Genomic DNA, 55,227 nt, shown 5'->3' on the forward strand with positions numbered 1-55,227 from the left:
CGGCGGTCTCTCCGGGCGTCGTCGTGTCGGGTGCGCACATCTACGCCTCGGTGCTCTCTCCCCTCGTCAAGGTGCACTCCTACGCGAGCATCCAGGGGTCGGTCCTGCTCGACGGCGTCGAGGTGCACCGGCACGCCCAGATCCGCCGGGCCATCATCGACAAGAACGTCGTCATCCCGGAGGGCTGCCAGATCGGCATCGACCACGAGCACGACCGGGCGCGCGGCCTCCACGTCACCGAGACCGGCATCGTCGTCGTGGGCAAGGGCCAGATCGTCACCCGATGAGCACCCCGATGAGCCCCGCCCGATGACATCTGCGAGGGTCTTCCCATGACGTCCACCGCCACGAATCCCCCGGTCAGCGCGACGGACTCACGGTCGGCGCGGGTCGGGATCCAGATCCCGCCGCAGCACGCGACGTGGGCCCAGATCCGACGCACGGCGTCGACGCTCGAGGAGATGGGTGTCGACGTCCTGCTCAACTGGGACCACTTCTTCCCGCTCAGCGGCGACCGCGGCGGCCAGCACTTCGAGTGCTGGACGATGCTCGGCGCGTGGGCCGAGTCGACCGAGTCCGTCGAGATCGGCGCCCTCGTGACGTGCAACAGCTACCGCAACCCGAGCCTGCTCGCCGACATGGCGCGCACCGTCGACCACGTGAGCGAGGGACGCCTCATCCTCGGGATCGGCTCGGGGTGGGCGCAGCTCGACTACGACGAGTACGGCTACGAGTTCGGCACCGCGGGCGGGCGTCTCGACGACCTGGCGCGCGACCTGCCGGTCATCCGCGACCGGTGGAGCCGGCTCAATCCCGCCCCGACGCGCGACATCCCCATCCTGATCGGCGGCGGCGGCGAGAAGAAGACGCTCCGGATCGTCGCCGAGCACGCGGACATCTGGCACGGCTTCGGCGCCCCCGAGGAGATCGCGCACAAGCACCGCGTCCTCGACGAGTGGTGCGCCCGCCGAGGCCGGGACCCCCTCGAGATCGAGCGGTCGGCCGGTGTCGCCTTCGTGCCGGGCCGCAACCCCGACCAGTCGGGCGACTACGCGAGCAACGCCCAGCAGCTCCACGACGTCGGGACCCGGCTGTTCACGGCGAGCGTCGCCGCGGCCGACCCCGACATCGCCCGCGTGCGCGACCTGCTCCAGTGGCGCGACGAGGTCAACGGGGTCAGCGCGTCGTGACGTGCTGACCGCGACCTTCTGGGGACTCGTCGGTGGCGCCGCCCTGCTCGTCGGCGCGCTCCTCGGGCTCTACGCCAGAGCCTCGTACCGCGTCATCGGCCTCGTCATGGCCTTCGGCGCCGGCGTGCTCATCAGCGCGGTCGCCTTCGAGCTGACCGAGGAGGCGTTCCACTCCGCCGGCGCGGCGCCCGTCGTCATCGGGCTCGTCAGCGGCTCGGTCGTGTTTTTCGTCGGCGACTGGTTCATCGACCGTCGAGGTGGCCACCGGCGCAAGAGCCCGACCGGAGGCCCGCAGCAGGGTGCGGGCGCGATGGCGCTCGTCCTCGGGGCCCTGCTCGACGGCATACCCGAGTCGGCGGCGATCGGCGTCAGCGTCCTCGGCGGCGGTGAGGTCGGGATCGCGATGGTCGCGGCGGTGTTCCTCTCCAACGTGCCCGAGTCCATGTCGGCGAGTGCCGGCCTCAAACGGGCGGGACGCTCCGCGCGCCAGATCCTGCTGCTGTGGCTCGTCGTCATGCTCGTCTCGGGCCTGGCCGCCGGTCTCGGCTACGTCCTGCTCGAAGGCGCCTCCCCCGCCGTGGTGGCCGGGATCCAGACCTTCGCAGCCGGCGCCATCATCACGATGCTCGCCGACACGATGATGCCGGAGGCCACCGAGCACGCCGGACGCCTGGTGGGCCTCGTGACGATGCTCGGCTTCGCACTCGCGTTCCTGCTCAGCGCCCTCGGCTGACTCCCGCACGACGCCGGCGGACGGCATACGCCCTCCGGCATGACGGACGTCACCGGCCGAATGCCGGAAGGTGACGCGGGAGCGCACGCGCGCTCACTACCCTGACGCGGGTGACCGAAGTGAACAGCACGGACGGAACGGACATCCAGACCCTGAGCGTCACCGTGACGGGCGACGACCGACCAGGTGTGACGGGGACGCTCCTCGGGGCGCTGTCAGGAGTGGACGCAGAGGTCCTCGACATCCAGCAGGTCGTCGTGCACGGTCACCTCACCCTGACCGTCCTGCTGAGACCCGGCGCCCATGTCGACCAGCTGCGCGACGCCGCCGCCGTCGCCGCCCACCGCCTCGGCCTCGCCCTCACGGTCGTCGAGGGCACCGGCGTCAACGCGCGCTCGCGGCAGGGACGGGCGGCCGTCGTCGTCCTCGGCGCCCCGCTCAGCGCCGACGCCGTCTCGCTCGTCACGACCCGGATCGCCGACCACGGCGCCAACATCGACCGCATCCGCCGGCTCTCGCGCTACCCCATCACGACGGTCGAGTTCGACATCTCCGGCGCCGACCTGCCGTCCCTGCGCACCGAGCTCGCCCTCGTGGCGACGTCGGAAGGCATCGACATCGCCGTCGCACCCGGCGGGCTCGCCCGGCGCGGTCGGCGACTCGTCGTCCTCGACGTCGACTCGACGCTCATCCAGCAGGAGGTCATCGAGCTGCTCGCCGCCCGGAGCGGCCGAGAGGAGGAGGTGGCCGAGGTGACGGCGCGCGCGATGGCGGGCGAGCTCGACTTCGAGGAGTCCCTGCGCGCCCGGGTGGCGACCCTCGCGGGTCTGCCCGAGTCGGTCCTCGACGAGGTGCGCGAGTCGGTCCAGCTGACCCCCGGCGCCCGGACGCTCGTGCGCACGCTCAAGCGGCTCGGCTTCACCGTGGGTCTCGTCAGCGGCGGGTTCATCGAGATCGTCGGCGAGCTCGCGGACGACCTCGGCATCGACCACGCCCGTGCCAACCGGCTCGAGATCGAGGACGGCCGCCTCACCGGACGTGTCGTCGGCGAGGTCGTCGACCGGGCGGGCAAGGCGCGGGCCCTGCGCGAGTTCGCCGAGCAGGAAGGCCTTCCGCTGAGCCGTACCGTGGCCATCGGCGACGGTGCCAACGACCTCGACATGCTCGACGTCGCCGGCCTCGGCGTCGCCTTCAACGCCAAGCCGATCGTCCAGGAGCAGGCCCAGACCGCGGTCAACGTGCCCTACCTCGACTCGGTGCTCTACCTGCTCGGCATCTCCCGCGAGGAGATCGAGGAGGCCGATCTCGACGACGGCACGCCGACCCAGGCTCCGCCGGTCCCGCACGCCGGTCACTAGGCTGGCGCGATGCAGTCCGTGGCCCCTTCGTCCGTAACCCCGAACGCGAACGGCGTCCGCCGGACGCTGCTCATCATCGGCGGTGCCGAGGACCGGATCGGGCGGTCGGTCGTGCTCAAGCGCTTCGTGAAGCTCGCGGGCGGCCGGCGGTCGCACATCGTCCTCATCCCCACGGCGTCGTCGTACGCCGACGAGGTCTCCGAGGCCTACCGCGACGTCTTCACCCGCCTGCGGGGCGGCGACTACTCCGTCGTCCACCCCGCGACCCGCCGCGACGCCAACGACCCGGCGATGGTCGAGGCGCTCGACACCGCGACCGGCGTGTTCATCACCGGTGGCAGCCAGGTCAAGCTGGCGCAGAACATCGTCGGCACGCCTGTGGGCGACGCCGTCGTGCGCGCCTACGATCGCGGCGCCGTCGTCGCCGGCACGTCGGCCGGCGCCTCGATCATGAGCCGCTACATGATCTCGCTCGGCGAGGAGGGGCTGACGCCCAAGCAGCGGGCGAGCCAGATCTCGGCCGGCCTCGGGCTCGTCGAGGACGTCATCATCGACCAGCACTTCGACCAGCGCGGCCGCTACGGCCGGCTCATGTCGATGGTCGCCGCCTCGCCGAACCTGCTCGGCATGGGGATCGACGAGAACACCGCGGCCGAGATCCGTGGCGGCACGGTCATGTCGGTCATCGGGGCCGGCTCGATCTTCGTCGTCAACGCCCGCAACGCCATCACCGACGCCCCCGACGCGCGTCGCGGTGCGCCCCTGCTCGTTTCGGGTGCGGTCGTGCACTCGCTGCCCACGGGCAGTACGTTCGACCTGGACCACGTCGAGCTGACCGCGTTCGTCGAGCGTCACCCCGACATCGAGGGTGCGGTCGTCCCGGCCAAGGTCCGCGCGGCGCGCTCGTCGACGAGCAGCGCCGCTCACTGAGTCCCGTTCGTCCAGCCGCACCGCACGCACCGCACCAACGGTCGACGGGTATGCCGCACGGCACGTCCCGCACGACCCCGTAGGAGGAGATCCATGGCCGTCGAGGTACCCACCCCCACAGGCCCGGCCCGACCGGACCTGAAGATCCTCGAGACCCGGATCTACCGCGGCCCCAACGTCTGGTCCTACCAGCAGGCCGTCCACCTCGTCGTCGACCTCGGCAGCCTCGAGGAGTACCCCACGGTCTCGCTGCCCGGCTTCACCGACCAGCTCGTCGAGCTCGTCCCCGGGCTCGAGCGCCACACCTGCTCGCTCGGCCGACGCGGCGGGTTCATCGAGCGGCTGCGCGAGGGCACGTGGCTCGGCCACGTCGCCGAGCACGTCGCGCTTCAGCTGCAGACCCTCGCCGGCCACGACTCCCGCCGGGGCAAGACCCGTGCGGTCAAGGGCAAGCCGGGCCAGTACAACGTCGTCTACAGCTACACCGACGAGACCGTCGGGGTCGCCGCAGGCAAGCTCGCGGTGCGCCTCATCAACCACCTCGTCCAGCCCGAGGACGGCTTCGACTTCGAGACGGAGTTCAACGCCTTCCTGCGCCAGGCCGAGCGGGTCGCCTTCGGTCCCTCGACGGCCGCCATCCTCGAGGAGGCGGCCTCGCGCGACATCCCGTACATCCGCCTCAACTCCGCCTCGCTCGTCCAGCTCGGCCAGGGCGTGCACGCCCAGCGCATCCGGGCCACGATGACCTCCAAGACGGGCGCGCTCGCCGTCGACATCGCGAGCGACAAGGACCTCACGACCAAGCTCCTCGGGTCCGCCGGCCTGCCCGTGCCCAAGCAGGAGGCCGTTCGCACCCTGCGGGGAGCCGTCGAGGCAGCGCGCCGCATCGGCTTCCCGGTCGTCGTCAAGCCGCTCGACGGCAACCACGGCCGCGGCGTGTGCCTCAACCTGATGAGCGACGAGGACGTCGAGAAGGCGTACGACATCGCCAAGGCCGAGTCGCGTCGCGGCACGATCATCGTGGAGTCCTTCGTCACCGGTCGCGACTACCGCTGCCTCATCGTCGGCGGACGGATGCAGGCGATCGCCGAGCGCGTCCCCGCGCACGTCATCGGCGACGGCACCCACACGGTCGCCGAGCTCGTCGAGATCACCAACGCCGACCCGCGTCGTGGCGTCGGGCACGAGAAGGTGCTGACGAAGATCAAGGTCGACGCCAACGCGCTCGAGATCCTCGCGGGCCAGGGCCACACGACCGAGTCGGTGCCGGACGAGGGCGAGATGGTCAAGCTGGCCCTGACCGGCAACATGTCGACCGGTGGCATCTCGATCGACCGCACCTTCGACGCCCACCCGGACAACGTCGAGATCGCCGAGGAGGCGGCCCGCATGGTCGGGCTCGACGTCGCCGGCATCGACTTCATCTGCCCGGACATCACCTATCCCGTGCGTGAGACGGGTGGCGCGATCTGCGAGGTCAACGCGGCTCCCGGCTTCCGCATGCACACGCACCCCACCGTCGGCGAGCCGCAGTTCATCGCCAAGCCGGTCGTCGACCTGCTCTTCCCACCGGGCGCGCAGTCACGCGTGCCGATCGTCGCCGTCACCGGCACGAACGGCAAGACGACGACGTCGCGCATGATCGCCCACATCTTCAAGGGTCTCGGACGCAAGGTCGGGATGACCTCGACCGACGGCGTCGTCATCGACGAGCGGCTCGTCATCAAGGCCGATGCCTCGGGTCCGCGCTCGGCCCGGATGGTGCTCCAGAATCCCCGCGTCGACTTCGCCGTCATGGAGGTCGCCCGGGGCGGCATCCTCCGCGAGGGCCTCGGCTACGACCGCAACGACATCGCGGTCGTCACCAACGTCGCCCCGGACCACTTGGGACTCAAGGGGATCGACACCCTGCGCCAGCTCGCCGACGTCAAGGCCGTCATCGTGGAGGCCGTGCCGCGCGACGGCTTCGCGGTGCTCAACGCCGACGACCCGAACGTGCGCAACATGCGCCGACGCTGCTCGGGCGGCATCGTCTGGTTCTCGATGGCCGAGCCCGGCAGCGAGACGCGTGAGTTCGTCGACGACCACTGCCGCCGCGGCGGCCGTGCCGTCGTGCTCGAGCCGAGCGAGCGTGGCGAGATGATCGTCATCAAGCACGGCCGGCGCAGCATGCAGCTCGCCTGGACCCACCTGCTCCCGTCGACGTTCGGTGGCGCGGCACGCTTCAACGTCGCCAACTCGCTCGCCGCCGCGGGCGCCGCCTTCGCCGCAGGAGCCCCGCTCCACGACATCCGACAGGGCCTGCGGACCTTCGCGACGACGTACTACCTCTCCCCCGGTCGCCTCAACCTCGTCCAGGTCAACAACGCCGACGTGTTCGTCGACTACTGCCACAACGCGGCCGGCATGAAGGAGCTCGGCGCCTTCGTCGACCGCTACGCCGACCAGAAGCAGCGCCAGGCCGACCTCGGCAAGACCTCGCGCATCGGCATGATCGGCGCCGCGGGCGACCGACGCGACGACGACATGCGCGAGCTCGGAGCGGTTGCGGCCCAGCACTTCGACGTCATCGTCATCCGCGAGGACGAGCGCCTGCGCGGCCGCAAGCCCGGCGAGACGGCCGAGCTCGTGGCCGAGGGCGCCCGTGCCGCGATGAAGGAGGGCGCCCGCTGCCGTCAGGTCGAGATCGTCCTCGACGAGCTCGACGCCACTCGGCACGTGCTCGCCCGCACCAACCCGGGCGACCTCGTCGTCATGTGCGTCGACCAGCACGCGCTCGTCGTCGCCGAGCTCGAGGAGCGCACCAAGCACGCCCAGGCGGGTGCCCGCATCGGCACGGCCGCGTCGGCCACGAGCGACCCCGACCTCGACCCGAGCACTCTCACCGAGACCGCCGAGGCCGAGGGCGACGAGGCCGAGGAGGAGGCGCTCGGCGCCGTCCCGTCGGAGTCGCAGCCCGACCAGACCGACGACACCGCCATCTGACGCGGGTCGAGGCCCGCACGCGATACGGCTGGGAAGTGAGCCACGGCGCACTTCCCAGCCGCGTGGGCGTTCGAGGAGCGACACGAGTGCGCCATGGCGCGGTTGCCGACCTGGCCCAGGGCCGGAACCGGGCACAACTGCGCCGTGGCGCGGTTGCCGATGGTGCCCGGGCGCATATCCGGCAGAAGTTCGCCCTGGCGCGTCTGCAGCCGTGCTCCTGACTAGTCGGTGACGGGGGCCAGCTCGTCCGCGTACGCCCGCAGGGCCCGGCGGTAGGCCTGGGTGTCGACGTCGGTCGTCGCCTCGAGCGTCGCGCGGATGAGGTCGGCGAGGGCCTGCCGCTCCTGGCCGAGATCGGCCTGCACGAGCGCTTTGAGCATGAGCGCCGCCGTGTTGTGCGGTCGTGCCTCGAGGACGTCGGCAACGAGGCCCTGCGCCTCGGCGGTCCGGCCCACGACGCGCAGGCTGGAGGCGAGCTGGAGCTGCGCCCGGTGCCGGTGCGGCTCGCGCAGGCCACCGGCCAGCGCCTCCTCGTAGAGACCGATGGCGCCCTGCTCGTCGCCCATCGCGTCCTTGACGCCGGCGAGCTCGAAGACGAGGCGCGGGTCGCCCGGGTGGCCGTCGACGAGCTCCTGGGCGGCCGCGAGCCGCCCCGACTCGCCGTCGCCCTCCCACAGGGCCGCGATCTCCGCCTCGAGCTCGTGCTCGCCCCGCGCGGCGACGACCTTGCGGCGGATCGCGCGGGCGTCGTCGACCTTGCCGCCGTGCTCGCGGATCCAGCCGTTGACCTCGGTGCGCTCGGCGTGGCACATGAGCGCGATGACGTCGCCGTCGAGCGCGTGCGGCACGAGCGCCTCGAAGGACTCGAGCTCGGTGTCGTAGCCGGGCACGTCCAGGACGCCGACCTTGGCCAGGCCGTCGCGGAAGAGACCGAGCAGATCCTCGGGCTCGCGCCCGCGCAGGTAGTGGAGCGCGACCTTGAGGACGACCTCCTCGGCGCCGCGGCCGGCGATCTCGCCCATCGCGACGATCGCCTCGTCGGCGCGGTCGCCCGCGCAGCCGAGGCCGAGGCGCACGGCTCCGCCCGGCGCGGCGAGCCCACGGGCGACGTCGAGCAGGGCCTCGAGGCCGGCCTCGTTGTGGGCCATGTCCATGATGACCGTCGCCTTGCCGCCGCTCGGCAGCGGCAGCGAGTACGTGTTGAGCCGGCCCCAGTTGTGCTCGGGGTCCGGCGCGAAGGTCCGCAGGCCCTCGACGACCGCCGAGCGCGGGACACCGAGCCCCAGCGCGGCCGCGGCACCGGCGAGCGCGTTGGCGATGTTGTTGCGGGACAGTCCGCTCAGCGTCATGGGGACGTCGACGATCTTGACGAGGCGGTCCGGGTCACCGTTGGGCGACAGGACGACGATCTCGCCGTCGAGGACGGTGATGCCGCGGCCACCGGAGTTGATCGACTCCCAGAGCGCGGGCGACGCGGGGTCCAGGCTGAAGGCCCACGGCTTGGCCTTGATGCCGAAGCGCATGGCCCACACGCGGGGGTCGTCGCCGTTGAGCACGACCCAGCCCTGTGGCTTCGTGACGGTCGTGACGATGGCCTTGACCTCGGCCAGCTGGTCGAGGGTGTCGATGCCCTGCAGGCCGAGGTGGTCGGCGCTGACGTTGGTGACGACGCTGACGTCGTTGGCGGTGACCCCCATGCCCTTGAGGAGCATGCCGCCACGGGCGGTCTCGAGGATCCCGATCTCGAGGCCGGGCGTCTCGAGCACCCCCCGCGCACCCGCCGGGCCGGAGAAGTCGCCCTCCTCCTTCGTCTCGCCCATGACGACGACGCCGTCGGTCGAGCTCCAGGCGGTCTTGAGACCGGCGCTCATGCACATGTGCGCCATGAGGCGGGTCGTCGTCGTCTTGCCGTTGGTGCCGGTGACGGACGCGACCGGCACCGTCGGCGTCAGCACGCTGGGGCCCGGACCGTCGGGCGCGGCCAGGATGACGGCCGCGGCCGCCTCGATGACCTCGTCGGCGCTCCGGGAGCGGTCGAGCAGGCCAGCCATGACGGCACCGAACTGCTCCCCCGCGACGCGGCCGCGGGTGCGATGCACCCACGGGAAGGCGAGCACGACGTCCTCGACGGTCTGACCCGCCCGCACGCGTACGCCCAGGCGTCCGGCGCCGATCTCGGTGCCGACGCGACGCGTCACGGTGCGGATCACCCGCATGACGAACCGCTGGCGCAGAGCCGTGCCCCGCTTGCCCGGGCGGGCCGAGCGCATGCCCAGTCGGCGGGCCAGGGCCTCGGCGTCGGTGCGCTTGAGCTCGAGGAAGCCGGGCACGTGCAGGATGACCTTGATCGCGGGGCGGGCGAAGTAGAGGTTGGGCCCGTCGAGCACCCTGACCTCGTCGACCCGCACCTGTTCGGCAGGCACCGACGCGGCCTCGGGGTCGGTCGTCGTCAGGGGGCTGGACTCGGTCCCGGCGTGAGGCATGGGCAGGACTCTAGCGAGAGGATCAGTGGACCTGCGCCCTCATTGCCCCATCGCGTGGACGCCGCCGTCGACGTGGACGATCTCACCGGTCGTGGCAGGGAACCAGTCGGAGAGCAGCGCCGCACAGGCCCTCGCCGCGGGCTCCGGGTCGTTGACGTCCCAGCCGAGCGGTGCGCGGTCGTCCCAGACCTTCTCGAACTGCTCGAAGCCCGGGATGGACTTGGCCGCCGTCGTGCGGATCGGCCCGGCAGCGACGAGGTTGCAGCGCACGGCCTTGGGGCCGAGGTCGCGGGCGAGGTAGCGGTTCGTCGACTCGAAGGCGGCCTTGGCGACGCCCATCCAGTCGTAGACCGGCCACGCAAACTTCGCGTCGAAGGTGAGCCCGACGACGCTGCCGCCCTCGGACATGAGCGGCAGGGTCGCGACCGCGAGCGACTTGAGGCTGTACGCCGAGATCTGGAGGGCCGTCGAGACGTCCTCCCACGTGCCCTCGAGGAAGTTGAAGGCGCCCTGCGGCGCGAAGCCGATCGAGTGCAGCACTCCGTCGAGGCCGTCCACGTGCTCGCGCAAGCGGTCGGCGAGGGTGTCCAGGTGCTCCTGGTCGGCGACGTCGAGCTCGATGACGACGGGCGTCTCGGGCAGCCGCTTGGCGATGGTCTGGGTGATCTTCATCGTCCGGCCGAACGAGGTGAGGATGACCGTCGCACCCTCCTGCTGGGCGATCTTCGCGACGTGGAACGCGATCGAGCTGTCCATGAGGACACCGGTGATGAGGAGCTTCTTGCCTTCGAGGATTCCCATGCCTGCGACTTTCTCGTGTGGGTGGGCACGCTTGCTGCACAACGCTCGTGACGGCATACCAACGTATGCCGTGGGGTGGGCTCAGTGCCCCATGCCGAGGCCGCCGTCGACGGGGATCACCGCGCCGGTGATGTAGCCGGCGTCGTCGCTCGCGACGAAGCGCACGACCGACGCGACCTCCTCCGGGGTGGCGAAGCGACCGGCCGGGATGTTGGCGAGGTAGGCCTTCTTCTGCTCGTCGGGCAGGACGGCCGTCATCTCGGTGTCGATGAAGCCGGGCGCGACGACGTTGGCGGTGATGCCGCGGCCACCGAGCTCGCGCGAGATCGAGCGGGCGAGCCCGACGAGGCCGGCCTTGGACGCGGCGTAGTTCGTCTGGCCGGGCGACCCGTAGAGGCCGACGACGCTGCTGATGAGGACGATGCGGCCTCGGCGCTTGCGGATCATGCCGGTGGCCGCGCGACGCGCGCACCGGAAGGCGCCCGCGAGGTTCGTGTCGATGACGGAGTCGAACTCGTCGTCGCTCATCCGCATGAGCAGGGTGTCGCGGGTGATGCCGGCGTTCGCGACGAGGACCTCGACGGGGCCACCGAAGATCTCCTCGGCGGCCGTGAAGGCCGCGTCGACGGAGGCCGAGTCGGTGACCTCGCAGATGACGCCCTGCAGGCCCTCGGGCGGCTCACCGGAGCGGTGGGTGATGACGACGTTGTCGCCCGCGTCGGCGAAAGCCCTGGCGATCGCCAGGCCGATGCCGCGGTTGCCTCCGGTCACGAGCACGTTGCGCGCCTCGGTCGTTGACACTGTGCGTTCCTCCGTCCGTCCGGCCTCTGCCGGGTCGCTGCCTTGCCCCGAAACCTAACGGACTACCGAACGGTAGACAGCACGGTGCCGCGGGCGTGGGACGGGCTTATGGTTGAAGGGTGCCAAGAGCCAAGAACGAACCGGTCGTCTACTCCGTCACCTCGGCGTCGACCTCCACGACGGACGACCAGGACCAGCGCGTCCGCCGCTACCTCACGATGATGGGCATCCGCATCGTGTGCTTCGGCCTGGTCTTCGTCACCTCGGGCTGGCTGCGCTGGACCGCCATCCTGGCCGCGGTCTTCATCCCCTACGTCGCCGTCGTGCTCGCGAATGCCGTGAGCCCGCGCCAGCCGGGCAGCATCCAGTCGGTCGTGCCCCGCGACGACACGCAGCGCCTCGAGCAGTGAGCGGTCCGCTCTCCCTGTCGCCCACGGGCGACGCTGACGTCGAGCACGTCTGCAGCGCCAAGGGCTGCCGTGCGACGGGCGTTCACGCGGTCATCTGGAACAACCCGAAGCTGCACGCCGCGAACCGACGCAAGGTGTGGCTGGCCTGCGACGACCACGAGAAGTCGCTCGCTGACTTCGTGGCGCTGCGGGGCTTCCTCATCGAGGTCGTCCCCGTCGAGGCCCTCACCGACGCCGACGGCTGAGTGCCGCGTCCTCCCTGGAGCGGGTCAGTGCGGGGGGGTCCAGGCTGCCCTGCAGGACCAAGCGTCCCGCCGGTCCCGGTCTCCGAGGCGTTCCAAGCCTCCGTCGCGGGCGTCGCCGTCCACCACGCGGGCGCGCGTCGAGGCAGGGCAACACACGAACCGTCTATCCGGCCTCCGTGATCCCCCGATGGTAAGTTGCGCCGAAACGCTGCCCGACCGAGGAGCTCGCACATGTCGGATCGACTGCTGGACGTCTTCTCCAAGGGGCTGAACCTCCCCGTGTCTCAGCTCAGCGACGAGACGAGTCCGTCCAACACGCCCACGTGGGACTCTCTCGCCGCGATGGAGATGGTCGTCCTTCTCGAGGACGCCTTTGACGTCCGGCTCAAGACCTCCGAGATCATGAAGATGCGCTCCATCGGCCTCGCGCGGAACGTCTTGCGCAGCAAGGGCGTCGAGGACATCTGAGTCACCGGCGACGGGCGAGCCCACCATGATCGGCATCATCGCGAGCTTCACCCCGCACCTGCTGGTCGCGCCGCTGCTCGCCGCCGCACCAGCAGGGTCCGAGGTGTGCCTGGCCGACTTCAACCAGGTGCACCAGTCGCTCCTCGACGTCGAGTCCAGCTTCGAGCAGCCGCCCGACCAGCTCGTCGTGTGCTGGCGCATCGAGGACGTCTTCGGACCGGCGCTCGTCGACTGGGTCGTGCGCGAGTCCGACCCCGTGGGGCTGCGTGAGGACGTCCGCCAGCTGGGACTGCTCGTCGGGCAGGCGGCCGCCACACACGGCATACCGGTCGTGGCGTGCACACCGCCGACGCCGACGTTCGTGTGGCTGGACCCGCTGGACGCCCGGAGCAGCGTGCGGCTCGCCGTCCTGCACGGCCAGCTCGTCCAGGCGTTCGTGGAGGGCATCGGCCAGGCGCCTGTCACCCTCGTCGACCTCGCCGCCCTGCTTCAGCTGCACGGGACCGAGCGCGCCTACGACTCCCGCAACGACCTGATGTACCACCAGCCGCTCACGCGCCCGTTCGCGCAGGCGCTCGGCACTCTCCTCGGCGAGGCCCTGGGCTCGCTCGGTCGCCCGACCCCGAAGGTGCTGGCCGTCGACGCCGACAACACGCTGTGGCTGGGCATCGTCGGCGAGGACGGACCCGACGGCGTCGTCATCGGCGACAGCTTCCCGGGCAGCGGCTACCGCGCGTTCCAGCAAGGCCTGGTCTACCAGGCCGCCCACGGCGCGCTCATCGCCCTGGTCAGCAAGAACAACGCCGCGGACATCGAGGAGATCTTCGCCCGCCGTGGCGGCGACATGGTTCTCAGCTCGGAGCACCTCGCGGCACAGCGGGTTGACTGGAACAGCAAGGCCGACAACCTCAGCGCCATCGCCGACGAGCTAGGCCTCGGCGTCGACAGTTTCGTCTTCATCGACGACAACGACGTCGAGCTCGACGAGGTACGCCAGCGCTTGCCGCATGTCGACCTCGTCAAGGTCAGCGACGAGCCGGAGGAGGTGGCCGAGATCACCCGACGACTCACCGCTTTCCGCTTCGCACGCGTCTCCGGCGAGGACCGCGTTCGCACCCAGATGATGAAGGGCGAGAGCGATCGGCGTGCCGCGGCCGCGGGCGCGCCGTCGCACGCCGACTTCCTCGCCTCTCTCGGGATCAGCGTCCACGTCTTCGAGCCGGGGCCCGCGCACGTCGGTCGCGTCACCCAGCTCATCAACAAGACGAACCAGTTCAACCTCACGACCGTGCGCCGCGACGAAGCCGCGGTAGCCGCGCTCGTGACCTCGCAGGCCCACCGGGTGTATGCCGCCGAAGTGACCGACCGTTTCGGCGGCTACGGCCTCGTCGCCGTCGCCGTGGTTGATTGCGGCATCGACGTCTGGGAGATCGAGACGCTGCTCATGAGTTGTCGCGTCCTGCGTCGGGGCGTGGAGGACGCCATCCTCCAGTGCATCGGCGACGACGCGGTGACGGCGGGGGCGTCGAAGCTGCGCGGGTCCTACCGTCCGACCCCAAAGAACGGCCAGGTCGCCGCCTTCTACCCCGACCGCGGCTTCACGGCTACGGGCGAGGGCCTCTACGACGTATCGCTGCCGTTGTCAGTGGCGCCCGAGCACGTTGTGGTGTTGCGAGATGCTTGACGGGGATCCCTTCGCCTACTTCTCGGACCTGCTGGTCCTCATGGTGGTGGCGGTCCCGCTCTACTTCCTGCTGCCGTGGGCATGGGCACGCCGTCTCCTGCTCGGCCTGGCGGGCGCCTACCTCCTCTACCTCATCGCGCCGCGGCTGCTCGCCTTCTACGTCCTCTTCTGGCTCGGCGTCTACGTCCTGCAGCTCGCCGCGACCCGATGGCGCGACCGCCCGTCGAGCTGGGTCCTCACGACCACGCTCGTCCTGCTGACCCTGGCCCCGCTCGTCGTGTGGAAGTTGCGCCCCGAATGGGCGGTGGTCGAGTTCAACGTCGGTATGAACGGGCTCGTCGACGGGCTCAGCCCATGGGTCGGAGCCGTCGATCGGGTCCGCGACCTCATCCTGCCCATCGGGCTCAGCTTCGCCACGTTCCGGGCCATCGACCAGATCGTCAAGGTGCGCCTCGAGATCGTGCCGCCACTGCGGCCGCTCCACCAGCTCGCGTACGGCTTCTTCCCCACCGTGCTCATCATCGGTCCCGTCATCGAGTACACCGAGATCGACCGGCGCCTCGACGAGCGGGCCCGGTGGGACCCGAACGACACCCTGAGCGGGATCCTCACCATCGGCATCGGCGCGCTCAAGGTCTTCGTCCTCGCCTACCTCCTGCGCGGTAGCCAGGACGTCTTCTCCCTCTCCACGCGCAGCGGCTCGCCACTCGACTACTGGCTCGAGCTCGTGATGTTCGCCTTCTACTTCTACTTCAACTTCTCCGGCTTCTCCGACATGGCCATCGGGTCGGCCCGCATCTTCGGCTTCCGGCTCGCCCCCAACTTCAACAACCCCTACCTCAAGACGAACCCCCAGGCGTTCTGGAATGCCTGGCACATGAGCGTGACGAGGTTCGCCCAACGCAACGTCTTCGTGCCGCTCGGGGGAATGCGCGCGCGGACCCAGTACGTCGCCATCGTCGCGACGATGATGGTCATCGCCCTGTGGCACGACCTCACCATCCCCCTCGTCATCTTCGGCCTCTACCACTCCGCGGGGCTCATCGGTCATCGTTGGTGGGTGGCCCGCCACCCAGTACCCGACCATCGCGGCCTGGCACGCCGGGCGGGTGCCAACGTCCTGCTCTTCGTCTTCTACCTGCTCAGCCTGCCCCTGCTCATGGTCGAGCTCGGGTCTCTGGGCGACTTCTACGGGAGGTTGCTGTGATCCTCGCCGACCGTCTGCTCGCGTTCCTGCACGACCGGGTCGGCTTCGACGTGACCCGCTGGTCGATCGTGCGCATCGCGGCGTTCGCCGTCGCCGCCCTCGTCGTCGCCGGCATCGTCGTCGAGCCCCGCCCCGGACAGCGGGACGACCAGGCTCTCGCGACCCGGCAGGTGCGCAACGTGTCCCTGGCGTTCGGTGACCCCCGCGGCTTCGATCCGACGCCGAAGGGCAAGAACTTCAAGGTGGCCTGGATCGGCGGTTCGGAGACCCAGGCGGTCGGGCCCAAGACCCGCGCCTTCATTCCGGGACTGGTCAGCGAACGCATGGGGCGCGTCGACGGCAAGGTCGTCTCGACCGACCTCTACTACCTCGACGCGATCAGGCTCGTCGATGAGGTCAGCGCGCTGTCGTCGGCTCTCGCGAGCAAGCCCGACCTCGTGGTCATCAGCCTCAACCCCGTCTGGGTGCTCAACGATCTCGCACCGCAGCAGTGGGACTACCTCGACGGCGCACTCGCCCGGGGCAGCCTCTGGCCCCCGTCGCGATGGGTTCTCGCAGCGTCCTTCCTCAGCCCCGGTGACGTCGGGTGGCGCGTGCTGTCCGCCGCCAGCCCGCCATTGGTCGGCGACCGCTTCGAGTGGGGCCTCGACCTGACGGAGCAGACCTCCACGCTCTCGTTCCTCGACGTCGTCCAGACACCGAAGTCACGCGCCACCGGGCTCGCCGCACTCGCGGAACGCCGGCCCGTGGACTTCTGGGCCTCGCGCTTCGCCTCCAGCCGACCGACGAAGGATCTCGCGAGCATCCAGCTCAACACCATCGAGCGCGAAGTGGTGTCACGGTCGTCACTGAACACCGCCGCCCTCCAGCAGATGTTCGAGATGGTGCGCACGGCCGGCGTCCCGACGTACTTCTACGTCCACGGCATCAACCCGACGGTCTACGCACAGCCCGACGCCCGTGGCTACGTCGATCAGCTCCGTGCCCAGCTCGCCGCGGCGACGGCCGGGCAGACCACGAGCCGCGTGCGCTTCGACCCGCAGGGACTCCAGGACCGGGTGCCGCCGACGAAGTACCGCGACATCGTCCACGTCTATGACGGCCGCAACGAGGCTGCCGTCCTCAGCACCGACCTGTGCGCGCTGCTGCGCTCCACGGGCCGGCAGGCAGACTGTGAGGCACCATGAGCGACACCCCGACCCCCGAGGCGCCGGACACTGACCTGGTGGACGACGGTGGCTCCGAGACCGCCGTACCCACCGGGGGTAGCGGCCGCGCTACTCGGCTCGCGAGCCGACTGGCCGTCGAGCTGGCGATCGGACTCGGCATCGCCGCCGTGCTCGTCGTCGTGGCGTGGGCCTCGAGCAACGCGATCCGCTTCGTCTACGGCGGCTACTGATGGAGCGCGACGTCTCACAGGGCCTCGACCCGACGCCGCGACTGCACCACGTCGGCTATGTCGTCGCCGCGATGAAGGGTGCGATCAGACGCTTCGAGGAGGCCGGGGGCCGGCTCGTCGTCGGCCCGACGGACGACCCGACCCTCGGCGTCATCTGCGCACTGATCCGGCTTCCCGAGGGGGTCGACATCGAGCTCGTGTCCCCGCTCGAGGGCGCGGACTCGCCGGTCACCTCACGGCTCCAGCGCGGTGGGGGTCTCGACCACCTGTGCTTCTGGGTCGAGGACCTCGACGCCTCACTCGCCCGCGAGCTCGACAGCGACGCGCTGCTGCTCGTCCCGCCGACGTATGCCGTGACGTTCGATGCCACCATCGCCTTCGTCCAGCGCCGGACCGGTCTCGTCGTCGAGCTCATGGGCGCCAAGCGGTGACGGTCAGGCGCCCGCCTTGGCCAGGACGTACGCCACGTTGATCGGCAGCTGCTCGTCGCGGGACTGATCGAGGGTCTTGCCCTCGTAGGGCAGCCGCAGCGGCTCGACGATCGAGAGCCCGCAGTCGGAGATCATCGACTCGAGCTCGTCCGTCGTGCGCCACAGGTAGATGTGGTCGACCGCCGGCGCGTTGACGCACGTCGTGACGAAGACGAACGCTCCCGGTTTCGCAAGGTCCGCGATCCGCCGGAGGAACACCTCGGGCTGCTCGACGTGCTCGAGCACCTCACCCATGACGACTGCGTCGAAGGACGACGGCGCGAGGTCGTCGGCGGTGAGGAAGTCGCGCAGCTCGACGCGCACCGGGGCGTCGGGGTGGAAGTGTTCGACGATCGTCCGGGTCTGCTCGACGCTCGCGGGCGACAGGTCGACACCCAGGAAGTCGTCGAAGGACCCGGTCTCGATGGCGGCCATGAGCAGGAACCCGTGGCCCGGACCCACCTCCAGGTAGCGGCCGCCACGGTCGCGGGGCAGCGACCGCCGCAGGAAGCGCGACATCTCGACGTGGTTGGGCCAGAGGAACGTGGTGATGGCCAGGCCGTACATGTAGCGGTCCATGTAGTCACGGTCGTGGTAGACCGACTCGGCCACGTCGGCGAACGTCGAGTGTCGGTAGTGCCCGTGCCGGCGGAAGTACTCCTGCTCGTCGAGGGTGTCCCCGAGGATCGTCAGGTAGCTCTCGGCGAGGTACTCGAGCGACAAACCCTTGGACAGGCAGAAGCGAAGGTAGCTGCCGAGGCGGTCGCGCTCGTCCTCGGTGGCTCCCTCGACCGCCTGCTCGAGGAAGCCCCGGTGGACGGGGAACTGGTCGATGACGCTGTCGACGAGTTTGCTGACCAACTGTTGTGAGTCACTCATGGACGGTCACGCTAGCGTCGTCCGGCTCGAAATCGGGGCCGACGCGACCGCTCCACGTGCCACGCCCGTACGGGGACCGGAGCAGGTCCCGTCAGCCGCCGATGGCGGACATGGGTCGGTCGGGCTGGACGAAGTCCGGGTCGCCGATCCCGTGGCCGCGGCGCTTGCGCCACATCTCCCCCCGGATCAGGCCGAGCAGCTCGTCGTCGGTCGCGCCCTCACGCAGGGGCCCACGCAGGTCGGTCTCGGTGGTGGAGAAGAGGCAGTTGCGCACCTGTCCGTCGGCGGTGAGCCGCGTCCGGTCGCAGGCCGCGCAGAACGGCGCACTGACGCTGGCGATGATCCCGACGGTCTCGGGGCCGCCGTCGACGAGGAACCGCTCGGCGGGGGCACTCCCCCGGTCGGCGGCCGGCAGGGGCGTCAGCTCCCAGCGCTGCGACAGGCGCTCGCGGATCTCGTCGGCGGAGATCATCTGCGTGCGGTCCCAGGCGTGCTGGGCGTCGAGCGGCATCTGCTCGATGAAGCGCAGCTCGTAGCCGCGCTCGAGGCACCACGCGAGCACGTCGGCGACCGACTCGTCGTTGATGCCGCGCATCGCGACCGCGTTGACCTTGACCGGCGTCAGGCCGGCGTCCGACGCGGCCTTGAGGCCCGCCTCGACGTCGGCGAGGCGGTCGCGACGGGTCAGCTGCGTGAAGGTCTCCGAGTCGATGGTGTCGAGGCTGACGTTGACCCGGTCGAGGCCGGCCTCCTTGAGCCCGATGGCGACGCGCTCGAGGCCGACGCCGTTCGTCGTCATCGCGATCTTGGGACGCGGCTCGAGGGCCGCGATGCCGGCGACGAGCTCGACGAGCGATCGGCGCAGGAGCGGCTCGCCACCGGTGAGGCGGACCTGCGTGATGCCGTCGCGCACGAAGACGCCGATGACCCGCAGCATCTCCTCGTCCGTCAGCATCTCGGTCTTGGGCATCCACGGCAGGCCCTCGGCGGGCATGCAGTAGGTGCAGCGCAGGTTGCAGCGGTCGGTGACCGACACGCGCAGGTCGCGGGCCCGGCGCCCGAACTGGTCGGCCAGCCCTGCCGGTCGGACGCTCGGGTCGGGAAGGCGGGTCATGTGCTCCACTCTAGGCCGGGTAGCGCTGCGACCCGGTCTGCTGGTGATGCCGATGTTGCCCCACGCCTCTGAACTGCGGTGATGTGACGTCTGGCTTGTTGGTCAGGACGACGGGGCCGGACCTCCTGCGGACTCGTCGCGGACTGCACGGTGCGTCAGCCCGAGACCAACGGCGCCGCTGCCGTCATGGCCCAGCGTCCCTGAGTCCTGGTGGAGCTCTGCTACGGCGACGGGGGCATGAGCGAGGCGATGTTTCCATAGGCGCGCATCGCGTCGATCCGATCCGCCGACAGGTCGTAGGCGACGCAGAAGGGAATGCGTTCCCCGCCGTCGGTGCCGGCGCACGTTCCTTCGAGGTAGGCGACGCCCTGGGCGGACACCAGTCGACGTGTGCTCAGATCCGGCATGTGAGCGTGCAACCCGTTGATGGCCTCTTCCACGCACTCAGCACCGCGGACTACCGCGCCGCTCTGAATCGTGGTCCACGTGACGTCGTCGGTGAAGAACTGCTGGAAGCGGCCCGTACCGAGGGCTGTGAAGTAGGCGGACATCGTCTGGCTCGTGTCGTCGGTCGACATCCGGGCTCCCTGCTTCGGGAAATGATGGAAGGGCCCACTCAGTGTGCTCCGGCTACTGCTGCTCCGCCACAGTCCGCTGCGCCCGAAGCCATCTGGGGGTGCCTGACCACGTACCGATCGTCGCGCGTGCGATCGCGACGGACGAGAGGCGGCGATGTGCTCGTGTCACGTCGGTCGTCCGCTGAACAGCACCGGCTGGTGCTACGGCTGCCAGTCCGCACGTGGCGCGCTGTGGTCCCCGCCTGTCAGCCGAGGGACGGAGTGTGTCGGGTTGATCTGCGCAGCCTCCAGCGACGTGTCAAAACCGAGCAGCGCCTCCGCAGCGGCCGGGGACGCAGCGGCCGTTCGCGCCGCGGCTTCGAGCACGGAAGCACCATACGTGGTGGTGTCCGCACGATGCTTGCCCGCGGGCTCGGGCGCGCGTCCAGGTGCTCCGCCCGGCCGTCGGAGAACTCGCAGCGGGTACACCGGGTCGTCGTCCTGCGCGCGGGCGGCGGCGCGCGCCAGCTCTTCCGGGTCAGGGCTCGTCGGCCTGTGCTCTTCGGGCACGTCACGACACAGGCGCCGGTACACCGCTTCACGCGTGGCGGCGGGGAGTTGAGCGAACACCTCGGCGTGGACGAGCTCGAACACCTGCGGCGTCGAGACTCGGAGCAAGTACTTGTACCTGGCCATGTCCAGGGCCACCTCGGCCTCTGATCCGCTGTCGTCGGACTGGTGCGGAATCAAGCGCCGCAGCCTGCCTTGAAGGTTCATGACCGCTCCTTCAGCTCGTCGTGCCAGCCTACCCGCGCGCCTCTGACGACGGGCCTCGATCCACGGCGCGGCATCGGTGAGCTGCGCGTCCGAGCTCGGTCTCGGCCGGGTCGAGGTCATCCGCCGACCTCTCTGACTAGGAGCGGGCGCTCAGACGTGAACACGCCGAGAACTCATCGAAAGGAAAGTATTGAAAGACGCCTTTCGAAAGAGTAGTTTCATCACATGCCACCGACCCGCCGCCGCGTCACCGATGCCGACGCCCTGAAAGCGCTCGCCCACCCCCTTCGGATGGCTCTGCTGGGCGCCCTGGTCACCGAGGGGCCGCTCACTGCCAGCCAGGCGGCGGCGCTGCTCTCGGAGTCGCCGTCCAACTGCTCCTGGCACCTGCGCAAGCTCGCCGAGCACGGCTTCGTCCGCGAGGCCCGCGGCGGCACCGGCCGCAACCGGCCCTGGCAGGCGGTCAGCGACGGGCTCGAGTGGGGCGACGACGTGGAGGGCGTGACGGACCCCGACCCCACGGACCGGATGGCCGCGGACGCCCTCACCGACATGGTCCTCGAGCGGGAGCTGCAGCGCTTCCGGGCGGCCCGCGCGGCCCGAGACAGCGAGCCGGCGCCCTGGCGCGAGGCCACCGGGCTGGTGCAGTCCCAGCTCTGGCTGACGGCCGAGGAGGCGCAGGGGCTCAAGCGGGAGCTCAGCGACCTGCTGCAGCGGCACCTCGAGCGGTCCGGCCATCCCGAGCACCGACCCGACGACGCCCGGTTGGTGTCCCTGGTCGGCTGGCTGGTGCCGAGCGGCCCGCACCGTCTCCGGCCGGTCCCGGCCGACGGCGCCACGCCGCCCGAACCGTCCCGCACCACCGCACACACCCACTCGAGTGAGGAGACCACGCGATGATCCGGACCACCTTCCGCACACCTGGGTTCGGCCGGCTCTTCGCCGGTCTGACCGCCAGCATGTTCGGCGACTCGCTGATGCTGATCGTGCTGAGCATGTGGGTGAAGACCCTCACCGGCTCGAACGGAGCAGCCGGGCTGACCTTCCTGTGGATGACGGCCCCCGCCTTGCTGGCACCGCTGTTCGGGTACATCGTGGACCGGGTCGCCCGGCGCACGTTCCTGGTGGTCGCCAACGTCGCGTCGGCCGCGATGATGCTGCCGCTGCTCCTGGTGCACGACGCCGGCGACGTGTGGATCGTGTACGCCGTCGCCTTCTGCTACGGCACCTCCTTCGTCGTGGTGCCCGCCGCACTCAACGGCCTGCTCAAGGAGATGCTCGCCGAGGACGTGCTGGTGGAGGCGAACGCCTCGCTGAGCGTGACCCGCGAGGCGCTGCGTCTGGTCGGTCCGCTGCTGGGAGCCGCCACCTTCGCGTTCGTCGGGGGCGGGGCGGTGGCGATGGTCGACGCGGCCACCTTCCTGTGCGCGGCCGTGGCCATCGCCGGGCTCCGGGCGGGCGACCGGCCCGAGCCGGCAGGACAGCCGCAGCACTGGCGCGCGGAGGTCGTCGAGGGGGCGACCTTCATCCGCCGGACCCCGGTGCTCCTGCACACGACGCTCGCGCTGGCCCTGGCGCTGCTGGTGATCGGGTTCGCCGAGTCCGCGGTGTACGCCGTCGTGGAGGCCTTCGACAAGCCGGTCACCTTCGTGGGCCCGCTGCTCACCGTGCAAGGGGCCGGCGCGGTCGCCGCCGGACTCGTGGCCAGCAGGATCGTCCGACGGTTCGGCGAGCCGGCCACCGTGATCGTCGGTCTGCTGGTCACCTCCCTGGGCCTCGCCGGGGTCGTGGCGGCGCACCAGACCTGGGAGCTCCTGGTGACCGTCGCGGTCCTCGGTGCCGGTCTCCCGCTGGTCATCGTCGCGTTCAACACCTTGCTCCAGAAGCGCACCCCGGGCCGGCTGATGGGGCGGGTGAGCACGTCGGTGGAGGTGCTGACCACCACCCCACAGGCCCTCTCGATCGCGACGGGTGCCGTGCTCGTGACGCTGCTGGACTACCGCACCATCTTCGCGCTGATGACCCTTGGCACGTTCGTCGCCGCCGGGTACCTCGCCCTCACGTTGCGGGGCCGGCTGACCACGACTGCGGGTTCCGAGGCGCCCACGGACCCGGACGTCGTTGCGGGCACGGTCCTGGCGAACCCGCCCACCGTCACCGCGCCGCTGCCGGACCAGGAGGTCGTCGACGAGATCAGCCGGGCGATCGGCCGGCATCCAGAACCCTCGCGCTGAGCGCCAGACTCCGGCGACCGGACGCGTGACACCGTCGACGTGCCCGTTGGCCCTCCTGGCGACACTCTGCGGACCGGGGAGGCGGCCACGTGACGTCACCGCAGGGCAGCGACGGGCCGGTACTCGGGTCCGCCCCTGGGCCGGGTACCGTCGATCCGTGCTTCGACTCTGGCTGACGCGGCGCTGGCTGCTCTGGACCCTCGTCGCGGTCCTCTTCGGGGTCGCCTGCTTCTACCTCGGCCTGTGGCAGTGGCACCGCCATGTCGAGCAGCGGACCAAGGTCGATGCCATCGCCCGCAACTATGGCGCCGCACCGGTCCCCTTCGCTCCTCCCATGGTCGACACGCCGATCCCGGCGGAGCAGCAGTGGACCCGGGTCATGCTGACGGGCACGTATGCCACCGGCCCCGACCTGCTCGTCCGCAACCGGACGCTCGACGCAACAGTGGGTTTCGAGGTGCTGACGCCGATGCACACGGGCGACCTGACGCTCCTCGTCGACCGGGGCTGGGTGCCCAACGCGGATGACGCCGAGACCAGTCCCCCCGTCGACCCGCCGCCCTCCGGCCCGGTGCAGATCACCGGGTGGCTGCGCACCGGCGAAGTGAGCCTCGGCCGCGACCTGCCTCGGCCCCAGATGGCGAGCATCAACATCGCCGACGCGCGGACGCAGGTGCCGTCGCTGAGCCCGGTGGACGCGTACGTCGTCCTCGGCGCGCAGGTGCCGACCCCAGCCGCGGGCGAGCACCCGCTGCGTCTGCTGCCTCGCCCCGAGGAGGACCTGGGTCCCCACCAGGCGTATGCCTACCAGTGGTGGCTCTTCATGCCCGGCGGGGTCGTCTTCATCTTCTTCGCCATCCGGCGGGAGGCTGCGACCCGGCGCGCCGAGTCGGCCGGACCCGACGCGGCTCCGGTCAAGCCGAGGAAGGTGCGCATCTGGGACGAGGAAGACGCCTGAGGACGAGCCCTCCCCCGCGCGGACCCCTCCCGGATGAGAAGGTCGACGTCCGAGCACGCCGTCACACCTGCAGAGGAGCCACGCATGGACATGCGCCTGGAACTCGTCCCCCTCCCGACCACCGACGTCGAGGCGAGCCTGGCGTTCTACGCCGAGGGCATGGGCTTCGTCCTCGACCACGACGTCGAGCCGGGCAACGGCATGCGCGTCGTGCAGCTGACGCCGCCGGGGTCGAGCTGCTCGATCGTCATCGGCGTCGGGATGAGCGCGCCTGACGCGCCGCGCGTGCAGAACCTGCACCTCGTCGTGGATGACATCGACGAGGCGCGGGAGATGCTGACCGGCAACGGGGTCGACGTCTCAGAGGTCCAGGACATGGGGGGCGTCAAGTACGCACACCTCAGCGACCCGGACGGCAACACGTGGGCGCTCCAGCAGCTCTCGCGATGAGCGGCCCCGCGGCACGACGATGACCACGGGCGACTCCGCGCCCGACCACCTCCGGCTGCTCGCCCGCCCGACCGTCGCCGAGCGGCGGGCCCAGCTGCCCGGCGACCTCCTCGGGCCTGCCGACGTCGTCATGGACCGGGCCTTCACCGTGTCGGGCCCGCCCGAGCGGGTCTGGCCGTGGCTTCTCCAGCTCGGCAAGCGGCGCGCCGGCTGGTACCTCCCGCGGACCGTCGAGCGAGCCGTCCCGCGGTCGCGCCGGGCTCTCCGTCACCTCGACCCAGCCCTCCAGACGCTCGCGGTCGGCGACGTCATCCCCGACTGGGGCGGTGCCGACGCGACCTTCACGGTCGTCGAGCTCGAACCGGCCTCACACCTGCTCTTCGCCTCCACCCGAGGCCGCACCGACCTGACGTGGTGCCTCCGGCTGCAGCGGACCGACGGCGACCGGACGCGGGTCCACCTGCGGCTCCGACTCGGCCCGGTGCGTCACCGGCGGCTGGCCCGAAGCCTCGGCGGCCTCGTGGACCTCGTCACCGTGGCCGGTCTCGCCGTCGGACTCGAGGAGCGGCTGGCGCGCGACCGCGCCTGAGCCGACGGCAGTGCTCAGACGTGGTCGAGCGCGTCGCGCTCCAGCGCCGTGAGCTCACGCTCGGCTCGCCCGGGCCGCTCGACGGTCTGGTCGTCGAACTGCGTCGCGTGGAGGTCGGCGTACAGGCCACCCGCCGCGAGCAGCTCGGAGTGCCGGCCGGTCTCGACGACGCGGCCGTGATCGAGCACGACGATGAGGTCGGCCTGGCGGATCGTCGACAGCCGGTGGGCGATGACGATCGAGGTGCGCCCCTCGAGGGCCGCGTCGAGCGCCCGCTGCACCGCGACCTCCGACTCGGAGTCGAGGTGGGCCGTCGCCTCGTCGAGCACGACGACGTCGGGCGCCTTGAGCAGCAGGCGCGCGATGGCGAGCCGCTGCTTCTCGCCGCCGCTGAGCCGGTGGCCGCGGTCGCCGACGACGGTGTCGAGACCCTCCGGGAGCTCCGCGACGAGGTCGCTGATCTGGGCGGCCCGGAGGGCCGCGTGGATCTCGTCGTCGGTGGCGTCGGGCCGGGCGTAGAGCAGGTTGGCCCGGATCGTGTCGTGGAAGAGGTGGGCCTCCTGGGTCACGACCCCGACGCGGTCGCGCAGCGAGGTCATCGTGACGTCGCGCAGGTCGACGCCACCGATGCGCACGACGCCCTCGCTCGGGTCGTAGAGCCGGGACACGAGCGACGTCAGGGTCGTCTTGCCGGCACCCGAGGGTCCGACGAGCGCGACGAGGTGGCCGGAGGGAGCCGAGACGGTGACGTCGTGGAGCACGACGCCGCTGCCGCGGCGGTCACCCGAGGCCACGGACTCGAGGGAGGCGAGCGACACCTCGTCGGCGGACGGGTAGCGGAACGCGACGTGGTCGAGCTCGACCCCGAGGGGTCCGCTGGGCAGGTCGACGGCACCGGGCCGCTCCTTGACGAGCGGCTCGAGGTCGAGCACCTCGAAGACGCGCTCGAAGGAGATGAGTGCCGTCATGATGTCGACCCGGACGTTGGACAGCGACGTGAGCGGGCCGTAGAGGCGGGCGAGCAGCGCGGCCAGGGCCAGCAGCGTGCCGACGGAGAGCGTGCCGTTGACGGCCATGACGCCGCCGAAGCCGTAGATCATCGCGGTCGCCAGCGCCGCGACGAGGGTGAGGGCGGCCATGAAGATCGTGCGGTTGAGCGCGATCTGGATGCCGATGTCGCGGACCCGGCCGGCGCGCTCGGCGTACTCGGCCCCCTCACGGGCGGGATTGCCGAAGAGCTTGACGAGCAGGGCACCGGCGACGTTGAAGCGCTCGGTCATCCGCGTGCCCATGTCGGCGTTGAGCGTCATCTGGCGGTGCGCAAGGCTCGCGAGCCGCTGGCCCATGAGCTTGGCCGGGATGAGGAAGAGCGGCACGAGCAGCAGCGAGCCCAGCGTCAGCTGCCACGACAGGGCGAGCATCGCCGCGATGACGAGCGCCACCGACACGATGTTGGAGACGACGTTGGACAGCACGGACGTGAACGCCTGCTGCGCGCCGACGACGTCGTTGTTGAGGCGGGAGACCAGTGAGCCTGTCTGCGCGCGGGTGAAGAAGGCGATCGGCTGGCGCAGCACGTGTGCGAAGACCTGGGTGCGGAGGTCGTTGATCAGACCCTCACCGATGCGCGAGGAGTACCACCGCGAGATGACCGTCAGCACGGCGTCCGCGATGGCGATCACCGCGACGATGAGGGAGAGCCGGACGACGACGGACGAGTCCTTGGGGATGACTCCGTCGTCGACGAGGCTCTTGATCAGGAGCGGCACCGTGACCACGAGCACCGAGTCGACGACGACGACCGCGAGGAAGGCGATGATCGCCCGACGGTACGGCGCGGCATACGTCAGGACGCGGCGGCGGGTGCCCGGCGACAGGCTCCGCTCGGCCACCGACGAGTCGCGCGACATCGATCGCATCGCCATCCACGGCTGCATGCCCACGGCACAGACCTCCTTCAGTCCCTTGATCCAACCCCGAGGGACCGACAGCGATTCCCCTGGGGCGGGGATCAGCCGGGGCTGGGGCGCGACTCAGGCGCCGAAACCGCCGAGCAGCGCCTGGAGCAGCCCCGTCTGGGCCTCCCGCTCGCGGGCGAGCTGCCCGTCGCGGTCTCCGTCCATCGCGCCCCGCAGCAGCGGCTTGAGCGCTCGCAGCGCGGGTGCCGGCGCTGCGAGCAGCGCCTCGACGAGCGAGGCCGTGGCCTCCTCGAGATCGTCGGCGGGAGCGAGCGACCCGACGAGGCCGATGCTGAGCGCCTCGGGCGCAGACACCCGGCGTCCCGTCGCACAGATATCGAGCGCCCGGGCGTAGCCGACGAGGTGGACGAGCGGCCCGGTGCCGCCGAGGTCGGGCACCAGACCGAGGCTCGTCTCGCGCATGGCGAACCACGCGTCGAGCGCCGCGACGCGCAGGTCGGCCGCGAGCGCGAGCTGGAAGCCTGCGCCGATCGCGTAGCCGTGCACCTGCGCCACGACGACGGCCGGGCACTCCGCCCACGCGGTGAAGCCCTCCTGATAGGCCGCGATCCCACGCTGGACCGCCTCCGGGCCTCCCGCGGCGAGCTGGGCCACGCTCTCCTCCCCGGGCACACCCTCCGGGGTGAACATGGCGGTGTCGATGCCGGCGGAGAAGGCGTCACCGGCCCCGCGGAGGACGACGACGCGTACGTCCTCGGGGACCGACCGCGCCTCGTCGGCGAGCGCCGCCCACAGCGACGGGGTCTGCGCGTTGCGCTTCTCCGGGTGGTCGAGCGTGAAGGTGCGGACAGGTCCGTCGGTCTCGACAACGAGGTGCGGATGCGTCATGGACGCAGGCTACCCGTGGGTCACGGCGAGGCCGTCGGGCTCAGGCCGCCACCGCCGGAACGACCGCGCGACCGACCGTCGCAGGCGGGACGACGCGCAGGACGCCCCATCCGGTCACGGACGCAGGCTGGACCAGCTCGACCCGGAAGACGCGCGCACAGTCCAGGCACGACCACGCGGAGGTGGGGTCCGGGAACGGCGTCAGGTCCTCGCCCGAGCAGTACGGGCAGGTGAGGTGGTGGTCGGTGGGCATGGGACACAGTGTCCCGATCGACCCACTCAGATACAATAACCGTCCATTATGTGAGCCCAACTATTTGCTTATGTATGCCGTCGGGCGGGCTCACTGTCCCAGGGAGCCCACCGCTCGGGCGACGACGAGCAAGGACGTGAGCAGCGCGGCCGTCGCCTCGAGACCCATGAGGGCCTTGGCCCGCGCCGACAGCGGCATCGTGTCGGTGGGGCTGAACGCGCTCGAGTTCGTCAGGGACACGTAGAGGTAGTCGACGAACTCCGGCCGCCAGTTGCTCCGGGCGCTCGAGGTCGCGGCGACCTCGGTGATCGCGTCCTGGTTCTCGTCCTGCGAGAAGCGCCAGTCGGCCGGCGGGAGCCGGTCGCGCACGACCGTGTGCCGCGCGACCGGTCCCCCACGGTCGATCTCCCAGAAGAGCAGGCCGAAGCCGATGACGTTGGTCAGCCACACCTGCATGCCGGCCAGCAGCAAGGGCATGCCGCCCGGCTCGGACGAGGTGAGGCTTCGCACGAGCATGCCGAGCGCGAAGAGGTTCGTCGCGATGACCACGCACGCGAGGGCGATGGAGACGACGCGGGACCAGCGCGTCTGACGGACCAGTCGGCGCGGGTTCGTCACGACGAGCGCGCCGAGCAGCACGAGCTCGAGGGCGGGGATGGCCAACCGTGGGCCGACGAGAAGGCTCTCCGGCAGCACGGCATACGCCAGCGCTGCCACGACGACCGCGAGCGCCGGCCACAGGCGGTTCTCGCCGGCGCTCGAGCGTGGCTCACGGCGCCGTCGTCGCCCCGCGCTCGATGTCATGGCGCCAACGTAGCCAGTGGAGCCTCGCGACGGGTGCCGACAGGCTCAGGCGAGCGAGATGAGGTCGCGGTAGTCCGGTCCCCAGAGGTCCTCGACGCCGTCGGGCAGCAGCAGGATGCGCTCGGGCTCGAGTGCCTCGACGGCCCCCTCGTCGTGGGTGACGAGCACGACGGCACCCTCGAAGGTCGACAGGGCCCCGAGGATCTCGGCCCGCGACGCCGGGTCGAGGTTGTTCGTGGGCTCGTCGAGGAGCAGCACGTTGGCCGCGGAGACGACGAGCAGGGCGAGCGACAGACGCGTCTTCTCGCCGCCCGAGAGCACGCCCGCGGGCTTGTGGACGTCGTCGCCCGAGAAGAGGAAGGAGCCGAGCACCTTGCGCACCTCGGTCTCGCCGAGCTCCGGCGCGGCCGACTTCATGTTCTCGAGGACCGTGCGACCGACGTCGAGGTTCTCGTGCTCCTGGGCGTAGTAGCCGAGGCGCAGCCCGTGACCGGGCTCGACCTCCCCGGTGTCGGGGGTGTCGACGCCGGCGAGCATCCGCAGCAGCGTCGTCTTGCCGGCACCGTTGAGGCCGAGCACCACGACCTTGCTGCCGCGGTCGATGGCGAGGTCGACGTCGGTGAAGACCTCCAGCGAGCCGTACGAGCGGGAGAGCCCCGACGCGCGCAGGGGGGTCTTGCCGCAAGCGGCCGGCTTGGGGAAGCGGAGCTTGGCCACCTTGTCCTGGACCCGCTCGCCCTCGACGCCGGCGAGGAGTCGCTCGGCGCGCTTGGCCATGTTCTGGGCCGCCGTCGCCTTGGTGGCCTTGGCGCGCATCTTGTCGGCCTGCGCCATGAGGGCGCCGGCCTTCTTCTGGGCGTTCTGCAGCTCGCGGCGGCGGCGCTTCTCATCCGTCTCGCGTGCCTGGAGGTAGGTCTTCCAGCTGACGTTGTAGACGTCGAGTGCGGAGCGGTTCGCGTCGAGGTGGTAGACCTTGTTGACGACGGCGTCGAGCATCTCGGCGTCGTGGCTGATGATGATGAGCCCGCCCTTGTAGGCACGGAGATACTCCCTCAGCCAGATGATCGAGTCGGCGTCGAGGTGGTTCGTCGGCTCGTCGAGGAGCAGGGTCTCGTTGCCGGAGAAGAGGATCCGCGACAGCTCGACGCGGCGACGCTGGCCACCCGAGAGGGTTCCGAGCGGTTGGCCGAGGATGCGCTCCTCGAGGTTGAGGGCGCTGGCGATGGACGCGGCCTCGGACTCGGCGGCATACCCGCCCTGGGCCTCGAACTCCACCTCGAGTCGGGTGTAGGCCCGCATCGCCTTGTCGCGAACCTTCTCGTCGTCACTGCCCATCCGCGCCTCGGCCTCGGACCGCTGGCGCACGATGGCGTCCAGGCCGCGGGCGGAGAGGATGCGGTCGCGGGCGAGCATCTCGAGGTCGCCGGTGCGGGGGTCCTGCGGCAGGTAGCCGACGGCGCCCGTTCGGGTCACCGTGCCCGCGGCCGGCTGGCCCTCCCCGGCGAGCACCTTGGTCAGGGTGGTCTTGCCGGCCCCGTTGCGTCCGACGAGGCCGATGCGGTCGCCCGCGTCGATCCTGAAGCTGGCGTCCTCGACGAGCAGGCGCGCCCCGGCGCGCAGCTCGATCCCGGTGGCGACGATCACGGCATTCCTCCTATCGGTGCCGCACTACGTCAGCGGCCGGACAACCCCTCCAGTCTAGGAGCCGCGAGGGGGTGCTCTCGACGCGTTATCCGTGCGGCGACCTCGTGGCACGCAGCACAGTCGCACGTACGGGAGGCGTGCATCGTGCCGACGTTCCGCTGGGTGCCGGGCTCCCAGAGCTGCTCGCGTCCGCCGCCGGGCGAGGTGACGGTCGGCAGCAGCGTCGGGGTCGGGTCGGGGTCGGCCGAACCGGCACGGCAGCACCGGCACGGCGTGTAGCCGCCGTTGCCGGACTCGTGCCACGCCTGCTGGTGGCCGCAGCCGCGGCACAGGTGGACGAGGACGCTCATGCCGGGTCGGCACCCTCTCCGTTCGAGGTGATCGCGTCAGGCACGTCCGTGACGCCGTCACCACGAACCATGGGCGCGACGGGCATGAGGACGGAGAAGCCCGCCCCGTCACCGCGGATCGCCAGGGGGCGGTGCGGACCGTCGAGCACGAGCGTCGGCCGGGCGCCCGCGACGGCGAGCGCCTCGTGGAGGAACTCGGGATCGACGACGACGGCTGCGTCACCGGCACCGGCACCACGCGGCTCGGCCACGTGGACCGAGCCGTCACGCACGACGAGGCCGACCGTCTGCGCCTCCACCGGCAAGCGAGCCTGCAGGCCGTCGGCGTCGACGGCATCCCGACCCGGCGCGGTGGCCACGATGCTGCGGTAGTCGGGGAACGAGCCGGGGACCACCGGGGTCGCGACCAGCTCACCGTCGACGAGCACGCCCACCCGCCCCGGGCGCACTTCGAGCTCGACGGCGGAGTCCGCGTCGATGCCGCCGCACCTCGCGGCGACCCGGTCGGCCCAGCCGAGCGGGACGACGGCGGCCACCGGGTTGTCCGGCGAGGCCGTCGATGGGACGACGACGGGAGCGCACCCGACGGCGAGGCGGTAGCGGTCGGTGGCGACGCACCGCACCTCGGCGCCGCACACCTCGACGAGGATCCCCGTCAGGACGCGCAGGTCAACCCCGTCGGGGGCGCCCGCAACCGGCTCCCCCGGCGCCACGGCGAACCGGACCGCGCCCAGGGCTGCGGCAAGATCACCGGCACGGACCGTGACCCGACAGGCCTCCGAGCCCGGGTGGTCGCGCTCGGCGAGGAGGGCCAGGGTGCGCACGATCTCGCGCCGGGCATCCGCCAACCCGTCGACGAGGCGCTGCTCGTGGGCGACGACGACGTCCGCGGCAGCTCCGGACGCACCCCGCGCGTCCTCGTCGAGCACGAGCGCGACCTCGGCGAGCGGCATACCGACCCGGCGCAGCGACGCGAGGAGACGGGCGGCGCGGACCTGAGCGACGGCATACCTCCGGTAGCCCGTCAGGGCGTCCACGTCGGCCGGGACGAGGACTCCCTCCCGGTCGTAGAAGCGCAGCGCGCTGGCGGTGAGGCCACTCCGACGGGCGACCTCCCCGATCGTCAGGAGGCGGTCGTCGACGGCAGCGGGCTCGGGCTCGGCGGGCATGACGAGAAGACTGGGCCCTCGACCGGGTCGAAGGTCAAGCGGTCAGTGGGTCGGGTCGGCGACGGCGTCCGCGACGGTCCGTCGTCGATCCGTCACCGACGTGGCCCCCACGACGACGGCCCCGACGAGCGAGATGCCGGCGGTCACCCAGGCCGCGACGTTCCAACCGGCCACGAGCCCGGACACCCCCGAGCCGGTCCCCGCGTGCGCCGCGACGACGACGGCGACCACCGTGACCCCGATGGACGAGCCGAGGTAGCGGGCCGTGTTGTTCGCGCCGCTACCCATCCCGCCCCGCCCCGGCGGCACGCTCGCGACGGCCTCACGCCCGAGAGCGGCGTTGAGGACCCCACTACCCACCCCGGCGACGAGCAGCCCGGGCAGGAACCGGGCCCAGGAGGACCCGGGCGTGATCCCCGACAGCGCGAGCTGACCTGCGGCCACGACGACCAGCCCACCCGCCAGCTGCGCCCTGCCGGACCACCCGGCCGGCAGCCGCCGGGCCACGAGGGCGAACACGACGCTCGTCCCGGACCAGGCGAGGAAGAGCACGGCGGAGGTCGTCGGGGGCAGACCGAGAGCCAGGGCGAGGAAGCCGGGGAGGAACGACAGCAGCCCGATCGCGCCGGCACCGGTCGCGAGCGCAGCCGCACTCGCGGCGACGAACCGGCCGTCACGGAAGAGGGACGGGTCGACCATCGGGAAGGACGTGCGCCGCTCGGCCACCACGAACGCGGCAGCCGAGGCCGCGCCCAGACCGAGCAGGACCAGGACCTCCGGCCGGCCCCACCCGCTGCGCCCTTCGACGAGCGCCGCGAGGAAGCCCGTGGTCGCAACGGCGAGAAGCGTCGCACCCCACGCGTCGAGCGGTCGACGTTCGTGCGACCGGGTCTCGTCCAGCCGGCGTCGTGCGACCACGGACAGCACGAGGGCCGCCACGGCGAGGACGACGTACGTGTCGCGCCACGACGCCCAGCGGTCGAAGGCGCTCGCGACGAGCGGGCCGAGGGCGATGCCGCCTCCGACACTCGCACCCCACACCCCGCTCGCGGCCGCCCGGGCCGGCCCGGGCTCGAACCAGTGGGCGACGAGGCCCAGGCTCGCCGCGATGACCGCCGCGGCGCCGATGCCCTGGCCGACCCGGGCGAGGACGAACACGAGCGTGCCTCCGGCGAGGGCGGCGGCGAGGCTCGATGCGGCAAGGACGACCAGGCCGCCCAAGAGGACGCGACGCCGACCGCGGTCGTCGGCCAGGGTCCCTGCCGTCAGCAGTGCCGCCCCGAGCCCGATGCCCATCGAGCTGAGGATCCACGTGCGTCCGGCGACGTCCGACCCGAGCGCCGCGGTGACCGAGCCGACCGTGGCCAGAGGGGCCGTGAAGGCGACGAGGGCCAGGACGGTGCCCACCGCGGCCACGGCGAGCGCGCGCCGGGCCTGCTCTCCGGTTCGGGGAGCGTTCGCCCCGCGCGTCGTCGTACCGGGTGCTACCTGCCGGGTGCGGCTCATGACGTCCTCCGTGGTCTCGGTTGGTCTGTTGAACAGACCACGGCGTACCTTCATTCCATGGCGCTCGGAACGGACTACAGCGGACAGGACTGCTCGCTCGCCAAGGCACTCGAGGTCGTCGGCGAGCGGTGGTCGCTGCTGCTCGTGCGCGACGCCTTCCTCGGCGTCACCCGATTCAGCGACTTCCGGCGCCGCCTCGACATCTCCAAGGCGGTCCTCACCCAACGGCTCGGATCGCTCGTCGAGGCCGGCGTCCTCGAGCGCCGGATGCACGGCGGACACGACTCATACGTCCTCACCCCCTCCGGCGAGGCGCTCTGGCCGGCCGTCCACGCCCTCATGCGCTGGGGGGACGCCACGACGTCCACGCGGGGGCCGCGGCGGCTCTTCCGCCACGTGTCCTGCGACGCCGACGTCGACGTGTCCGGGCGCTGCCCCGTGTGCGGAGCGACACCGCCCGCGGCCGAGCTCGAGACCCGGCCCGGACCGGGAGCCGGCACGGACCCGCCCGCCAACCCGCTGTCCGCGAGGCTCCGGGAGCCCCACCGCCTGCTGGCGCCGCTGCGCGAGTGAGGGGGCGTAACGCGGGAGACACATCGATGCAGCACGATGTTCCCCATGAACAGCCCCCTGCCCCCGGGTGAACCGCTCAGTGCGGAGCACGCGCGGCTCATCGACTCCCCCGGCCACGACGCCCCGTGGCGCCTCTGGGGCCCCTACCTCTCCGGCCGGCAGTGGGGCACGGTCCGCGAGGACTACTCGGCCGAGGGCAACGCGTGGTCGGAGTTCCCCTTCGACCAGGCCGTGTCGCGCGCCTACCGCTGGGGCGAGGACGGGCTGGGCGGCATCAGCGACCGCTTCGGCTTCCTCAACGTCTCCGTCGCCCTGTGGAACGGCAAGGACCCGATCCTCAAGGAGCGCCTCTTCGGCCTGACGAACGAGGAGGGCAACCACGGCGAGGACGCCAAGGAGTACTGGTGGGCCCTCGACGGCACCCCCACGCACTCGTGGATGCAGTGGCTCTACCGCTACCCGCAGGCCGAGTTCCCCTACGAGCAGCTGCGGCGCGAGAACCGCGAGCGCACCCGCGACGAAAGGGAGTTCGAGCTCGGCGACACCGGCATCCTCGACGACCACGAGTTCTTCGACGTGACGATGACGTATGCCAAGGCTGGGCCCGACGACATGTGCATCCGGATCTCGGCGACCAACCACGGGCCGGCTGCCGCGCCGCTCCACGTGCTGCCGACGATCTGGCTGCGCAACACCTGGTCCTGGGGCGTCGACGACCGCGTCACCGAGCTGCGCGAGATCCGCCGCAACGGACGCCCGACGCGTGGCTACCGCGCCGCCGAGGTGACGCACGGCTTCCTCGGCCGCTACGTCCTTGCCGCGTCCGGCTCCCCCACGACGCTCTTCTGCGACAACGAGACGAACGCGCGGCACGTCTTCGGCGACCAGGCGCTCGCGAACCACTCGCCCTACCCGAAGGACTCGATCAACGAGCGGGTCGTCCACGGCCGCACCCAGGCCGTCAACCCCGACGGCTACGGCAGCAAGTGCTCGTTCTGGTACCGGTTCGACGCCGTCGAGCCGGGTGAGACCGTCACGGTCGACCTGCGCCTCGCGACCGGCGACCCCGGGCTCGAGTGGTTCGGCGAACCGTTCGAGGAGGTGCTCGGCTCCCGGTCGGCCGAGGCCGACGAGTTCTACGGGCACGTCATCGACGCCTCCCTCGCCGAGGCCGACCGCCACGTCGCGCGCCGGGCCTACGCCGGCCTCCTCTGGGGCAAGCAGCTCTACCGCTACGACGTGCGCCAGTGGGTCGACGGCGACCCCGTCGGCCCGGCGGTGGCCGAGTCGCGCAGGAAGGGCCGCAACGAGCACTGGAAGCACCTCGCCCTCGCCGACGTCATCTCGATGCCCGACGAGTGGGAGTACCCGTGGTTCGCCGCGTGGGACCTCGCGTTCCACACGATCCCGCTCGCCCACGTCGACCCGGAGTTCGCCAAGGAGCAGCTGCTCCTCATGTGCCGCGAGTGGGCCATGCACCCCAACGGCCAGCTCCCGGCGTACGAGTGGGAGTTCGGCGACGTCAACCCGCCCGTCCACGCGTGGGCGGCCTGGCACGTCTACCGCATCGACGGCTACCGCGACCGCGAGTTCCTCGTCCGCGTCTTCACCAAGCTGCTGCTCAACTTCGCGTGGTGGGTCAACCGCAAGGACGCCAACGGCTCCAACCTCTTCGAGGGCGGATTCCTCGGGATGGACAACATCGGCCTGTTCAACCGCTCCGCTCCCCTGCCGCCGGGCTTCCGCCTCGAGCAGTCCGACGCGACGAGCTGGATGGCCTTCTACTGCCAGCAGATGCTCAAGATCGCTCTCGAGCTCGCGCGCACCGACAAGGCGTGGGACGACGTCGCGACGAAGTTCCTCGAGCACTTCCTCTCGATCGCCCAGGCGATGCGGCACTTCGGGTCCAGCGACAAGTCGCTGTGGCACGAGGAGGACGGCTTCTACTACGACGTCCTCGTGCAGCCCGACGGGCGCGCGCCGCACATGCGGGTGCGCTCGATGGTCGGTCTGCTGCCGATCCTCGGTGCGACGGAGATCCCCTCGTGGGTCGTCGACGAGTGCCCCGACGTGACGAGCCGCTTCCAGTGGCTCCAGCAGCGCCGGCCCGAGCTCGTCAAGCCGATGCTCGCCCGCGAGGACGGCAAGATGCTCCTCACGCTCGTGCCGCCGAAGCGCCTGCGCCGCATCCTCGAGCGGATGTTCGACTCGGAGGAGTTCTTGTCCCCCTACGGGATCCGGTCGCTGTCGGCCGCGACGCGTCAGGCTGTGACGGCGACGCTCGGCAGCGAGACCGTCTCGATCGAGTACGAGCCGGGCGAGTCGCGCACCGGCATGTTCGGCGGCAACTCCAACTGGCGCGGGCCGGTCTGGTTCCCCACGAACGTCCTACTCGCCGACAAGCTGCGCACCTACGGCCGCTACTTCGGTGACGACTTCCGGATCGAGATCCCGACCGGTTCGGGCGACTGGCGCACGCTCGACGAGGCGGCCGACGTCATCGACGGCGGCCTGACGGCGCTCTTCCGCCCCGTCGACGGCCGCCGCCCCTCCGACGGCAAGCGCATCGAGTCCTCGCCGGACCCGCTGTGGTCAGCTCACCCGACGTTCTCGGAGTACTTCGACGGCGACACCGGCGAGGGCCTCGGCGCGACGCACCAGACCGGGTGGACCGCCCTCGTCGCGCACCTGCTCAACCCGCGGCTGCCCCCCGACCCGCGCACCATGGGCTGGGCCTGAGCGACACGGCATACGTCCTCGCTCGGTCCGGGCGGGTCGCAGAGGGCGTATGCCGTCCGGCGGGCGAGGCGTGTCGGGTGACCCGCCGCGCTCGGGTAGCGTGAGCCAGCGTGAACGCGCCCATCTCCGTTCGTGACATCTCCGCAGCCCAGCACCTCGCCTGGCTCCGGTCCCAGCCCTCGGCGAGCTTCCTCCAGACACCGGCCTGGGCCGACGTCAAGAAGGAGTGGCGCGCCGAGTCGGTCGGCTGGTTCGAGGGCGAGGAGATGGTCGGCGCCGCGCTCGTGCTGCACCGCTCGCTCCCACGCCTCAAGCGGTCGCTGGCCTACGTGCCCGAGGGGCCGTGCATCGACTGGGCCTCACCTCGTCTCGTCGAGCTGCTCCGCGCGCTCCGCGACCACCTCAAGGCCAAGGGTGCCTTCGCGCTGCGGCTCGGGCCGCCCGTGGCGACGCACCGCTGGCGCACGGCCACGATCAAGGCGGCCATCGGCGACCCGGCCGTCCGTCGCTACGACGACGCGACGCCCGACGTCGTCGAGCCGGTGGGCACAGCGGTCGTCGCCGAGCTGCAGCGGCTGGGCTTCCGCCACCTCAGCCCCGACGACGGCTTCGCCGCCGGTCAGCCGGAGTACGTCTTCCAGGTGCCGCTCGCGGGCCGCACCGAGGCCGACGTGCTCGCCGGTATGAACCAGCTGTGGCGCCGCAACATCAAGAAGACCGCGAAGAACGGCGTCACGGTCCGGGTCGGGGACGCCTCCGACCTGCCGGCGTTCCACCGCACCTACGTCGAGACCGCCGAGCGCGACCGTTTCACGCCGCGTGGTCTCGCCTACTTCGAGCAGATGTACGCCGCGCTGTCGGCCGAGGACCCGGAGCGGATCCGCGTCTACCTCGCCGAGCACGAGGGCGACGTCCTCGCGGCGACGATCTTCATCCGGGTCGGCGAGCACGCCTGGTACTCCTACGGCGCGTCGACGTCGGCCAGGCGCGAGCTGCAGGGCTCGACGGCCATCCAGTGGCGGATGATGCAGGACTCGATCGCCGCCGGCGCCGGCGTCTACGACCTGCGCGGCATCACGAACACGGTCGACGAGGCCAACCCGCACATCGGGCTCATCCGCTTCAAGGTCGGCACCGGTGGCGAGGCCGTGCGGCTGGCCGGCGAGTGGGACCTGCCGCTGAACCGCTTGCTCTACAAGGCTTTCGACCTCTACATGAAGCGGCGGTGATCGGCCGTGTCCTTCGTCCTCCACGTCGACGGTGAGCGCTGGCGTGCCGGCCACGACCGTTTCGTCGCCGAGCACCCCGGCGTCGTCCCCGTCGTTAAGGGCAACGGCTACGGCTTCGGTCGAGACCTCCTCTGCGCCGAGGCCGCCCGCCTCGGCGTGCCGATGGTCGCGATCGGCACCTACGCCGAGCTGCCTTCTGCGCTGGGCGCGTTCGGCGGTGACGTGCTCGTCATGGAGCCCTACCGTGCGGCTATCCACGCCGACCTGCCCGACCTCGCGAACCGCCGCGTCGTGCACACCGTGACGACCGAGTCCGACCTCGGGAGCCTTCGCGAGGTGGTTTCGGACGCACGGGTCGTGGTCGAGGGCCTGACGTCGATGAACCGCTACGGCACGCCCGTCGCCGACGTGGCCGGTCTGGCCGGCGCCGCCGACGCGGTCGGGGTCACGCTGCACCTGCCGCTCGGGACCGGCCACGTCGAGGAGAGCTCGCGCTTCATCGCCGCCGTGCCCGGCGTGCGCACGTGGTTCGTGTCGCACGTCTCACCCGCCGAGCTCGCCACTCTCGCAGCGCGTTTCCCCGAGCACGAGTTCCGGCCGCGCATCGGCACCGACCTCTGGTACGCCGACAAGGGCTCCTACGAGGTGCGCGCGCACGTGCTCGACGTGCGCCCCGTCACCAAGGGCACGCGGGTCGGCTACCGACAGCGAGCGGTCGCCGCGGGCCACCTCGTCGTCGTCAGCGGTGGCACGTCGCACGGCGTCGCCATGGAGAGCCCGTCGTCGGCCGCCACGACACGGTCGCGTGCTATCGCCGTCACCGAGGGCGTGCTCGAGGCAGCACACCGGGTGCGGTCTCCCTTCACGGTGTCGGGCGTCATGCCGCGCTTCGCCGAGCCGCCGCACATGCAGTGCAGCCTCCTCGTGCTGCCGGCCGGCGTCGCTCCCCCACGGATCGGCGACGTCGTCCCGGTCCGGATGCGCCTGACGACGACGACCCCGGACGCCGTCGTCGTCTCCTGACACAGCACAGCGACGGCAGGAGGGGACGTCCCTCGGACGCCCACGGGTCCAGGCGGGTCGGAACTAGGGCCGCGCTGTCGTCGGGACGGTGAGGACCTCGGCGCCGTCGTCCGTGATGGCGATCGTGTGCTCGCTGTGGGCCGTGTGGCTGCCGGTGGCGCTCCGGAGCGTCCACCCGTCGGCATCGGTCACGAGCTCGGCGGTGCCGGCCATGACCCAGGGCTCGAGGGCGAGCAGGAGTCCGGGGCGCAGCGTGTAGCCGCGGCCCGGCCGCCCGGTGTTCGACACGTGCGGGTCCTGGTGCATCGTCGACCCGACGCCGTGGCCGCCGAACTGCGTGTTGATCGGGTAGCCCGCGTCGGAGAGGACCGAGCCGATGGCATACGAGAGGTCCCCCACGCGGGCGCCCGGCCGGGCCGCGGCGATGCCGGCTGCGAGCGCGCGCTCGGTGGCCTCGATCATCGCGACGCTCTCCGGAGGCCGGCACCCGCCCACGACGAAGCTGATCGCGGAGTCGGCGACGACGCCGCCCAGGTTCACGGCGAGGTCGAGCGACAGCAGGTCGCCGTCGGCGAGCGACCGGTCGTGAGGCAGCCCGTGGAGCACGGCGTCGTTGACCGAGGTGCAGATGTAGTGGCCGAACGGGCCCCGTCCGAAGGACGGTGCGTAGTCGACGTAGCAGGATGCGGCTCCCGCCTCGAGGATCATGGCCTTCGCCCAGCCGTCGATGTCCAGGAGGTTCGTGCCCACGGCAGCGCGGCCCTTCAGGTCTTGCAGGATGTCGGCGACGAGAGCTCCCGCGGCCCTCGCGCGGGGCAGCTCGGAGGGGCTGAGGATCTCGATCATGCGGCGCCTTTCGATGCGGCTGCGGTGTGACCAATAACTATCCCGGCCATGTTATCCCCGTCTAGGATCGTGGTCATGGTCAGGTTGCCGCTCACACCCGCGGAGGTCGAGCGCGGACAGCGCCTCGGCGCCCTGCTGCGTCGGGCCCGCGGGGATCGCACGATGCTCGAGACCGCGCTCGAGGCACGGATCTCCCCAGAGACCCTTCGCAAGATCGAGTCCGGCCGCGTGGCCACCCCGGCCTTCCCGACGATCGCGGCGATCGCCGAGGTCCTCGGCCTGTCCCTCGATGCGGTGTGGGCCGAGATCAGCCCGCCCGAGGCCGGCGCGGCCCCACGGGGCTCCGGTCCCGACCGTCGGGACCGCATCGCCTCGTAGGACCTCCGGCCGACGACCACCGGCCCTGCCATGCTGTGGGCATGGAACGCGTCCTCGGCATCGGCGGCTACTTCCTCAGGGCTGCGGACCCCACGGCCCTCAGCACCTGGTACCGCGAGGTCCTGGGACTGGACTTCGACGCCAACGGACTGTGGCAGCAGGAGGCCGGGCCGACCGTGTTCGCCGCGTTCCCGGCCGACACGGACTACCTCGGCGCCCGCACCCAGCAGACGATGCTCAACGTCCGGGTCGGCGACCTGGACGCCATGCTCGCCCAGCTGCGCGCCGCCGGGGCGGAGGTCGACGCCGAGAGCCAGGACCTGGCGGGCGTCGGGCGGTTCGGCTGGGTCACGGACCCGGAGGGCAACAGGATCGAGCTGTGGCAACCCAGCTGACGACGGCTCCGGCCACCGGTCAGGCGCCCTCGCTCCCCTCGATGACGTCGAGGTCGCGCACGGCGTAGCGGTGGTGCTCCCACTCCTCCTCGAGGATCGTGTGCAGGCACGAGAGCACCGTCTCGGGGTGGTCGGGGTCGTGCGGGTTCGGTCGGTCCGACGCGAGCAGCTCGGGCGTGACGCCCGCGATGACGTCGCGCACCATCGCGACGCGGCCTGCCCACACCTCGAGGACCTCGTCGTAGGACGGCGCGTCCTGCGCGAGCACCGTCACGTCGAAGCCGTCGTCCGCGGTCGCAACGTCGATCAACCCGTAGGGGTGGTACGGCTGCTCCTCCCCGAGGATCGCCTTGCGCAGCCACGTGTCCGTCGCCAGCACGAGGTGCCGCAGCGTCTGGGCGAACGACCACTCGCCGGCCACCGACACGTCCACCGTGCCGGACGGCATGGTGCCGACACGCGCGAGCGTGGCGGCCCAGGTGCGCTCCAGCCGGTCCCAGGCAGTGGCGAGTCCCTCCGGATCGGTCGCCCGCCGGTCGGCACGTCCCGGGAAACGACGGTTGAGCTCGGCATCGACGAGCGGGACCACGTCGACGCCGTTGACGAGCAGGACGTTCTCGCCGTCGAAGAGCCACGGCGCATCGATCTCCACGCCCTCCGCCTGCACGCCGCGCATGACGACGCCGGAGATGTCGGCGCCGACGAAGCGCGCGCCGCGCAGGTCCGTGTCGACGAACTCCGCTCCCTGCAGGTCGTCGCTCGAGCCGAAGGTTGCCATGACGTCTCCTCGTCGTACGCCGCGCAGGACGGCTCAGACTACCGATCGAGCGCGGCTCGGGTCGGGATCGGACCCACGTCGACGAAGCTCGACCGTCGCCGCCGGGCGATATCGTCGTCCCGGACGGTCGGCGTCCGGGAGGTGAGAGGTGTGCGGTACGACACGAGTCCCACGGCGCGGGCTCTTCTCGCCCTCGAGGCCATCCAGGACAGCCCCGGCATCACGGCGGAGCGGCTCGGCGACCACCTCGGGGTCTCCGAGCGGGCCGCCCGCCGCTACGTCGCGATCCTCCGCGAGGCCGACCTGCCCATCGAGTCGGTCACCGGCCCGCACGGCGGCTACCGGGTCGGCCGTGGGCTCCGTCTGCCCCCACTGATGTTCACGGCCGCCGAGGCGCTCGGCCTCGTCATGGCCGTGCTCGAGGGCCATCGCGGCGCCGCTGACCCGACCGAGCTCGTCGGGGCCGCCCTGTCCAAGATCCTGCGCGTGCTTCCCCAGCAGGTCGCCGAACCGGTGCGGGCGGTCCGCCGGGTCACCGGGCCACCGTCGGACCCGAGCCTGCGCGTCGACCCTGCCGTGACGGCCCAGCTCGTCGAGGCGTGCACGAGGTCGCGTCGGGTGCGCCTCGACTACCGCCTCGAGGACGGCCGGGAGCGGCCCATGGAGGTCGACCCCTGGGCCGTCGTCCTGCGTCACGGCCGGTGGTACCTCCTCGGGTGGTCACAGACGAGCGACGCCCAGCGCGCCCTGCGCGTCGACCGGGTCCGGTCGGTCTTCACGACGTCGGTGGCCTTCGAGCCCCCGGAGGACCTGGACGCCCTCCGGACGCTGGAGGAGCACCTCTCCCAGGGCTGGCGCCACGACGTCGACGTCCTCCTCCGGGCCGACCTCGACGAGGCCACGCGATGGATCCCGCGCAGCCTCGGACGTCTCGAGCCGGTCGACGGCGGGGTCCGGCTGAGGGCCACGACCGACGAGCCCGAGTGGTACGCCCGCCAGCTCGCCGTCACCCCGCTGACCTTCGAGGTGCTCGGGTCACCCGCGCTCGTCCAGGCCACCGAGGACCTCGCCGAGCGGCTCGTGAAGTCGGCGGGCGCCGTCGACGCCAGCCGCGATGATCCCGCCGATCGCTGACCCGGCCCCAGCGGGTACGACACCGTCACGGCGGCCTGTGCAGCAGCCGACGTCCACAGGTCCCCGCGCACTAGGGTGATCTCGACCGGACCGGGGAGGCCCCCGGTCCCGACCCGAGGAGCGGCAGATGAGCTTCAACGACAGCGCCCAGCTCGACACCTCCCAGGTGCAGAGCGGCGGCAGCGGAGGTGGCGGCGGAGGCGGAGGCTTCCCCGGCGGCATCCAGGTCGGCGGAGGCATCGGCGGCCTCATCCTGCTCGTGCTCATGCTCATCTTCGGCGGAGGCAAGATCCTCGGTGGCGGCGGTGACTCCGGCACCGGCGCCGGCGGCCTCCCGTCCCAGCAGCTCGAGAGCAGCCAGGTCGCGGCCGCGGGCCAGGTCGACCAGGGCGAGTTCTCCCAGTGCAAGACCGGCGCCGACGCCAACAAGAACGATGTCTGCCTCATCATCGCGACGGTCAACAGCGTCCAGGACTACTGGGGCAAGACGCTGCCGAAGTACCAGATGAACTACGAGCCGGTGAAGACCGTCATCTACCAGGGCCAGACCCCGTCGGGCTGCGGCACCGCCAACTCGCAGGTCGGCCCGTTCTACTGCCCGCTCGACGCCAAGGTCTACGTCGACGCGAGCTTCTTCGAGGAGCTGCAGAGCAAGTTCGGCGCCGACGGCGGCCAGCTCGCCAAGGAGTACGTCATCGCGCACGAGTACGGCCACCACGTGCAGGACCTCCTCGGCATCCTCGACCGGGCGCAGCAGGACCCCCAGGGCCCCAACTCCGGCGCCGTCCGCATCGAGCTCATGGCCGACTGCCTCGCCGGCACGTGGGTCAAGCACGCGACCGAGACGACCGACGCCGACGGCACCCCTCTGCTCAAGCCCATCACCGAGCAGGACATCACGTCCGCGCTCTCGGCCGCGTCAGCCGTCGGAGACGACCGCATCCAGAAGAAGATGCAGGGTCGCGTCACTCCCGAGAACTGGACGCACGGCTCGTCGGAGGCCCGCCAGAAGTGGTTCCTGCAGGGCTACCAGACCGGCGACCTCAACCAGTGCAACACCTTCGGCGTCGACACCGTCAGCTGACGCCACCCGGCGGCGCCTCGTCCAGCTCGATGCGCACGGCTCGGCCACGGCACAGCGCGGTCTCGAGCACGTCGCGCTTCGGGTCGGGCAGGTCGTAGAGCTCCCGCATCGGCAGCCCCGCCAGGGCCCGCAGGGCTCCGGCGTCGAGGACCTCGCGCACGAGCGTGCGGTCCCCACCGACGACCAGAGCATGAGGTATGCCGTCCGCTCCCGTCGCCGGTGACTCGTCGTCCCCGAGGAGCACCCGTCGCGCGTGGCCGACAACGGCACCGACGAGCTCGTCGGCCTGCTTCCCCCGTCGGCGGGCGAAGCGCTGCTGGGACCAGCCGCCCGCTGCAGTGCGTGACTGCACGTGGCGCGTCCCGACCTTCGAGGCGGTGAAGGCACCGGTCGAAGCCAGCCCCACGGCATACCCACCGCGCCTGACGAGGATGACACCGAGGGGCTCGTGGGCGAACGGCGTTGCCACGACGGTGGATCCGTCGGCAGCGCGGGCGGACACGACGACGCCGCCGGGAGTGGACTCCTCGGCGGCGTCGTAGGTGCCGTGCCGCTCGGCGAAGCCCGTCATCCAGCGGTCGAACCGCCCGGGGTCGACCTCGATGACGCGCGTCGTCACGAGCGCGGGTGCTGCTGGCTCAGAGGTTGAAGCCGAGGGCGCGCAGCTGCTCGCGGCCGTCCTCGGTGATCTTGTCGGGACCCCACGGCGGCATCCACACCCAGTTGATGCGGTGCGTGGTGACGAGGCCCTCGAGCGCCTGAGCGGTCTGGTCCTCGATGACGTCGGTGAGGGGGCACGCGGCAGACGTCAGCGTCATGTCGATGACGGCGTGCGACTGGGCGTCGACGGTGATGCCGTAGACGAGGCCGAGGTCGACGACGTTGATGCCGAGCTCGGGGTCGACGACGTCGCGCATGGCCTCCTCGACGTCAGCCACGTTCGGCGGGGTGGTGGTCTGGGTCATGACGAAACTCCTTGGGGGGAGGTGGAACTCGTGGAAGAGATGTCGACACCGGCTCGGGCGAGGGCATCGGTGAAAGCGGTCCAGCCGAGCAGGGCGCACTTGACGCGCGCGGGGTACTTCGAGACGCCGGCGAAGGCGACGCCGTCACCGATGACGGTCTCGTCACCGGCTACGTGGCCTCGGGAGGTCAGCATGGCGCGCATCGCCTCGAAGGTCTCGAGGGCCTCGTCGACGCGGTGGCCGATGACCTCCTCGGCGAGGACGGATGCGCTCGCGACGGAGATCGAGCAGCCCTGCGCCTCGTAGGAGACGTCGGTCACGACGGCCTCGGCACCCGTGCCGGAGACGTCGACCCGAAGGGTCACCTCGTCCCCGCACGTCGGGTTGATGTGGTGCACCTCGGCGTCGAACGGGTCGCGCAGGCCCGCGTGGTGCGGGCGCTTGGAGTGCTCGAGGATGAGCTCCTGGTAGAGGTCCATCAGCTCGCCTCCCTCTCGGTGTCGAGCCCGAAGACGACGGGCACCCGGTCGAGCGCCGCGAGCAGCGCCTCGACCTCGGCGACGGTGTTGTGGACGGCGAACGACGCACGGGTGGTCGCGGTGGCCCCGAGAGCCCGGTGCAGCGGCCACGCGCAGTGGTGCCCCACGCGTACGGCCACGCCGGCGTCGTCGAGCACCTGGCCCACGTCGTGGGCGTGCACGCCGTCGACGACGAACGCGACGGCACCGCCGCGTGGCGTGCCGACCGCAGGACCGACGACACGCACCCACGGGCGCTCGGACAGACCGCGCTGGAGCAGGTCGACGAGAGCGGCCTCGTGGGCGTGGATGCGGTCGATGCCGAGACCCTCGATCCACCGGACGGCGGCCGCGAGCCCGACCGCCTGGGCGGCGTTGGGGACGCCGGCCTCGAACTTCTGGGGCGCCGGGGCGTAGGTCGACCGTTCCATCGTGACGAGCTCGATCATCGAGCCGCCCGTGAGGAACGGTGGCATGACCTCGAGCAGCTCGCCGCGACCCCAGAGGACGCCGACCCCCATCGGGCCGTACATCTTGTGGCCGCTGAAGGCGATGAAGTCCGCGCCGAGCGTGGCCACGTCGACCGCGAGGTGCGGCACCGACTGGCACGCGTCGACGACGACGAGCGCCCCCACGGCGTGCGCACGGGCGGCGAGGTCGGCGACCGGGTTGACCGTCCCCAGCACGTTGGACACGTGCGTGAACGCGAAGACCTTGGTGCGCTCGGTGAGCAGCTCGTCGAGCCCGGACAGGTCGAGTGCGCCGTCCGTGTCCACCGGGACCCAGCGCAGGGTCGCACCCGTGCGACGGGCGAGCTCCTGCCAGGGCACGAGATTGGCGTGGTGCTCCATCTCGGTGACGAGGATCTCGTCACCGGCACCGAGCACGAACCGCTCGTCCTTGGGGTCGTCGGTCGGGGCCGCGTTGGAGAAGGCGTACGCGACGAGGTTGAGCGCCTCGGTGGCGTTCTTCGTGAAGACCACCTCGTCGGCGGGCGCCCCGATGAACGACGCGACGGTCGCGCGGGCGGCCTCGAAGTCGTCGGTCGCCTCCTCCGCGAGCTGGTGCGCGCCGCGGTGTACCGCGGCGTTGTGCTGCTCGTAGAACGCGCGCTCGGCGTCGAGGACCGGCGTCGGCTTGTGCGACGTCGCCCCCGAGTCGAGGTAGACGAGCGGCCTGCCGTCGCGCACCGTGCGCGTGAGGATGGGGAAGTCGCCGCGGATCGCGGCGAGCTCCCCGTCCGTGAAGGGCAGGACGTCGACCATTCGGCTCAGGCCTCGACCGCCGCGGCCGGGGCCGCGGTGAGGTAGCGGTCGTAGCCCTCGTCCTCGAGGCGGTCGGCCAGCTCCGGGCCACCCTCCTCGACGACCTTGCCGTCGACGAAGACGTGCACGAAGTCGGGCTTGATGTAGCGCAGGATGCGCGTGTAGTGCGTGATGAGCAGGACGCCGAGGTCGCTCGAGTCCTTGGCCCGGTTGACGCCCTCGGAGACGATCTTGAGCGCGTCGACGTCGAGGCCGGAGTCGGTCTCGTCGAGGATGGCCACCTTCGGGCGCAGCAGCTCCATCTGGAGGATCTCGTGGCGCTTCTTCTCGCCACCGGAGAAGCCCTCGTTGACGTTGCGCTCGGCGAATGCGGGGTCCATGCGCAGGTTGCCCATGGCGGCCTTGACGTCCTTGACCCACGTACGCAGCTTGGGCGCCTCGCCGTCGATGGCCGTCTTGGCGGTGCGGAGGAAGTTGCTCACCGTGACGCCGGGGACCTCGACGGGGTACTGCATCGCGAGGAAGAGGCCGGCACGGGCGCGCTCGTCGACCTTCATGGCGAGGACGTCCTCGCCGTCGAGCGTCACGGTGCCGCCGGTGACGGTGTACTTCGGGTGGCCGGCGATGCTGTAGGCCAGCGTCGACTTGCCGGAGCCGTTGGGCCCCATGATCGCGTGCGTCTCCCCCGACTTCACGGTGAGGTCGACCCCGCGCAGGATCTCCTTGGGGCCGTCCTCGGTCTCGACCGAGACCGTCAGTCCCTTGATCTCGAGCGTGCTCATGGGTCAGTTCTCCTTGTTCGTGATGCTGGGCGTGTGCTGGGTGGGAGCGGCGTAGGCCGTCGACGCGAGCTCGTCCTCGATCGCCGCGGTGATCTCGTCGCGCAGGTCGGCGAGCGGGATCTCGCGGATGATGTCGGCGAAGAAGCCGCGCACGACGAGGCGCTTGGCCTCGTCCTCGTTGATGCCGCGCGACTGGAGGTAGAAGAGCTGCAGGTCGTCGAACCGGCCTGTCGCAGAGGCGTGTCCGGCGCCCTCGATCTCGCCGGTCTCGATCTCGAGGTTCGGCACCGAGTCGGCGCGGGCGCCGTCGGTCAGCACGAGGTTGCGGTTGAGCTCGTAGGTGTCGGTGCCCTCGGCCTCGGCGCGGATGAGCACGTCGCCGACCCACACCGTGCGGGCGGTCTCACCCTGGAGCGCACCCTTGTAGGTGGCGCGGCTCTTGCAGTGCGGTGCGTTGTGGTCGATGTACGAGCGGTGCTCGAGGTGCTGGCCGGCGTCGGCGAAGTAGACGCCGAGCAGCGTCGCGTCGCCACCCGGGCCGGCGTAGCGCACGTTGGCGTTGACCCGGACGACCTCGCCGCCGAGCGACACCGAGAGGTGCTTGAAGCGGGCGTCGCGTCCGACGAGGGCGTCGTGCTGGGCCAGGTGCTGGGCGTCGTCGGCCCAGCGCTGCACCGACACCACGGTGAGGTCGGAGCCGTCACCGGTGACGACCGAGACGAGCTGGGCGTAACGGGCCGAGCCCGTGTGCTCGACGACGACGGTCGCCTTGGAGAAGCGACCGGCGCGCACGACGAGGTGACCGTGCACGGGCTCACCGCCGTGGCCGACGAGCGACAGGCGTACGGGCTCGTCGAGCTCGGCCTCGGCCGGGATGTCGAGCAGCACGGCACCGCCCGCGGCCGCGCCGGCCACGACGGCTGCGCGGTCCTGCGGCGGCAGGATGCCGAGGGCCTGGGCCTGCTCGGAGGTGATCGTCGACGTCGTGACGTCCTCGGGGAGCGACGTGCTCCAGTCGAGGCTGCCCGTCGCGCCCTCGGCCAGCAGGCCGGCGAGCTTCTTGACGGGCGTGAAGCGCCAGTCCTCCTCGCGACCCGACGGGATCGGGAAGGCGGCGACGTCGAAGGACGCCGTGCGCTCGGCACGCGACTGGTCGGGCACGAAGGCCGCGGCGGAGTCGGTGTGGGCGGCCGCGCCGGGGGCGGCGACGGTGGTGGTGGGGGCGGCGTCGGGCACCGGGGTCTCGCTCTGCTGGGTCTCGGGGATGTCGGTGGTCGTGTCAGCCAGAAGGCTCATCAGCCGACGGCTCCTTCCATCTGCAGCTCGATGAGGCGGTTGAGCTCGAGGGCGTACTCCATGGGCAGCTCGCGCGCGATGGGCTCGATGAAGCCGCGCACGATCATGGCCATGGCCTCGTCCTCGGCCATGCCGCGCGACATGAGGTAGAAGAGCTGGTCCTCGGACACCTTCGAGACCGTGGCCTCGTGACCCATCGAGACGTCGTCCTCGCGGATGTCGACGTAGGGGTAGGTGTCGGATCGGCTGATCGTGTCGACGAGCAGGGCGTCACAACGCACGGTCGAGGCGGAGTGCGACGCGCCCTCGAGCACCTGCACGAGGCCGCGGTAGCTCGCACGGCCCCCGCCACGGGCGACCGACTTGCTGATGATCGAGCTCTTCGTGTTGGGAGCCGCGTGGACCATCTTGGAGCCGGTGTCCTGGTGCTGGCCCTCGCCGGCGAAGGCGATGGAGAGCGTCTCGCCCTTGGCGTGCTCGCCCATGAGGAAGACGGCGGGGTACTTCATCGTCACCTTGGAGCCGATGTTGCCGTCGACCCACTCCATCGTCGCGCCGGCCTCACAGGTCGCGCGCTTCGTGACGAGGTTGTAGACGTTGTTGGACCAGTTCTGGATCGTCGTGTAGCGCACGCGGGCGTTCTTCTTGACGATGATCTCGACGACGGCCGAGTGGAGCGAGTCCGACTTGTAGATCGGGGCGGTGCAGCCCTCGACGTAGTGCACGTAGGAGCCCTCGTCGGCGATGATCAGCGTCCGCTCGAACTGACCCATGTTCTCGGTGTTGATGCGGAAGTACGCCTGGAGCGGGATGTCGACGTGGACACCCTTGGGGACGTAGATGAACGAGCCCCCCGACCACACGGCGGTGTTGAGCGCGGCGAACTTGTTGTCGCCGGCCGGGATGACGGTCGCGAAGTGCTCGCGGAAGAGGTCCTCGTGCTCCTTCAGGGCCGTGTCGGTGTCGAGGAAGATGACGCCCTGGGCCTCGAGGTCCTCACGGATCTGGTGGTAGACGACCTCCGACTCGTACTGGGCTGCGACACCGGAGACGAGGCGCTGCTTCTCGGCCTCCGGGATGCCCAGACGGTCATAGGTGTTCTTGATGTCCTCGGGCAGGTCGTCCCACGTGGCGGCCTGCTTCTCGGTCGACTTCACGAAGTACTTGATGTTCTGGAAGTCGATGCCGGTGAGGTCCGAGCCCCAGGAGGGCATGGGCTTCTTGCCGAAGAGGCTGAGGCTCTTCAGGCGCAGCTTCGTCATCCACTCCGGCTCGCTCTTGCGGGCCGAGATGTCGCGCACGACGTCCTCGTTGAGCCCTCGACGCGCCGTGGACCCGGCCACGTCGCTGTCGGCCCAGCCGTACTCGTAGGTGCCGATGCCCTTGAGGCCGGGGTTCAGCTCTTCGATGTGCGTGGTCATGAGGAACCTTCCTTGACGTGCGTGAGCGTGTCGGTGGTGCTCGAACGAGGTGGGGCAGCCTCCGGGTCAACACCCGAGGGCTGCGTGGTCTTCCGGGGGCGGGAGCCGATCCCACCGGTCGGGACGAACGTCGTGCAGACGTGGTGTCCGCCCGCGAGGGTCGCGAGGCGCTGGACGTGCACCCCGAGCAACCGGGAGAACGCGTCGGTCTCGGCCTCGCAGAAGGCCGGGAACTCGGTGGCGACGTGCTGCACCGGGCAGTGGCCCTGGCACAGCTGGACGCCGGTCAGGCCCCCGGCGCCGACGGGCCGGGCGGTGGCGGCGAAGCCGTCCTCGCTCAGCGCCTCGACGAGGGCCTCGGTGCGCGCGGCGGGGTCGTCGCCGGCGGCGGCGAGCCGGGCGGCATACCGCTCCTCGAGCGCGCCGACGCGGCTGCGGGCGAAGTCGCCGACGGCCGCGGGTCCCGCATGCTCCTGGAGGTAGCGCAGCACCTCGACGGCGAGCGAGTCGTAGTCGGCCTCGAGGGCGTTGTGGCCGGCGTCGGACACGACGTAGGCGCGAGCAGGGCGTCCACGGCCGCGGCGACCACCGGTGGGCTCGTGCGGGACGACAGCGCCCTGCTCGACGAGCGCGTCGAGGTGACGACGCACGGCAGCCGGTGTCAGGTCGAGATGACGCCCGAGCTCGGCGGCCGAGATCGGACCGTCGGCAGAGACCATGTGGAGCACCCGCGAGCGCGTGCGCGACTCGAGCGGCGAGACGTGCTGGCCGTCCTCGCCGTCCTTCGTCTCACGCGGGGCGTGCGCTCCGATAAACACCACACCATTGTGACGTAATTGGGGCTGCGACTCCAGTTAGGTCGTCCTTACCGCCAGGTAGCGCCATCGGCGTCGTCGTCCCCGTCGTCATCGTCGTCGTCGTCATCCAGGTCGGGCGGCATGATGACGGACGGCATCCGCGTGCGCGGCGGCGCAACGGCGCCCTCCCCGAACCAGCGCCTCCGCAGCGGGGCCGTGACCCAACCCAGCGGGCAGGTGAGCACGTAGCCGTATGCGAGCGCCATGCCCGTCGCGCCGGGGAAGAGCGCGAGTCCCAGCGCGATGACGATGCCGAGCGGGATCGTGATCCGCAGGTGGCGCGGCGACAGCAGGTCGCGGAAGGAGCGGAACCGGAACGACGAGGCCATGAGCGCGGCCGGGACCACCCCGGCCGCGACCGGCACGAGGGGCGCCCAGTCGTAGAGGGGCTCGCCGATGGCGAGCACCGTCGAGATGACGACGCCCGCGGCACCGGGGCTCGCGAGACCGACGAAGTAGCGCTTGTCGGCCAGGGGGTCGATGGTGACGTTGAAGCGGGCCAGCCGGTAGGCCGCGCAGGCCAGCCAGAACATCGCCCCGGCCCAGGCCCAGACCGGGTAGGCCGGCAGCGCCCAGGTGTAGACGAGCACGGCGGGTGCGATCCCGAACGAGATGAGGTCGGCGAGGGAGTCGAACTGCAGGCCGAACGGTGTGATGGCACCGACGGCGCGGGCCACCGCGCCGTCGCAGATGTCGAGGACGATCGAGATGCCGACGAGCACCGCGGCCGCGCGGAAGTGCCCCTGGAACGACAGGAGCACCGACGAGAAGCCGCACAGCATGTTGCCGAGCGTGAAGAGGCTGGGCAGGGTCGCCCGCGCACGGACGCGCGGGTTGAGCCGGTCGAGCGGGATGACCCGGGCGCCGGTGGCCGACACGAGCCGGATGCGCCGGCTCACGCGGTCGCGCCGGCGGGGCCGATCGTCGGAGGCGGGTGCCGCGTCGCCGCTCACGAGGCGTCCGCCGCCGGGAAGCGGCCCAGCACGGTCTCCCCACCGACGGCGCGCTTGCCCTTGCTGACCTCGAGCTGCACCTCCGGCGGCACGAAGACGTCCATGCGCGAGCCGAACTTCATCAGGCCCATGCGCTCGCCGGTGCCGATCTCGTCGCCGGGCTCGATGCGGGTGACGATGCGGCGCGCGAGCTGGCCGACGAGCTGGCGGTAGACGATGCGGCGCGGGCGGCCCGCGACGACGCGCTCGACGATGATCTCGCTGCGCTCGTTCTTCGTGGCGCTCTCGGCGCGGTAGGCGGCGAGGAAGCGGCCCGGCGTGTGGGTGACGTCGATGACGCGGCCGCCGTAGGGCGACCGGTTCATGTGCACGTCGAGCAGCGACAGGAAGATGCTGACCTGCTGCCACTCGCCGGGCGGGGCGATGCCCGGCTGCGGCTCCCCCACGTGCATGACGATCCCGTCGGCTGGGGCCAGCACCACGTCGGGGTCGGACACGGGCGAGCGGTCCGGGGTGCGATCCGGGTCGCGGAAGAAGAGGGTCACCCCCGCAGTGAGCAGGCCGAGGGCGGCGGTCGTGCGCGGTCGGCGGGCCAGCGCGGCGATCACCGTGGGCACGGCGGCCATCGCGGTGAAGGGCTTGGCGGCTGGGTCGATCTTCACGGGTCGGGGTCTCCGTCAGGGTCGAGTGTGGTGAGCAGGTCGAGTGGGGCGGGCGGAGCGGGACGGCGGAGGGGTACGCCGGTGGCGACCGAGGTGCGGTGACCGGGGTCGTCGGCACCGAGCCTAGACTCATGAGCCATGACCGATGCGGTGACACTGTCCGACCTCCACCGCACTTTCGGTCAGGTGGCTGCCCTCGACGGCCTGACGTGGACGGCCCCCGCCGGCCGCATCACCGCGGTGCTCGGTCCCAACGGTGCGGGCAAGACGACCGCCATCGAGTGCGCGGTCGGTCTCGGGCGGCCCGACGGCGGCAGGGTTCGCGTCCTCGGCACCGACCCGTGGCAGGCGGACGCCGACCACCGCGCCCGCGTCGGCGTCATGCTCCAGGCCGGCGGTCTGCCCAACGGCACGAAGCCGCTGCGACTGCTCCACCACCTCTCCCGCCTCTACGCCGACCCGCTCGACGTCGATGCCGTCGCGCGGCGGCTCGGCGTCACGGACTTCGCCTCGACGACGGTGCGTCGCCTCTCGGGTGGCCAGAAGCAGCGCCTCGCCCTCGCGGCGTCGCTGCTCGGGCGTCCCGAGGTGCTCTTCCTCGACGAGCCGGCGGCCGGGCTCGACCCGCACGGACGGCTCGACGTGTGGGAGCTCGTGGCCGAGCAGCGTGACGCCGGCACGACCGTCGTCGTGACGACCCACTCGTTCGAGGAGGCCGAGCGTCTCGCGGACCACCTCGTCATCATGAACGCGGGACGCACCGTCGCCGAGGGGACGCCGGCGTCGGTGACCGGCGGCCGCTCCCTCGAGGACGTCTACTTCAGCCTGACCCGCAAGGGAGCCGCGTGAGCACCTCAGCCACCCCGACGACGCCGACCGCCGCTGGAGCGGCCGCTCCGCGCCGTCGGGTCCTCGCCCAGGCCGGCTTCGAGGTCGGCAGCCTGCTGCGCAACGGTGAACAGCTGCTCGTCTCGCTCGTCCTGCCCGCCCTGGCGCTCGTCGGTCTCAACGTCACGACGTCGCCGTCGCTCGGCCCGGGCACGCGCATCGACGTGGCGACACCGGGCATCATCGCGCTCTGCGTCATCTCGGCCGCCTTTACGTCCCAGGCGATCTCGACCGGCTTCGACCGCCGCTACGCCGTGCTGCGCTACCTCGGCGTCACCCCGCTCGGGCGCGGTGGGCTCGTCGCGGCCAAGGTGGCGGCGACCCTGGCCGTCGAGGCGATCCAGATCGCCGTCATCGCCGTGCTCGGTCTCGCGCTCGGGTGGCGGCCGGAGGTCGCCGGGATCGCGTATGCCGTCCTCTTCGTCGTCCTCGGCACCTGGGCCTTCGTGGCCCTCGCCCTCCTGCTCGCCGGGACCCTGCGGGCGGAGGCGGTGCTCGCGATCGCCAACCTCGTGTGGGTGCTGCTCCTCGCGGTCGGCGGTGTCGTCGTCCCGCGGAGCGAGCTGCCGGCCGGGGTGTCGCACGTCGTGGCCTTCCTGCCGTCGGCAGGCCTGGCGGACGGGCTGAGGTCGGCCCTGGTGGACGGGACGCTGAACCTGCTCGCGCTCGGGGTCGTCCTCGCGTGGGGAGTGGTCGCAACGGTTCTCGCGGCGCGTCTCTTCCGCTTCGACGACTGAGCGGACGAAACTGGCCGCAGCACCACCGCTTCCACCGCCCGACCGCACGACCGCACGACCGCACGACCGCACGAAGAAGCCGCACCACACCCCACGACCCCGACCGGCCTGGAGGCGACGTGTTCGACTACATCTTCGGTCTTCCGATGCACGCCCTCGTGATCCACGCGGTCGTCGTCCTCGTCCCCCTCTCGGCGCTGTGCGCGATCGCCTACGTCGTGCGCCCCGGGTGGCGGCGGCTGCTGCGCTGGCCGACGGCTGCCGGTGCCGTCATCTCGGGTGTCTCGGCGTTCGTCGCCGCCGAGAGCGGTGAGGCCCTGCAGCGCCGGGTGTCGCAGGTGCGTGCCAGCACGACGGACTTCGACCTGTTGCGCAACCACACCGAGTGGGGCGACCGCGCCAAGCTCATCTGCGTGCTCTTCATGGTCCTCACCCTCCTGGCCCTGTGGTTCGTCCGACCTCCGGAGGAGGAGTCACCGCAAGGCCACGCGTTCGACGTGCTCATCGGCACCCTCGTCGTGCTCTCCGCCGTGGCCGCGATCATCACCGTCGTGCTGGCCGGTCACGCGGGATCCCTCGTGGTCTGGAACGGCCTGGCCTGACCCTGCCACGCGGGGCACGGTCCCGGCCGGGGAACGGCCCGTCTCAGGGTCCCGACGACACGGGGCGATGCGGGATGACCCGGCTCGGCGGCATACCCTTGCGGGGTGTCCTCCACGCCTCCCGTGACCGACGACGCCCCCGTGACCGGCGCGAGCCGTCTCGCCCGGGCCACCGGTCGCCTCCCCGCCGTCCGGCCCAGCTGGGTGCGGCCCCTGCTGCTCGCCAACCTCGTCGGCGAGGTCGGCATCGTCGTCACCGGCGGCATCGTGCGCCTCACGGGCAGCGGTCTCGGCTGCAGCACCTGGCCGGAGTGCCAGCCCGGCTCGTTCACCCCCGTCCGGACGCCCGCGAGCGAGTTCCACGACCTCGTCGAGTTCGGCAACCGCACCCTGACGAGCGTCGTCACCGTGCTCGCCCTCGCCTCGCTGTGGGTCGTGCTCACGCACTGGCCGGAGCGCCGTCGGCTGCACCGGGTCGCCTTCGGCGTCCTCGCGGGCATCCCCGCGCAGGCCGTGCTCGGCGGCATCACCGTCCTCACGGGGCTCAACCCGTGGACCGTCATGTCGCACTTCCTCCTCTCGATGGTCCTCGTCTCGTTGTCGACCATGCTCGTGCGCGGCGCCCGGGACGACGTCTCGGGCCCGGGTGAGCTCGTCGTGCACCCGCTCGCACGAACGCTCGCCCTCGGCACGAGCGCGGTCGGCGCGGTCGTGCTGCTCCTCGGCACGATCGTCACCGGCTCGGGGCCGCACTCGGGCGACGCCGACCGGCCCGCGCGCACGGGCTTCGACCCGCGGTTCGTCTCGTGGATGCACGCCGACGCCGTCATGCTCTTCTGCGGTCTCG

General features: G+C 71.3%; 58 protein-coding genes (2 of these 58 cut by a window edge). 31 read left to right on the forward strand and 27 right to left on the reverse strand.

The window, feature by feature from the left end:
• The 6 genes from glgC to cphA all read left to right on the forward strand — a co-directional run.
• On the forward strand, nt 1–287 hold the 3' portion of the coding sequence (glgC, locus tag AB4Z14_RS01065) for a glucose-1-phosphate adenylyltransferase (RefSeq protein WP_442273537.1). It extends 973 nt beyond the left edge of the window; only the last 287 of its 1,260 coding nucleotides appear in the window; the start codon falls outside the window, past its left edge; its stop codon occupies nt 285–287.
• Nucleotides 288–332: 45 nt separating this feature from the next.
• Nucleotides 333–1,190 (forward strand): LLM class F420-dependent oxidoreductase, encoded by an 858-nt coding sequence (locus AB4Z14_RS01070; RefSeq protein ID WP_442273538.1) that lies wholly within the window; start codon nt 333–335, stop codon nt 1,188–1,190.
• 1 nt (nt 1,191) lies between these two features.
• The gene (locus AB4Z14_RS01075; protein ID WP_442273539.1) at nt 1,192–1,923 is read left to right on the forward strand and encodes a ZIP family metal transporter; all 732 of its coding nucleotides are present in this window, start codon (nt 1,192–1,194) and stop codon (nt 1,921–1,923) included.
• 110 nt (nt 1,924–2,033) lie between these two features.
• Nucleotides 2,034–3,281 carry a phosphoserine phosphatase SerB gene (serB, locus tag AB4Z14_RS01080; protein ID WP_442273540.1) on the forward strand — a complete coding sequence of 416 codons (1,248 nt, stop codon included), beginning with the start codon at nt 2,034–2,036 and terminating at the stop codon, nt 3,279–3,281.
• Nucleotides 3,282–3,290: 9 nt separating this feature from the next.
• A complete protein-coding gene (locus AB4Z14_RS01085; RefSeq protein WP_442273541.1) occupies nt 3,291–4,211 on the forward strand; it encodes a cyanophycinase in 921 nt (306 codons plus the stop codon).
• Between the two features lie 93 nt (nt 4,212–4,304).
• The gene (gene cphA / locus AB4Z14_RS01090) at nt 4,305–7,196 is read left to right on the forward strand and encodes a cyanophycin synthetase (protein WP_442273542.1); all 2,892 of its coding nucleotides are present in this window, start codon (nt 4,305–4,307) and stop codon (nt 7,194–7,196) included.
• Between the two features lie 221 nt (nt 7,197–7,417).
• Here the strand turns inward: cphA and AB4Z14_RS01095 are convergent, their stop codons facing one another.
• From AB4Z14_RS01095 to AB4Z14_RS01105, 3 genes are all read right to left on the reverse strand, one after another.
• Complete coding sequence (locus AB4Z14_RS01095) at nt 7,418–9,679, reverse strand: tetratricopeptide repeat protein (RefSeq protein ID WP_442273543.1); 2,262 nt, start codon at nt 9,677–9,679, stop codon at nt 7,418–7,420.
• Nucleotides 9,680–9,718: 39 nt separating this feature from the next.
• Nucleotides 9,719–10,480 (reverse strand): enoyl-ACP reductase FabI, encoded by a 762-nt coding sequence (gene fabI / locus AB4Z14_RS01100; RefSeq protein ID WP_442273544.1) that lies wholly within the window; start codon nt 10,478–10,480, stop codon nt 9,719–9,721.
• Nucleotides 10,481–10,561: 81 nt separating this feature from the next.
• A complete protein-coding gene (locus tag AB4Z14_RS01105) occupies nt 10,562–11,281 on the reverse strand; it encodes a beta-ketoacyl-ACP reductase (protein WP_020144159.1) in 720 nt (239 codons plus the stop codon).
• Nucleotides 11,282–11,400: 119 nt separating this feature from the next.
• Between AB4Z14_RS01105 and AB4Z14_RS01110 the strand changes: the two genes are divergently transcribed.
• The 8 genes from AB4Z14_RS01110 (at nt 11,401) to AB4Z14_RS01145 (ending at nt 17,125) form a co-directional block, all read left to right on the forward strand.
• The gene (locus tag AB4Z14_RS01110) at nt 11,401–11,691 is read left to right on the forward strand and encodes a DUF3099 domain-containing protein (RefSeq protein ID WP_056757006.1); all 291 of its coding nucleotides are present in this window, start codon (nt 11,401–11,403) and stop codon (nt 11,689–11,691) included.
• Nucleotides 11,688–11,936, forward strand: a complete 249-nt coding sequence (locus AB4Z14_RS01115) for a hypothetical protein (RefSeq protein WP_442273545.1) — start codon at nt 11,688–11,690, stop codon at nt 11,934–11,936. Before AB4Z14_RS01110 ends, AB4Z14_RS01115 begins: the two co-directional genes overlap by 4 nt.
• A 231-nt stretch (nt 11,937–12,167) precedes the next feature.
• On the forward strand, nt 12,168–12,404 hold the full coding sequence (locus AB4Z14_RS01120; RefSeq protein WP_442273546.1) for an acyl carrier protein: 237 nt from the start codon (nt 12,168–12,170) through the stop codon (nt 12,402–12,404).
• 25 nt (nt 12,405–12,429) lie between these two features.
• Nucleotides 12,430–14,088: an HAD-IIIC family phosphatase gene (locus AB4Z14_RS01125; protein ID WP_442273547.1), complete on the forward strand. Its 1,659-nt coding sequence runs from the start codon at nt 12,430–12,432 to the stop codon at nt 14,086–14,088.
• Nucleotides 14,081–15,295: an MBOAT family O-acyltransferase gene (locus AB4Z14_RS01130; protein ID WP_442273548.1), complete on the forward strand. Its 1,215-nt coding sequence runs from the start codon at nt 14,081–14,083 to the stop codon at nt 15,293–15,295. The genes AB4Z14_RS01125 and AB4Z14_RS01130 overlap by 8 nt, the downstream gene beginning before the upstream one ends.
• Nucleotides 15,292–16,482 carry a hypothetical protein gene (locus AB4Z14_RS01135; protein WP_442273549.1) on the forward strand — a complete coding sequence of 397 codons (1,191 nt, stop codon included), beginning with the start codon at nt 15,292–15,294 and terminating at the stop codon, nt 16,480–16,482. The genes AB4Z14_RS01130 and AB4Z14_RS01135 overlap by 4 nt, the downstream gene beginning before the upstream one ends.
• Nucleotides 16,479–16,694, forward strand: coding sequence for a hypothetical protein (locus AB4Z14_RS01140; protein ID WP_442273550.1), 216 nt, complete (start codon nt 16,479–16,481; stop codon nt 16,692–16,694). Before AB4Z14_RS01135 ends, AB4Z14_RS01140 begins: the two co-directional genes overlap by 4 nt.
• Nucleotides 16,694–17,125 (forward strand): VOC family protein, encoded by a 432-nt coding sequence (locus AB4Z14_RS01145; protein WP_442273551.1) that lies wholly within the window; start codon nt 16,694–16,696, stop codon nt 17,123–17,125. Before AB4Z14_RS01140 ends, AB4Z14_RS01145 begins: the two co-directional genes overlap by 1 nt.
• Nucleotides 17,126–17,128: 3 nt before the next feature.
• Here AB4Z14_RS01145 and AB4Z14_RS01150 read toward each other — a convergent pair whose 3' ends face one another.
• The 4 genes from AB4Z14_RS01150 to AB4Z14_RS01165 all read right to left on the reverse strand — a co-directional run bounded on the left by AB4Z14_RS01150 (nt 17,129) and on the right by AB4Z14_RS01165 (nt 20,491).
• Nucleotides 17,129–18,043 carry a class I SAM-dependent methyltransferase gene (locus AB4Z14_RS01150; RefSeq protein WP_442273552.1) on the reverse strand — a complete coding sequence of 305 codons (915 nt, stop codon included), beginning with the start codon at nt 18,041–18,043 and terminating at the stop codon, nt 17,129–17,131.
• A 91-nt stretch (nt 18,044–18,134) separates the two neighbouring features.
• The gene (moaA, locus tag AB4Z14_RS01155; protein ID WP_056827012.1) at nt 18,135–19,157 is read right to left on the reverse strand and encodes a GTP 3',8-cyclase MoaA; all 1,023 of its coding nucleotides are present in this window, start codon (nt 19,155–19,157) and stop codon (nt 18,135–18,137) included.
• 221 nt (nt 19,158–19,378) lie between these two features.
• Nucleotides 19,379–19,735 (reverse strand): nuclear transport factor 2 family protein, encoded by a 357-nt coding sequence (locus tag AB4Z14_RS01160; protein ID WP_442273553.1) that lies wholly within the window; start codon nt 19,733–19,735, stop codon nt 19,379–19,381.
• Nucleotides 19,736–19,936: 201 nt separating this feature from the next.
• On the reverse strand, nt 19,937–20,491 hold the full coding sequence (locus AB4Z14_RS01165; RefSeq protein WP_442273554.1) for a hypothetical protein: 555 nt from the start codon (nt 20,489–20,491) through the stop codon (nt 19,937–19,939).
• Nucleotides 20,492–20,716: 225 nt separating this feature from the next.
• Between AB4Z14_RS01165 and AB4Z14_RS01170 the strand changes: the two genes are divergently transcribed.
• From AB4Z14_RS01170 to AB4Z14_RS01190, 5 genes are all read left to right on the forward strand, one after another.
• Nucleotides 20,717–21,391 carry a winged helix-turn-helix domain-containing protein gene (locus tag AB4Z14_RS01170; protein WP_442273555.1) on the forward strand — a complete coding sequence of 225 codons (675 nt, stop codon included), beginning with the start codon at nt 20,717–20,719 and terminating at the stop codon, nt 21,389–21,391.
• On the forward strand, nt 21,388–22,725 hold the full coding sequence (locus AB4Z14_RS01175) for an MFS transporter (protein ID WP_442273556.1): 1,338 nt from the start codon (nt 21,388–21,390) through the stop codon (nt 22,723–22,725). The genes AB4Z14_RS01170 and AB4Z14_RS01175 overlap by 4 nt, the downstream gene beginning before the upstream one ends.
• 157 nt (nt 22,726–22,882) lie before the next feature.
• The gene (locus tag AB4Z14_RS01180; RefSeq protein WP_442273557.1) at nt 22,883–23,683 is read left to right on the forward strand and encodes an SURF1 family cytochrome oxidase biogenesis protein; all 801 of its coding nucleotides are present in this window, start codon (nt 22,883–22,885) and stop codon (nt 23,681–23,683) included.
• A gap of 84 nt (nt 23,684–23,767) precedes the next feature.
• Complete coding sequence (locus tag AB4Z14_RS01185; protein ID WP_442273558.1) at nt 23,768–24,133, forward strand: VOC family protein; 366 nt, start codon at nt 23,768–23,770, stop codon at nt 24,131–24,133.
• A 19-nt stretch (nt 24,134–24,152) separates the two neighbouring features.
• Nucleotides 24,153–24,722 (forward strand): hypothetical protein, encoded by a 570-nt coding sequence (locus tag AB4Z14_RS01190; protein ID WP_442273559.1) that lies wholly within the window; start codon nt 24,153–24,155, stop codon nt 24,720–24,722.
• Nucleotides 24,723–24,736: 14 nt separating this feature from the next.
• On the opposite strand, the gene AB4Z14_RS01195 is transcribed toward AB4Z14_RS01190, so the two are convergent.
• The 8 genes from AB4Z14_RS01195 to AB4Z14_RS01230 all read right to left on the reverse strand — a co-directional run bounded on the left by AB4Z14_RS01195 (nt 24,737) and on the right by AB4Z14_RS01230 (nt 33,255).
• Nucleotides 24,737–26,659, reverse strand: a complete 1,923-nt coding sequence (locus AB4Z14_RS01195; protein ID WP_442273736.1) for an ABC transporter ATP-binding protein — start codon at nt 26,657–26,659, stop codon at nt 24,737–24,739.
• A 96-nt stretch (nt 26,660–26,755) separates the two neighbouring features.
• Nucleotides 26,756–27,529, reverse strand: a complete 774-nt coding sequence (locus AB4Z14_RS01200; RefSeq protein ID WP_442273560.1) for an enoyl-CoA hydratase/isomerase family protein — start codon at nt 27,527–27,529, stop codon at nt 26,756–26,758.
• Nucleotides 27,530–27,569: 40 nt separating this feature from the next.
• Entirely contained in the window at nt 27,570–27,782 is a 213-nt protein-coding gene (locus tag AB4Z14_RS01205; RefSeq protein WP_442273561.1) for a hypothetical protein, read from the reverse strand.
• A gap of 90 nt (nt 27,783–27,872) precedes the next feature.
• The gene (locus AB4Z14_RS01210) at nt 27,873–28,586 is read right to left on the reverse strand and encodes a hypothetical protein (RefSeq protein WP_442273562.1); all 714 of its coding nucleotides are present in this window, start codon (nt 28,584–28,586) and stop codon (nt 27,873–27,875) included.
• A 45-nt stretch (nt 28,587–28,631) separates the two neighbouring features.
• Nucleotides 28,632–30,230 (reverse strand): ABC-F family ATP-binding cassette domain-containing protein, encoded by a 1,599-nt coding sequence (locus AB4Z14_RS01215; RefSeq protein WP_442273563.1) that lies wholly within the window; start codon nt 30,228–30,230, stop codon nt 28,632–28,634.
• 29 nt (nt 30,231–30,259) lie between these two features.
• Nucleotides 30,260–30,580 carry a hypothetical protein gene (locus AB4Z14_RS01220; protein WP_442273564.1) on the reverse strand — a complete coding sequence of 107 codons (321 nt, stop codon included), beginning with the start codon at nt 30,578–30,580 and terminating at the stop codon, nt 30,260–30,262.
• Entirely contained in the window at nt 30,577–31,749 is a 1,173-nt protein-coding gene (locus tag AB4Z14_RS01225; RefSeq protein WP_442273565.1) for a MerR family transcriptional regulator, read from the reverse strand. The genes AB4Z14_RS01220 and AB4Z14_RS01225 overlap by 4 nt, the downstream gene beginning before the upstream one ends.
• 42 nt (nt 31,750–31,791) lie before the next feature.
• Complete coding sequence (locus AB4Z14_RS01230; RefSeq protein ID WP_442273566.1) at nt 31,792–33,255, reverse strand: MFS transporter; 1,464 nt, start codon at nt 33,253–33,255, stop codon at nt 31,792–31,794.
• A 57-nt stretch (nt 33,256–33,312) separates the two neighbouring features.
• Here AB4Z14_RS01230 and AB4Z14_RS01235 point away from each other — a divergent pair, with 57 nt between their 5' ends.
• From AB4Z14_RS01235 to AB4Z14_RS01250, 4 genes are all read left to right on the forward strand, one after another.
• Complete coding sequence (locus AB4Z14_RS01235; RefSeq protein WP_442273567.1) at nt 33,313–33,828, forward strand: winged helix-turn-helix transcriptional regulator; 516 nt, start codon at nt 33,313–33,315, stop codon at nt 33,826–33,828.
• A 45-nt stretch (nt 33,829–33,873) separates the two neighbouring features.
• Nucleotides 33,874–36,567 carry an MGH1-like glycoside hydrolase domain-containing protein gene (locus AB4Z14_RS01240; RefSeq protein WP_442273568.1) on the forward strand — a complete coding sequence of 898 codons (2,694 nt, stop codon included), beginning with the start codon at nt 33,874–33,876 and terminating at the stop codon, nt 36,565–36,567.
• A 110-nt stretch (nt 36,568–36,677) separates the two neighbouring features.
• On the forward strand, nt 36,678–37,796 hold the full coding sequence (locus AB4Z14_RS01245; RefSeq protein WP_442273569.1) for a lipid II:glycine glycyltransferase FemX: 1,119 nt from the start codon (nt 36,678–36,680) through the stop codon (nt 37,794–37,796).
• A 6-nt stretch (nt 37,797–37,802) separates the two neighbouring features.
• Nucleotides 37,803–38,819: an alanine racemase gene (locus AB4Z14_RS01250; protein WP_442273570.1), complete on the forward strand. Its 1,017-nt coding sequence runs from the start codon at nt 37,803–37,805 to the stop codon at nt 38,817–38,819.
• Between the two features lie 63 nt (nt 38,820–38,882).
• Here AB4Z14_RS01250 and map read toward each other — a convergent pair whose 3' ends face one another.
• The gene (gene map, locus AB4Z14_RS01255; protein ID WP_442273571.1) at nt 38,883–39,665 is read right to left on the reverse strand and encodes a type I methionyl aminopeptidase; all 783 of its coding nucleotides are present in this window, start codon (nt 39,663–39,665) and stop codon (nt 38,883–38,885) included.
• Between the two features lie 75 nt (nt 39,666–39,740).
• Between map and AB4Z14_RS01260 the strand changes: the two genes are divergently transcribed.
• Together AB4Z14_RS01260 and AB4Z14_RS01265 are read left to right on the forward strand one after the other, a co-directional pair.
• On the forward strand, nt 39,741–40,043 hold the full coding sequence (locus AB4Z14_RS01260; protein WP_056776796.1) for a helix-turn-helix domain-containing protein: 303 nt from the start codon (nt 39,741–39,743) through the stop codon (nt 40,041–40,043).
• Nucleotides 40,044–40,084: 41 nt separating this feature from the next.
• Nucleotides 40,085–40,438 (forward strand): VOC family protein, encoded by a 354-nt coding sequence (locus AB4Z14_RS01265; RefSeq protein ID WP_442273572.1) that lies wholly within the window; start codon nt 40,085–40,087, stop codon nt 40,436–40,438.
• 19 nt (nt 40,439–40,457) lie between these two features.
• Here AB4Z14_RS01265 and AB4Z14_RS01270 read toward each other — a convergent pair whose 3' ends face one another.
• Nucleotides 40,458–41,216, reverse strand: coding sequence for a DinB family protein (locus tag AB4Z14_RS01270; RefSeq protein WP_442273573.1), 759 nt, complete (start codon nt 41,214–41,216; stop codon nt 40,458–40,460).
• Between the two features lie 150 nt (nt 41,217–41,366).
• Here AB4Z14_RS01270 and AB4Z14_RS01275 point away from each other — a divergent pair, with 150 nt between their 5' ends.
• Nucleotides 41,367–42,350, forward strand: coding sequence for a helix-turn-helix transcriptional regulator (locus AB4Z14_RS01275; RefSeq protein WP_442273574.1), 984 nt, complete (start codon nt 41,367–41,369; stop codon nt 42,348–42,350).
• A gap of 127 nt (nt 42,351–42,477) precedes the next feature.
• Nucleotides 42,478–43,434, forward strand: a complete 957-nt coding sequence (gene ypfJ, locus AB4Z14_RS01280; RefSeq protein WP_056826993.1) for a KPN_02809 family neutral zinc metallopeptidase — start codon at nt 42,478–42,480, stop codon at nt 43,432–43,434.
• Here ypfJ and AB4Z14_RS01285 read toward each other — a convergent pair.
• Genes AB4Z14_RS01285 through AB4Z14_RS01330 form a run of 10 tightly spaced genes read right to left on the reverse strand, consistent with a single transcriptional unit; the run spans nt 43,427 to nt 52,153 of the window.
• On the reverse strand, nt 43,427–44,053 hold the full coding sequence (locus AB4Z14_RS01285) for an acVLRF1 family peptidyl-tRNA hydrolase (protein ID WP_442273575.1): 627 nt from the start codon (nt 44,051–44,053) through the stop codon (nt 43,427–43,429). The genes ypfJ and AB4Z14_RS01285 overlap by 8 nt on opposite strands.
• Nucleotides 44,054–44,072: 19 nt before the next feature.
• Entirely contained in the window at nt 44,073–44,399 is a 327-nt protein-coding gene (locus AB4Z14_RS01290; RefSeq protein ID WP_020144129.1) for a metal-sulfur cluster assembly factor, read from the reverse strand.
• Nucleotides 44,396–44,878 (reverse strand): Fe-S cluster assembly sulfur transfer protein SufU, encoded by a 483-nt coding sequence (sufU, locus tag AB4Z14_RS01295; RefSeq protein WP_442273576.1) that lies wholly within the window; start codon nt 44,876–44,878, stop codon nt 44,396–44,398. The genes AB4Z14_RS01290 and sufU overlap by 4 nt, the downstream gene beginning before the upstream one ends.
• Nucleotides 44,878–46,182 carry a SufS family cysteine desulfurase gene (locus tag AB4Z14_RS01300; protein WP_442273577.1) on the reverse strand — a complete coding sequence of 435 codons (1,305 nt, stop codon included), beginning with the start codon at nt 46,180–46,182 and terminating at the stop codon, nt 44,878–44,880. Before AB4Z14_RS01300 ends, sufU begins: the two co-directional genes overlap by 1 nt.
• Before the next feature lie 5 nt (nt 46,183–46,187).
• Nucleotides 46,188–46,964 (reverse strand): Fe-S cluster assembly ATPase SufC, encoded by a 777-nt coding sequence (sufC, locus tag AB4Z14_RS01305; RefSeq protein ID WP_020144126.1) that lies wholly within the window; start codon nt 46,962–46,964, stop codon nt 46,188–46,190.
• A gap of 3 nt (nt 46,965–46,967) precedes the next feature.
• Nucleotides 46,968–48,251: a Fe-S cluster assembly protein SufD gene (sufD, locus tag AB4Z14_RS01310; RefSeq protein ID WP_442273737.1), complete on the reverse strand. Its 1,284-nt coding sequence runs from the start codon at nt 48,249–48,251 to the stop codon at nt 46,968–46,970.
• An 8-nt stretch (nt 48,252–48,259) separates the two neighbouring features.
• Nucleotides 48,260–49,681: a Fe-S cluster assembly protein SufB gene (gene sufB, locus AB4Z14_RS01315; RefSeq protein WP_020144124.1), complete on the reverse strand. Its 1,422-nt coding sequence runs from the start codon at nt 49,679–49,681 to the stop codon at nt 48,260–48,262.
• On the reverse strand, nt 49,678–50,502 hold the full coding sequence (locus AB4Z14_RS01320) for a helix-turn-helix transcriptional regulator (RefSeq protein WP_056776771.1): 825 nt from the start codon (nt 50,500–50,502) through the stop codon (nt 49,678–49,680). Before AB4Z14_RS01320 ends, sufB begins: the two co-directional genes overlap by 4 nt.
• A gap of 44 nt (nt 50,503–50,546) precedes the next feature.
• Complete coding sequence (locus tag AB4Z14_RS01325; protein ID WP_442273578.1) at nt 50,547–51,437, reverse strand: CDP-alcohol phosphatidyltransferase family protein; 891 nt, start codon at nt 51,435–51,437, stop codon at nt 50,547–50,549.
• Nucleotides 51,438–51,487: 50 nt separating this feature from the next.
• Nucleotides 51,488–52,153 (reverse strand): phosphatidylserine decarboxylase, encoded by a 666-nt coding sequence (locus AB4Z14_RS01330; protein WP_442273579.1) that lies wholly within the window; start codon nt 52,151–52,153, stop codon nt 51,488–51,490.
• A gap of 138 nt (nt 52,154–52,291) precedes the next feature.
• Here AB4Z14_RS01330 and AB4Z14_RS01335 point away from each other — a divergent pair, with 138 nt between their 5' ends.
• The 4 genes from AB4Z14_RS01335 to AB4Z14_RS01350 all read left to right on the forward strand — a co-directional run.
• The gene (locus AB4Z14_RS01335; RefSeq protein ID WP_442273580.1) at nt 52,292–53,002 is read left to right on the forward strand and encodes an ABC transporter ATP-binding protein; all 711 of its coding nucleotides are present in this window, start codon (nt 52,292–52,294) and stop codon (nt 53,000–53,002) included.
• Entirely contained in the window at nt 52,999–53,778 is a 780-nt protein-coding gene (locus AB4Z14_RS01340) for an ABC transporter permease (protein ID WP_442273581.1), read from the forward strand. The genes AB4Z14_RS01335 and AB4Z14_RS01340 overlap by 4 nt, the downstream gene beginning before the upstream one ends.
• A 119-nt stretch (nt 53,779–53,897) precedes the next feature.
• Complete coding sequence (locus tag AB4Z14_RS01345) at nt 53,898–54,380, forward strand: DUF2231 domain-containing protein (RefSeq protein WP_056776754.1); 483 nt, start codon at nt 53,898–53,900, stop codon at nt 54,378–54,380.
• A 141-nt stretch (nt 54,381–54,521) separates the two neighbouring features.
• On the forward strand, nt 54,522–55,227 hold the 5' portion of the coding sequence (locus AB4Z14_RS01350) for a COX15/CtaA family protein (protein WP_442273738.1). The gene runs 224 nt beyond the window's last position; only the first 706 of its 930 coding nucleotides appear in the window; the start codon lies at nt 54,522–54,524; its stop codon lies off the right edge, out of view.

It is taken from the genome of Terrabacter sp. 2TAF16 (assembly GCF_052115065.1).
Taxonomy (GTDB): Bacteria; Actinomycetota; Actinomycetes; order Actinomycetales; family Dermatophilaceae; genus Terrabacter.

What these genes read in the sequence shown, in the direction of transcription:
- AB4Z14_RS01335 (WP_442273580.1), top strand. Translation starts at nt 52,292, where the DNA reads ATGACCGATGCGGTGACACTGTCCGACCTCCACCGCACTTTCGGTCAG.
- AB4Z14_RS01160 (WP_442273553.1), bottom strand. Translation starts at nt 19,735, where the DNA reads ATGTCGACCGACGACACGAGCCAGACGATGTCCGCCTACTTCACAGCC.
- AB4Z14_RS01260 (WP_056776796.1), top strand. Translation starts at nt 39,741, where the DNA reads ATGGTCAGGTTGCCGCTCACACCCGCGGAGGTCGAGCGCGGACAGCGC.
- AB4Z14_RS01165 (WP_442273554.1), bottom strand. Translation starts at nt 20,491, where the DNA reads ATGAACCTTCAAGGCAGGCTGCGGCGCTTGATTCCGCACCAGTCCGAC.
- AB4Z14_RS01130 (WP_442273548.1), top strand. Translation starts at nt 14,081, where the DNA reads ATGCTTGACGGGGATCCCTTCGCCTACTTCTCGGACCTGCTGGTCCTC.
- AB4Z14_RS01270 (WP_442273573.1), bottom strand. Translation starts at nt 41,216, where the DNA reads ATGGCAACCTTCGGCTCGAGCGACGACCTGCAGGGAGCGGAGTTCGTC.
- sufB (WP_020144124.1), bottom strand. Translation starts at nt 49,681, where the DNA reads ATGACCACGCACATCGAAGAGCTGAACCCCGGCCTCAAGGGCATCGGC.
- AB4Z14_RS01145 (WP_442273551.1), top strand. Translation starts at nt 16,694, where the DNA reads ATGGAGCGCGACGTCTCACAGGGCCTCGACCCGACGCCGCGACTGCAC.
- ypfJ (WP_056826993.1), top strand. Translation starts at nt 42,478, where the DNA reads ATGAGCTTCAACGACAGCGCCCAGCTCGACACCTCCCAGGTGCAGAGC.
- AB4Z14_RS01205 (WP_442273561.1), bottom strand. Translation starts at nt 27,782, where the DNA reads ATGCCCACCGACCACCACCTCACCTGCCCGTACTGCTCGGGCGAGGAC.
- AB4Z14_RS01225 (WP_442273565.1), bottom strand. Translation starts at nt 31,749, where the DNA reads ATGCCCGCCGAGCCCGAGCCCGCTGCCGTCGACGACCGCCTCCTGACG.
- AB4Z14_RS01120 (WP_442273546.1), top strand. Translation starts at nt 12,168, where the DNA reads ATGTCGGATCGACTGCTGGACGTCTTCTCCAAGGGGCTGAACCTCCCC.
- AB4Z14_RS01300 (WP_442273577.1), bottom strand. Translation starts at nt 46,182, where the DNA reads ATGGTCGACGTCCTGCCCTTCACGGACGGGGAGCTCGCCGCGATCCGC.
- AB4Z14_RS01265 (WP_442273572.1), top strand. Translation starts at nt 40,085, where the DNA reads ATGGAACGCGTCCTCGGCATCGGCGGCTACTTCCTCAGGGCTGCGGAC.
- AB4Z14_RS01085 (WP_442273541.1), top strand. Translation starts at nt 3,291, where the DNA reads ATGCAGTCCGTGGCCCCTTCGTCCGTAACCCCGAACGCGAACGGCGTC.
- AB4Z14_RS01150 (WP_442273552.1), bottom strand. Translation starts at nt 18,043, where the DNA reads ATGAGTGACTCACAACAGTTGGTCAGCAAACTCGTCGACAGCGTCATC.
- AB4Z14_RS01240 (WP_442273568.1), top strand. Translation starts at nt 33,874, where the DNA reads ATGAACAGCCCCCTGCCCCCGGGTGAACCGCTCAGTGCGGAGCACGCG.
- AB4Z14_RS01125 (WP_442273547.1), top strand. Translation starts at nt 12,430, where the DNA reads ATGATCGGCATCATCGCGAGCTTCACCCCGCACCTGCTGGTCGCGCCG.
- AB4Z14_RS01235 (WP_442273567.1), top strand. Translation starts at nt 33,313, where the DNA reads ATGGCGCTCGGAACGGACTACAGCGGACAGGACTGCTCGCTCGCCAAG.
- AB4Z14_RS01230 (WP_442273566.1), bottom strand. Translation starts at nt 33,255, where the DNA reads ATGAGCCGCACCCGGCAGGTAGCACCCGGTACGACGACGCGCGGGGCG.
- AB4Z14_RS01210 (WP_442273562.1), bottom strand. Translation starts at nt 28,586, where the DNA reads ATGACATCGAGCGCGGGGCGACGACGGCGCCGTGAGCCACGCTCGAGC.
- AB4Z14_RS01095 (WP_442273543.1), bottom strand. Translation starts at nt 9,679, where the DNA reads ATGCCTCACGCCGGGACCGAGTCCAGCCCCCTGACGACGACCGACCCC.
- fabI (WP_442273544.1), bottom strand. Translation starts at nt 10,480, where the DNA reads ATGGGAATCCTCGAAGGCAAGAAGCTCCTCATCACCGGTGTCCTCATG.
- moaA (WP_056827012.1), bottom strand. Translation starts at nt 19,157, where the DNA reads ATGACCCGCCTTCCCGACCCGAGCGTCCGACCGGCAGGGCTGGCCGAC.
- AB4Z14_RS01190 (WP_442273559.1), top strand. Translation starts at nt 24,153, where the DNA reads ATGACCACGGGCGACTCCGCGCCCGACCACCTCCGGCTGCTCGCCCGC.
- sufC (WP_020144126.1), bottom strand. Translation starts at nt 46,964, where the DNA reads ATGAGCACGCTCGAGATCAAGGGACTGACGGTCTCGGTCGAGACCGAG.
- AB4Z14_RS01220 (WP_442273564.1), bottom strand. Translation starts at nt 30,580, where the DNA reads ATGAGCGTCCTCGTCCACCTGTGCCGCGGCTGCGGCCACCAGCAGGCG.
- AB4Z14_RS01070 (WP_442273538.1), top strand. Translation starts at nt 333, where the DNA reads ATGACGTCCACCGCCACGAATCCCCCGGTCAGCGCGACGGACTCACGG.
- AB4Z14_RS01175 (WP_442273556.1), top strand. Translation starts at nt 21,388, where the DNA reads ATGATCCGGACCACCTTCCGCACACCTGGGTTCGGCCGGCTCTTCGCC.
- AB4Z14_RS01195 (WP_442273736.1), bottom strand. Translation starts at nt 26,659, where the DNA reads ATGCAGCCGTGGATGGCGATGCGATCGATGTCGCGCGACTCGTCGGTG.
- AB4Z14_RS01185 (WP_442273558.1), top strand. Translation starts at nt 23,768, where the DNA reads ATGGACATGCGCCTGGAACTCGTCCCCCTCCCGACCACCGACGTCGAG.
- cphA (WP_442273542.1), top strand. Translation starts at nt 4,305, where the DNA reads ATGGCCGTCGAGGTACCCACCCCCACAGGCCCGGCCCGACCGGACCTG.
- AB4Z14_RS01290 (WP_020144129.1), bottom strand. Translation starts at nt 44,399, where the DNA reads ATGACCCAGACCACCACCCCGCCGAACGTGGCTGACGTCGAGGAGGCC.
- map (WP_442273571.1), bottom strand. Translation starts at nt 39,665, where the DNA reads ATGATCGAGATCCTCAGCCCCTCCGAGCTGCCCCGCGCGAGGGCCGCG.
- AB4Z14_RS01200 (WP_442273560.1), bottom strand. Translation starts at nt 27,529, where the DNA reads ATGACGCATCCGCACCTCGTTGTCGAGACCGACGGACCTGTCCGCACC.
- AB4Z14_RS01170 (WP_442273555.1), top strand. Translation starts at nt 20,717, where the DNA reads ATGCCACCGACCCGCCGCCGCGTCACCGATGCCGACGCCCTGAAAGCG.
- AB4Z14_RS01140 (WP_442273550.1), top strand. Translation starts at nt 16,479, where the DNA reads ATGAGCGACACCCCGACCCCCGAGGCGCCGGACACTGACCTGGTGGAC.
- sufU (WP_442273576.1), bottom strand. Translation starts at nt 44,878, where the DNA reads ATGGACCTCTACCAGGAGCTCATCCTCGAGCACTCCAAGCGCCCGCAC.